Origin of the sequence: Vibrio fluminensis, assembly GCF_015278125.1 — a bacterium.
GTDB lineage: Bacteria > Pseudomonadota > Gammaproteobacteria > Enterobacterales > Vibrionaceae > Vibrio > Vibrio fluminensis.
The window spans coordinates 115,344-173,014 of the sequence record NZ_JADILO010000003.1 but is presented as its reverse complement, the minus strand read 5'-3'; the positions used below and the strand labels follow the sequence as shown (position 1 = coordinate 173,014).

The 57,671-nt window shown below is 43.7% G+C and carries 53 protein-coding genes; 17 read left to right on the top strand and 36 right to left on the bottom strand.

Annotation, left to right across the window (positions count from 1 at the left end):
- Positions 1 to 3: 3 nt before the first annotated feature.
- The 11 genes from IRQ95_RS04555 to IRQ95_RS04505 form a co-directional block, all read right to left on the bottom strand.
- Positions 4 to 168: a hypothetical protein gene (locus IRQ95_RS04555; RefSeq protein WP_194435815.1), complete on the bottom strand. Its 165-nt coding sequence runs from the start codon at positions 166 to 168 to the stop codon at positions 4 to 6.
- A 60-nt stretch (positions 169 to 228) separates the two neighbouring features.
- On the bottom strand, positions 229 to 414 hold the full coding sequence (locus IRQ95_RS04550; protein WP_194435814.1) for a hypothetical protein: 186 nt from the start codon (positions 412 to 414) through the stop codon (positions 229 to 231).
- Between the two features lie 257 nt (positions 415 to 671).
- Positions 672 to 1,553, bottom strand: a complete 882-nt coding sequence (locus tag IRQ95_RS04545; protein ID WP_194435813.1) for a LysR family transcriptional regulator — start codon at positions 1,551 to 1,553, stop codon at positions 672 to 674.
- Positions 1,554 to 1,711: 158 nt separating this feature from the next.
- Positions 1,712 to 2,344, bottom strand: coding sequence for a type B chloramphenicol O-acetyltransferase (catB, locus tag IRQ95_RS04540; RefSeq protein WP_194435812.1), 633 nt, complete (start codon positions 2,342 to 2,344; stop codon positions 1,712 to 1,714).
- 219 nt (positions 2,345 to 2,563) lie between these two features.
- Positions 2,564 to 3,664 carry an ABC transporter permease gene (locus IRQ95_RS04535; RefSeq protein WP_194435811.1) on the bottom strand — a complete coding sequence of 367 codons (1,101 nt, stop codon included), beginning with the start codon at positions 3,662 to 3,664 and terminating at the stop codon, positions 2,564 to 2,566.
- Positions 3,661 to 4,587, bottom strand: coding sequence for an ABC transporter ATP-binding protein (locus tag IRQ95_RS04530; protein ID WP_194435810.1), 927 nt, complete (start codon positions 4,585 to 4,587; stop codon positions 3,661 to 3,663). The genes IRQ95_RS04535 and IRQ95_RS04530 overlap by 4 nt, the downstream gene beginning before the upstream one ends.
- Positions 4,588 to 4,589: 2 nt before the next feature.
- The gene (locus IRQ95_RS04525) at positions 4,590 to 5,540 is read right to left on the bottom strand and encodes an HlyD family secretion protein (protein ID WP_194435809.1); all 951 of its coding nucleotides are present in this window, start codon (positions 5,538 to 5,540) and stop codon (positions 4,590 to 4,592) included.
- A 382-nt stretch (positions 5,541 to 5,922) separates the two neighbouring features.
- Positions 5,923 to 7,308: a class II fumarate hydratase gene (locus tag IRQ95_RS04520; protein ID WP_194435808.1), complete on the bottom strand. Its 1,386-nt coding sequence runs from the start codon at positions 7,306 to 7,308 to the stop codon at positions 5,923 to 5,925.
- 14 nt (positions 7,309 to 7,322) lie between these two features.
- A complete protein-coding gene (locus IRQ95_RS04515; RefSeq protein ID WP_194435807.1) occupies positions 7,323 to 7,697 on the bottom strand; it encodes a hypothetical protein in 375 nt (124 codons plus the stop codon).
- Positions 7,698 to 7,921: 224 nt separating this feature from the next.
- Positions 7,922 to 9,430: a DUF3360 domain-containing protein gene (locus IRQ95_RS04510; protein ID WP_194435806.1), complete on the bottom strand. Its 1,509-nt coding sequence runs from the start codon at positions 9,428 to 9,430 to the stop codon at positions 7,922 to 7,924.
- A 686-nt stretch (positions 9,431 to 10,116) separates the two neighbouring features.
- On the bottom strand, positions 10,117 to 10,764 hold the full coding sequence (locus tag IRQ95_RS04505; protein ID WP_194435805.1) for an HAD family hydrolase: 648 nt from the start codon (positions 10,762 to 10,764) through the stop codon (positions 10,117 to 10,119).
- 189 nt (positions 10,765 to 10,953) lie between these two features.
- On the opposite strand from IRQ95_RS04505, the gene IRQ95_RS04500 reads away from it, so the two are divergent.
- The gene (locus IRQ95_RS04500) at positions 10,954 to 11,826 is read left to right on the top strand and encodes an NAD(P)-dependent oxidoreductase (RefSeq protein ID WP_194435804.1); all 873 of its coding nucleotides are present in this window, start codon (positions 10,954 to 10,956) and stop codon (positions 11,824 to 11,826) included.
- Between the two features lie 129 nt (positions 11,827 to 11,955).
- Here the strand turns inward: IRQ95_RS04500 and IRQ95_RS04495 are convergent, their stop codons facing one another.
- The gene (locus IRQ95_RS04495) at positions 11,956 to 12,204 is read right to left on the bottom strand and encodes an Lpp/OprI family alanine-zipper lipoprotein (RefSeq protein WP_075648526.1); all 249 of its coding nucleotides are present in this window, start codon (positions 12,202 to 12,204) and stop codon (positions 11,956 to 11,958) included.
- Between the two features lie 297 nt (positions 12,205 to 12,501).
- Here IRQ95_RS04495 and IRQ95_RS04490 point away from each other — a divergent pair, with 297 nt between their 5' ends.
- Positions 12,502 to 13,848, top strand: coding sequence for a DEAD/DEAH box helicase (locus IRQ95_RS04490; protein ID WP_194435858.1), 1,347 nt, complete (start codon positions 12,502 to 12,504; stop codon positions 13,846 to 13,848).
- A gap of 138 nt (positions 13,849 to 13,986) precedes the next feature.
- Here IRQ95_RS04490 and IRQ95_RS04485 read toward each other — a convergent pair whose 3' ends face one another.
- From IRQ95_RS04485 to IRQ95_RS04475, 3 genes are all read right to left on the bottom strand, one after another.
- Positions 13,987 to 15,588, bottom strand: coding sequence for a BCCT family transporter (locus IRQ95_RS04485; protein WP_194435803.1), 1,602 nt, complete (start codon positions 15,586 to 15,588; stop codon positions 13,987 to 13,989).
- Between the two features lie 175 nt (positions 15,589 to 15,763).
- Positions 15,764 to 16,888, bottom strand: coding sequence for a mandelate racemase/muconate lactonizing enzyme family protein (locus tag IRQ95_RS04480; RefSeq protein ID WP_194435802.1), 1,125 nt, complete (start codon positions 16,886 to 16,888; stop codon positions 15,764 to 15,766).
- 11 nt (positions 16,889 to 16,899) lie between these two features.
- A complete protein-coding gene (locus tag IRQ95_RS04475) occupies positions 16,900 to 18,255 on the bottom strand; it encodes an FAD-dependent oxidoreductase (protein WP_194435801.1) in 1,356 nt (451 codons plus the stop codon).
- A 147-nt stretch (positions 18,256 to 18,402) separates the two neighbouring features.
- Here IRQ95_RS04475 and IRQ95_RS04470 point away from each other — a divergent pair, with 147 nt between their 5' ends.
- The gene (locus tag IRQ95_RS04470; protein ID WP_194435800.1) at positions 18,403 to 19,056 is read left to right on the top strand and encodes a GntR family transcriptional regulator; all 654 of its coding nucleotides are present in this window, start codon (positions 18,403 to 18,405) and stop codon (positions 19,054 to 19,056) included.
- A 120-nt stretch (positions 19,057 to 19,176) separates the two neighbouring features.
- On the opposite strand, the gene IRQ95_RS04465 is transcribed toward IRQ95_RS04470, so the two are convergent.
- The 3 genes from IRQ95_RS04465 to IRQ95_RS04455 all read right to left on the bottom strand — a co-directional run bounded on the left by IRQ95_RS04465 (position 19,177) and on the right by IRQ95_RS04455 (position 21,967).
- The gene (locus IRQ95_RS04465; protein ID WP_194435799.1) at positions 19,177 to 20,547 is read right to left on the bottom strand and encodes a YjiH family protein; all 1,371 of its coding nucleotides are present in this window, start codon (positions 20,545 to 20,547) and stop codon (positions 19,177 to 19,179) included.
- Between the two features lie 259 nt (positions 20,548 to 20,806).
- On the bottom strand, positions 20,807 to 21,484 hold the full coding sequence (locus tag IRQ95_RS04460; RefSeq protein ID WP_194435798.1) for a DUF1275 family protein: 678 nt from the start codon (positions 21,482 to 21,484) through the stop codon (positions 20,807 to 20,809).
- A gap of 75 nt (positions 21,485 to 21,559) precedes the next feature.
- The gene (locus IRQ95_RS04455) at positions 21,560 to 21,967 is read right to left on the bottom strand and encodes a GFA family protein (RefSeq protein WP_194435797.1); all 408 of its coding nucleotides are present in this window, start codon (positions 21,965 to 21,967) and stop codon (positions 21,560 to 21,562) included.
- Between the two features lie 74 nt (positions 21,968 to 22,041).
- On the opposite strand from IRQ95_RS04455, the gene IRQ95_RS04450 reads away from it, so the two are divergent.
- The 3 genes from IRQ95_RS04450 to shyA all read left to right on the top strand — a co-directional run bounded on the left by IRQ95_RS04450 (position 22,042) and on the right by shyA (position 24,542).
- Positions 22,042 to 22,662 carry a hypothetical protein gene (locus IRQ95_RS04450; protein ID WP_194435796.1) on the top strand — a complete coding sequence of 207 codons (621 nt, stop codon included), beginning with the start codon at positions 22,042 to 22,044 and terminating at the stop codon, positions 22,660 to 22,662.
- Between the two features lie 71 nt (positions 22,663 to 22,733).
- Positions 22,734 to 23,030, top strand: coding sequence for an isoamylase early set domain-containing protein (locus IRQ95_RS04445; RefSeq protein WP_194435795.1), 297 nt, complete (start codon positions 22,734 to 22,736; stop codon positions 23,028 to 23,030).
- Positions 23,031 to 23,234: 204 nt separating this feature from the next.
- Positions 23,235 to 24,542: a peptidoglycan DD-endopeptidase ShyA gene (gene shyA, locus IRQ95_RS04440; RefSeq protein WP_348541580.1), complete on the top strand. Its 1,308-nt coding sequence runs from the start codon at positions 23,235 to 23,237 to the stop codon at positions 24,540 to 24,542.
- A gap of 73 nt (positions 24,543 to 24,615) precedes the next feature.
- Here shyA and lldD read toward each other — a convergent pair whose 3' ends face one another.
- From lldD to IRQ95_RS04420, 4 genes are all read right to left on the bottom strand, one after another.
- On the bottom strand, positions 24,616 to 25,755 hold the full coding sequence (lldD, locus tag IRQ95_RS04435; RefSeq protein ID WP_194435794.1) for an FMN-dependent L-lactate dehydrogenase LldD: 1,140 nt from the start codon (positions 25,753 to 25,755) through the stop codon (positions 24,616 to 24,618).
- Between the two features lie 310 nt (positions 25,756 to 26,065).
- Complete coding sequence (locus tag IRQ95_RS04430) at positions 26,066 to 28,372, bottom strand: fimbria/pilus outer membrane usher protein (protein ID WP_194435793.1); 2,307 nt, start codon at positions 28,370 to 28,372, stop codon at positions 26,066 to 26,068.
- A gap of 87 nt (positions 28,373 to 28,459) precedes the next feature.
- The gene (locus IRQ95_RS04425) at positions 28,460 to 29,140 is read right to left on the bottom strand and encodes a fimbrial biogenesis chaperone (RefSeq protein ID WP_194435792.1); all 681 of its coding nucleotides are present in this window, start codon (positions 29,138 to 29,140) and stop codon (positions 28,460 to 28,462) included.
- Positions 29,141 to 29,209: 69 nt separating this feature from the next.
- Complete coding sequence (locus IRQ95_RS04420) at positions 29,210 to 29,770, bottom strand: hypothetical protein (protein ID WP_194435791.1); 561 nt, start codon at positions 29,768 to 29,770, stop codon at positions 29,210 to 29,212.
- Positions 29,771 to 30,164: 394 nt separating this feature from the next.
- Between IRQ95_RS04420 and IRQ95_RS04415 the strand changes: the two genes are divergently transcribed.
- Positions 30,165 to 30,767 (top strand): helix-turn-helix transcriptional regulator, encoded by a 603-nt coding sequence (locus IRQ95_RS04415; RefSeq protein ID WP_194435790.1) that lies wholly within the window; start codon positions 30,165 to 30,167, stop codon positions 30,765 to 30,767.
- A 263-nt stretch (positions 30,768 to 31,030) separates the two neighbouring features.
- On the opposite strand, the gene IRQ95_RS04410 is transcribed toward IRQ95_RS04415, so the two are convergent.
- Positions 31,031 to 31,996, bottom strand: coding sequence for a hypothetical protein (locus IRQ95_RS04410; protein ID WP_194435856.1), 966 nt, complete (start codon positions 31,994 to 31,996; stop codon positions 31,031 to 31,033).
- Between the two features lie 334 nt (positions 31,997 to 32,330).
- Here IRQ95_RS04410 and IRQ95_RS04405 point away from each other — a divergent pair, with 334 nt between their 5' ends.
- From IRQ95_RS04405 to IRQ95_RS04385, 5 genes are all read left to right on the top strand, one after another.
- Entirely contained in the window at positions 32,331 to 34,016 is a 1,686-nt protein-coding gene (locus IRQ95_RS04405) for a GGDEF domain-containing protein (protein WP_194435789.1), read from the top strand.
- Positions 34,017 to 34,118: 102 nt separating this feature from the next.
- Positions 34,119 to 34,661 carry a type IV pilin protein gene (locus IRQ95_RS04400; RefSeq protein ID WP_194435788.1) on the top strand — a complete coding sequence of 181 codons (543 nt, stop codon included), beginning with the start codon at positions 34,119 to 34,121 and terminating at the stop codon, positions 34,659 to 34,661.
- A gap of 36 nt (positions 34,662 to 34,697) precedes the next feature.
- Complete coding sequence (locus tag IRQ95_RS04395) at positions 34,698 to 35,963, top strand: sensor histidine kinase (RefSeq protein WP_194435787.1); 1,266 nt, start codon at positions 34,698 to 34,700, stop codon at positions 35,961 to 35,963.
- A 322-nt stretch (positions 35,964 to 36,285) separates the two neighbouring features.
- On the top strand, positions 36,286 to 37,434 hold the full coding sequence (locus IRQ95_RS04390) for an S-(hydroxymethyl)glutathione dehydrogenase/class III alcohol dehydrogenase (protein ID WP_194435786.1): 1,149 nt from the start codon (positions 36,286 to 36,288) through the stop codon (positions 37,432 to 37,434).
- Positions 37,435 to 37,611: 177 nt separating this feature from the next.
- Positions 37,612 to 37,944 (top strand): DMT family transporter, encoded by a 333-nt coding sequence (locus tag IRQ95_RS04385; protein WP_194435785.1) that lies wholly within the window; start codon positions 37,612 to 37,614, stop codon positions 37,942 to 37,944.
- 58 nt (positions 37,945 to 38,002) lie between these two features.
- On the opposite strand, the gene IRQ95_RS04380 is transcribed toward IRQ95_RS04385, so the two are convergent.
- From IRQ95_RS04380 to gloA, 8 genes are all read right to left on the bottom strand, one after another.
- Complete coding sequence (locus tag IRQ95_RS04380; RefSeq protein WP_194435784.1) at positions 38,003 to 38,680, bottom strand: response regulator transcription factor; 678 nt, start codon at positions 38,678 to 38,680, stop codon at positions 38,003 to 38,005.
- Between the two features lie 223 nt (positions 38,681 to 38,903).
- The gene (locus IRQ95_RS04375; protein WP_194435783.1) at positions 38,904 to 39,851 is read right to left on the bottom strand and encodes an endonuclease/exonuclease/phosphatase family protein; all 948 of its coding nucleotides are present in this window, start codon (positions 39,849 to 39,851) and stop codon (positions 38,904 to 38,906) included.
- Positions 39,852 to 39,927: 76 nt separating this feature from the next.
- Positions 39,928 to 40,698 carry a helix-turn-helix transcriptional regulator gene (locus tag IRQ95_RS04370; RefSeq protein WP_194435782.1) on the bottom strand — a complete coding sequence of 257 codons (771 nt, stop codon included), beginning with the start codon at positions 40,696 to 40,698 and terminating at the stop codon, positions 39,928 to 39,930.
- 28 nt (positions 40,699 to 40,726) lie between these two features.
- Entirely contained in the window at positions 40,727 to 41,257 is a 531-nt protein-coding gene (locus IRQ95_RS04365) for a YbhB/YbcL family Raf kinase inhibitor-like protein (protein ID WP_194435781.1), read from the bottom strand.
- A gap of 308 nt (positions 41,258 to 41,565) precedes the next feature.
- Positions 41,566 to 42,849, bottom strand: a complete 1,284-nt coding sequence (locus tag IRQ95_RS04360; RefSeq protein WP_194435780.1) for a hypothetical protein — start codon at positions 42,847 to 42,849, stop codon at positions 41,566 to 41,568.
- A gap of 249 nt (positions 42,850 to 43,098) precedes the next feature.
- Positions 43,099 to 46,725 (bottom strand): Ig-like domain-containing protein, encoded by a 3,627-nt coding sequence (locus tag IRQ95_RS04355; RefSeq protein WP_194435779.1) that lies wholly within the window; start codon positions 46,723 to 46,725, stop codon positions 43,099 to 43,101.
- A 444-nt stretch (positions 46,726 to 47,169) separates the two neighbouring features.
- Positions 47,170 to 48,270: an alkene reductase gene (locus IRQ95_RS04350; RefSeq protein WP_194435778.1), complete on the bottom strand. Its 1,101-nt coding sequence runs from the start codon at positions 48,268 to 48,270 to the stop codon at positions 47,170 to 47,172.
- A gap of 12 nt (positions 48,271 to 48,282) precedes the next feature.
- The gene (gloA, locus tag IRQ95_RS04345) at positions 48,283 to 48,669 is read right to left on the bottom strand and encodes a lactoylglutathione lyase (RefSeq protein WP_194435777.1); all 387 of its coding nucleotides are present in this window, start codon (positions 48,667 to 48,669) and stop codon (positions 48,283 to 48,285) included.
- Between the two features lie 230 nt (positions 48,670 to 48,899).
- Here gloA and IRQ95_RS04340 point away from each other — a divergent pair, with 230 nt between their 5' ends.
- Positions 48,900 to 49,439, top strand: a complete 540-nt coding sequence (locus tag IRQ95_RS04340; RefSeq protein WP_194435776.1) for a redoxin domain-containing protein — start codon at positions 48,900 to 48,902, stop codon at positions 49,437 to 49,439.
- Positions 49,440 to 49,515: 76 nt separating this feature from the next.
- Here the strand turns inward: IRQ95_RS04340 and rodA are convergent, their stop codons facing one another.
- Complete coding sequence (rodA, locus tag IRQ95_RS04335) at positions 49,516 to 50,625, bottom strand: rod shape-determining protein RodA (protein ID WP_194435855.1); 1,110 nt, start codon at positions 50,623 to 50,625, stop codon at positions 49,516 to 49,518.
- A 380-nt stretch (positions 50,626 to 51,005) separates the two neighbouring features.
- Here rodA and IRQ95_RS04330 point away from each other — a divergent pair, with 380 nt between their 5' ends.
- Positions 51,006 to 51,581, top strand: a complete 576-nt coding sequence (locus IRQ95_RS04330) for a phosphohydrolase (protein ID WP_194435775.1) — start codon at positions 51,006 to 51,008, stop codon at positions 51,579 to 51,581.
- Positions 51,582 to 51,717: 136 nt separating this feature from the next.
- On the opposite strand, the gene IRQ95_RS04325 is transcribed toward IRQ95_RS04330, so the two are convergent.
- The 3 genes from IRQ95_RS04325 to IRQ95_RS04315 all read right to left on the bottom strand — a co-directional run bounded on the left by IRQ95_RS04325 (position 51,718) and on the right by IRQ95_RS04315 (position 54,974).
- The gene (locus IRQ95_RS04325; protein ID WP_194435774.1) at positions 51,718 to 52,410 is read right to left on the bottom strand and encodes an SDR family oxidoreductase; all 693 of its coding nucleotides are present in this window, start codon (positions 52,408 to 52,410) and stop codon (positions 51,718 to 51,720) included.
- Between the two features lie 173 nt (positions 52,411 to 52,583).
- Entirely contained in the window at positions 52,584 to 53,288 is a 705-nt protein-coding gene (locus tag IRQ95_RS04320) for an IclR family transcriptional regulator (protein WP_194435773.1), read from the bottom strand.
- A gap of 165 nt (positions 53,289 to 53,453) precedes the next feature.
- Positions 53,454 to 54,974: a cryptochrome/deoxyribodipyrimidine photo-lyase family protein gene (locus tag IRQ95_RS04315; RefSeq protein WP_194435772.1), complete on the bottom strand. Its 1,521-nt coding sequence runs from the start codon at positions 54,972 to 54,974 to the stop codon at positions 53,454 to 53,456.
- Between the two features lie 150 nt (positions 54,975 to 55,124).
- Here IRQ95_RS04315 and IRQ95_RS04310 point away from each other — a divergent pair, with 150 nt between their 5' ends.
- From IRQ95_RS04310 to IRQ95_RS04300, 3 genes are all read left to right on the top strand, one after another.
- Entirely contained in the window at positions 55,125 to 55,373 is a 249-nt protein-coding gene (locus IRQ95_RS04310; RefSeq protein ID WP_194435771.1) for a TIGR03643 family protein, read from the top strand.
- A 169-nt stretch (positions 55,374 to 55,542) separates the two neighbouring features.
- Entirely contained in the window at positions 55,543 to 56,232 is a 690-nt protein-coding gene (locus tag IRQ95_RS04305) for a glutathione S-transferase (protein ID WP_194435770.1), read from the top strand.
- Positions 56,233 to 56,422: 190 nt separating this feature from the next.
- On the top strand, positions 56,423 to 56,947 hold the full coding sequence (locus IRQ95_RS04300) for a GNAT family N-acetyltransferase (protein WP_348541579.1): 525 nt from the start codon (positions 56,423 to 56,425) through the stop codon (positions 56,945 to 56,947).
- Here the strand turns inward: IRQ95_RS04300 and IRQ95_RS04295 are convergent.
- Positions 56,882 to 57,373: a DUF3592 domain-containing protein gene (locus tag IRQ95_RS04295; RefSeq protein WP_194435768.1), complete on the bottom strand. Its 492-nt coding sequence runs from the start codon at positions 57,371 to 57,373 to the stop codon at positions 56,882 to 56,884. The genes IRQ95_RS04300 and IRQ95_RS04295 overlap by 66 nt on opposite strands.
- Between the last annotated feature and the right edge of the window lie 298 nt (positions 57,374 to 57,671).

Here is a 57,671-nt window from a genome sequence, read left to right as displayed (position 1 = left end):
TTATTAGTTGATTGCTTTTTCAATTTGTTTTGCTGACATACCAACGCTGATTGCGCCAGTTGCGAAGCCTTTAATAGCTTGCTCTGTTGATACATTTGCAGTGAATGAGTGCGCTGCGAATGCTGAAACAGAGAAGATTGATAGTGCGATAACTAGTACTTTTTTCATGATGCTTTCCTTTATTAATATGCTTTTTAATTGTTTGTGTTGTTGAGCTGACTTTATTTCTTATTTCACTGCATTTTCAATTTGGCTAGATGACATACCGAAGCTGATTGCGCCGTTGCCGATAGCTTTAATTACTTGTTCAGTCTGTTGAGCTTGACCATTAACAGCGTGGCTTGAGAATGCTGCGTGCGCTGCGAAAGCTGAAACTGAAAGTACTGACAATGCGATAACTAGTGCTTTTTTCATAATTTGATCTTCTTCTTATTTATTTAGGTTTTGGGCTGTGCCCCTCTCGATGAAGTGCATATTAATGAGACTTGGCTCACGTTTACAGGAAATGTAGAGTTTCCATTTTGGAAATTACCGTGTCTTAGTTCACACAATAAGCATGTGGATTAAATGTTGCTCAAGTTGACTTCTTTCTAATCAACACAAAAAAGCCCCGCAAAATGCAGGGCCATAAAAGCTGTGTCAGTTGAATCTTAATAATGATTCATTAATTATCAGTTACTTAAGCTGGATAGGACTCGTTCGCCTACTTGGTATAGCCAAGCTTTTTGTGGGTCATTTTGCTTAGCGCGATGAAAACTCATCACGCAATGAAGGTTGAGATTTGTGAGCGGAAGCCCAATCGCGCGACAGTTTTTTGGTATTACTCGTGACATCGTAAAAGAGAAATGATCAGAGTTAGTGACAATATTCTCGATTGTTAAAGTATTCTCGACTTCCACATCCGCGGTAATACGGTGCCCCAGGCTTGCTAGGCGTTCAAATAATGGATAGCGAACGTCATTCCAACCCGGGTTTCGAGTGATCACAAATGGATATTGTTTTAGTTCTTCGAAAGTCTGTGCAGGATGCTCTTCTCTTACATAAAACGCCGGGGAAATATTACATAACGCTTTTTGCTGAATAACCTGAGGGAGAGTTTCGTCGTAGATACCGAATAACACCGAGTTCTCACCTTCAATTAAGCGAGTTCGTGCTTCTAGGTTCCATTGACGCATTGAAAATTTGGCATACGGTGCTTCTTTACGCAGTGCTAAATAGAGCTTGTCTCCGAAGTTATCCCAGAAAAGGGCATGTCCATAAAGAATGATCTCTTGCTTCAGGGTTTGAGGGTCAAAGTCCGTCGGTTGAATTGACTCAAAGGTTGCTAGAATCGCTTCAAAGTGACTGATGTTGGTTTCGACAAAAGTGGTGGGTTCGAAACCTTTACGTGTTTGGATAAATAATGGGTCCTCAAAATGAAGTTTGAGTTTAGATAAGATTTTACTGACTGCACTCGACGTTTTTCCAACCGCATCTGCGACCAGTTTGACGTTTCTTAGCTCATGCATTTTGACTAAGACAAAAATACTTTGAATATCTAAATTGTTCCCCATTTCTACCGCTCTGAATCAATTTAACCAGTGCGAAATATATAGAATATAACCCCTTTAACTCAATGATCTAGGTCGGTAAATAGTGAGAGCAAGCTAACAATATGCGCATCTGGCACACATAAATGGGAGAATGACGCCCAGAGGAGCGCCATTGAAGATTACTTTTGTACGTTTTCGCGCCAGTAATAATGGAGTGCCGTGATATCTTGAGAGCTAAGCAGTGGCATCGCGCCTTGCAGTGTGTCATCACTCCAGTTCCACCATTGCATTTCTAACAACATAGCAATTTCTTCGGCGGCAAAACGGTAGCGAATATGTTTGGCAGGGTTAGCACCGACGATAGAATACGGCTCAACATCTTTGGTGACGACCGCGCGCGAAGCAACCACAGCACCATCACCGATTTTTACCCCTGCCATAATCATCGCTTCAGAGCCGATCCAAACATCGTTACCAATTACCGTATCGCCTGCGCGTTCAAAAGCGTCATTGGCACCAGCAAACAATGGATTCTCTTGGTAGAAAAACGGAAAAGTGCTCGCCCAATCATTGCGGTGACCTTGGTTACCCGCCATGATAAAAGCAGCACCAGAGCCAATTGAACAGTAACTGCCGATGATCAGTTTGTCGACATCATCGCGGTTAGGCATCAAGTAGCGCGCACAGTCATCAAAGCTGTGCTGGTGGTAATAGCCCGAGTAGTAACTGTGTTTACCCACGATGATGTTTGGGTTGGTAATTTGGTCTTCAATCGGTTTACCGACAAAAGGGCTTTCGAAATAGTTTTTCATTATGATCTCTTCATTCTATTAATTTTGATCTTATATCCAAGCACCTCGAGGTTACTTGGGTATATTTGGATTGGGTGCGGTAGTAATTATAGCGATAACTGAGCTTGAAATAATAGGCTTCCTTTTAGCAAGAAACTTAGCAAGAAACAGACACAAAAGAAAAGCGCGATCGCTTAGTAGAAAGCCGATCGCGCAGTAGGAAAGGGATGTCGATTGAACTTAGTCGAGGGACTTTTTAAACCGTTTCGACGCAACAATTAACCCGATAACAGTAAAGGCACCAAGCCAGAGGCTATCACGCCATAAGTCAGCTAAATCCGCACCGCGTAATACTATCCCGCGTATCAGGCGCATGAAATGAGTAGCGGGTAATACTTCTGATATCCACTGCGCTGCCACTGGCATTGCTTCGTAGGGAAACATAAAACCCGAGAGCAAAATCGATGGTAGTAGGATAAATACCGTCATCTGCATCGCTTGCAGCTGGGTACTTGCAACAGTTGAAATAACCAACCCCAAAGTCAAGCTAGCAGCGATAAACAACAATGTCCCCAGTAAAATTTGACTTAGCGCGCCATTGATAGGGACACCAAAAATAGAATGACCTAATCCCAGAATGATCCCGACCTGAATTAAACCCACGAAAATATAAGGTACGATCTTCGCGATCATCAGTTCCATCGAATGGATCGGTGTTGTGATGAGTAGCTCTAGGTTGCCTCTTTCACGTTCACGCACGATGGCAGCACTGGTAAACAGAATCATCGTCATTGTAAGAATGACACCAAGTAAGCCGGGAACGATGTTAACTGCTGAGCGCTGGCTTGGGTTATAAAACAACGCGACTTCGAAGGTTTTATGTACCTGGGGTTTGATCTCAAAATCGAAATCCGTCAGTGGCATACTTTGTAAGCCCAATATCGCAGCACTGATCATGGTATCGGACCCATCGACAATCCATTGCCCAAGTTCACGCCCTTGCACCATACGTTGAGTGAGATCGGGTGGCAAAATCAAAGCGGCCCGCACGATACCTTCTTGTATCGCTTGTTCTGCTTCTTGTGGAGTGTTAAAGCGCTGGGTGATATCGACCACTTGCGTGACACGAACAGATTCGGTCAGCACACGACCTGCGGCACTTTGGCTCTGATCAACCACAGCAACAGGGATATTGCGCACATCGGTATTAATCGCAAAGCCAAACAGTAGCAGCTGAATAAGCGGGATCATCACCACCATACCAAAGGTAATACGATCACGAGAAAGCTGGCGGATCTCTTTGATCATCACCGCTTTCATTCGGGCGAGACTCTTGATCATTGGCGTCCCTCCCCGGTGACGGTCACAAACACGTCTTCTAAACTTGGACGGGCGATATTCATTTCAGCGTCTTTAAGTTCAGGGAACTCATTGGCAAGCCACTCAATCGGGTTGGTTACTTGATCATAAATCAAAACGCGTAGGCGAATACCCAGCTGCGCCGCTGAGCGCACTTGCGGGCGTTTCAGTAGCTTCTCTTTCAGTGCTCGTAGCGAAGGGGCTTTGACTTCAATAATATTCACCCCCATCTCTGCCATGAGACGTTCCGGCTCACCATCGGCGCGAATGAGCCCTGACTCCATAATGGCGAGGCGATGGCAACGTTCAGCTTCATCCATGTAATGGGTAGTGACTAAGATGGTGGTACCTTGATCGCTGAGATCAAACAGCTGTTCCCAGAACTCACGGCGATTCTCAGGGTCTACCGCCGAAGTGGGTTCATCAAGAAAGAGTAATTCAGGTTTGTGCATCGTCGCTGCCGCAAGAGAAAGGCGTTGTTTCTGCCCACCACTCATGCCGCTAACGCGCTGCTTTCTGCGTTGATCGAGTCCATAAATGCCAAGCTGTTGGTTGATGCGATTGTGTAGTTCACTATTTGGCATACCAAATATTTGCCCAATAAACTGCAAGTTCTCTTCAACTGTTAGGTCATCATAAAGCGAGAATTTTTGCGTCATGTAACCGATTTTTAAACGCAGTAACTCCGACTGTTTGGGGATCTCAAGACCCAATACGTCTACTTTGCCAGATGTCGGGCTGAGTAATCCGGTGAGTACGCGAATCGTTGTCGATTTGCCACAACCATTGGGACCGAGGAAACCGTAGATACTGCCTTTTGGAACATTCAGGTTAATGCCTTCAATCGCGGTAAAGTCGCCAAATTTTTTCACCACGTCGCTGGCTTGAATTGCAAATTCTGACATGGTTACTCCTGATTAAGATCGACTTGCGCAGGCAAGCCAGAAGGTAACCGGATTGCGGCTTGAGTTAAGTCTACTTCCGCTAAGTACATTAGACGCGAGCGTTCTTCTTCGGTGAGTGCGTAATAAGGGGTGAATGACGGCTCAGTAGCAACCCAACGGACAGTGCCATCAAAGGCTTGCTCCACGCCGTCGACATGCACTTTCACCGTTTTACCTGCGATAAATTCGACACGGTGGCTTGCTGGTACATAAACGCGAGCATAAGGAACTTGGCTCGCTTGTACTACGGCAACAATACCATTAACAGGTACACGTTCACCTAAGTTGTAGGGTAGATTGTCTAGCACGCCAGAACGGGTAGCGACGATCGTTAGTTCAGCCAGCTTCTGCTCCTCTAAGGCAACATCAGCTTGTGCTGCCGCAAGCGCCGCTTTAGCTTGTTCTATGTCTTCAAGGCGCGAGCCTGCGGTTAATTTGGCGAATTCTTCATTGGCTGAGTCTAGCTCGGCGCGTGCAGAATCACGCGCGGCAAGCGCGGTATCTTTTTCAGATTGGCTAATCAGCTTTTTCGCCACCAGTTCTGCTTTACGTTGGTAGTTCTTCTGCGCTTCAGTAAGTTGTGCTTGGCTACGTACGACACGTGCTTGAGCCGCAGCAATATCTTCGGGGCGTTCACCATTGGTGAGTTTCAGTAAATAGGCATCTGCTTTGGCTTGCTCAGCTATCGCGTGAGCGAGCAGAGCTTGTTGGTTTTTGCTATCTAACTTCACCAATACATCACCTTGAGTGACCATACTGCCTTCTTTGATAGGCAACTCACGGATGATTTCATTTGCTGTAGCAGAGAAGGTGACTCGGTCACGTTCAAGAGTGCCAAGTGCTTTCTCTTTTTCGATAGGAGTACAAGCGTTGAGTGTGATGAGTAATAGGGCGCTTAATAGAAGTCTTTTCATGCACTTAGTCTCTAGTTCACTTGGTGATATATGCAGCTTAGTTGAAATTCTCTGTCTGCAATGTGATCAAATCTTTAACTTAGCTATAGAGTAGTATTTTTAGTAAGGTGAAGAAAAGTAACATAATTCCCCACATATTCATCAAGTGATGAATTTATGAGATAGATGGGAGAGAGTAGAGTGGAGAACCGAGATTTTAGATATTTAGAAACGAGATCTAAGTGTTTGGAATGGGTGTTATTTTAGTTTCTTTGAGTTGGTGTATCCCGCATAGAAGTTTGCGGGCTTATTTGCCTCTCATGTCAGTGATAAGGTTACTCTTTGCTTTGCCAAAGAGTAACCAGTAAGGCTCTTTGATTTCTTTTGGGTTACTCGATTGAACCTATTCAGCAAGCCCGCCTTGGGTGAGTTTTTTTGGGTCAAGTAAACGTTCAAGAACTTCTCGGTCAAGATCCGTTTCTCTATCGGCAACATCAACGATAGCCTTGCCTTCTGCATAGGCTTTCTTTGCGATTTCAGCTGCTTTCAGATAACCAATTACCGGATTTAGGGCCGTCACTAGGATCGGGTTTTTGTCGAGGGCTTGCTTGAGGTTGTCTTCGCGAATATTAAAACTATCGATAGTTTTGTCTGCTAAGGCAGTGGCGCTATTACTCAGTAACTCAATGCTCTCGAGAACATTGTGCGCTACCACTGGTAGCATAACGTTAAGTTGGAAGTTACCTGACTGGCCTGCAACCGTGATAGTTGTATCGTTACCAATGACTTGCGCCGCAGCCATCGCTGCAGCTTCTGGAATAACAGGGTTTACTTTTCCCGGCATAATCGACGAGCCTGGTTGTAAACCTTGCAGTTCAATCTCTCCTAGACCGGCTAATGGTCCTGAGTTCATCCAGCGTAAGTCGTTCGAAATTTTTAAGATAGCCACAGCAGTGGTTTTCAGTGCACCTGAGAGAGCAACGATGGCATCTTGACTACTTAAGTTAAAGAAGAAGTTTTCACTGGCCGTAAAATGACAACGTGTCGCTTGGGTGAGATTATCGGCAAAGGCAGAGGCGAAGCGTGGATCGGCATTAATACCTGTCCCCACTGCAGTACCGCCTTGAGCAAGTGCTTTAACGGCTTTGAGTTGATGCTCAATAGCTTGTTTAGCATGTTCAATTTGATATTGCCAACCACCAAGTTCTTGGTCAAACGTTATCGGCATTGCATCCATTAGGTGGGTACGCCCTGTTTTAACGCTTTGTCCTATCTGTTTGCGTTTGTTGGTGAGGCTGGTGATTAAGTGCTCCAAGGCTGGTAATAGATTATTTTCAATAGTGAGTGCTGCACTGATTTGAATTGCCGTTGGAACCACATCATTGCTGCTTTGTCCCATATTGACGTGATCGTTTGGATTAACGGGCGCCCCGAGCTTTGCGCTGGCAAGGGTGGCAATGACTTCATTGGCATTCATATTTGAGCTGGTGCCGGAGCCTGTTTGAAAAACATCGATCGGAAAATGTTCCAAATGCTGTCCATCAATAATGGCTTGCGCCGCTTCTTCAATCGCGACAGCAATATCCCCTTCTAGCAAACCTAGTTGAGCATTGGTGGTTGCTGCGGTTTGTTTTACAGAAGCGAGCGCTTGTATAAATGCGACAGGCATTTTGTGCTGGCTAAAATGGAAATTATCGACAGCGCGTTGAGTCTGGGCTTGGTATAAGGCAAACGAAGGGACTTTGACTTCCCCCATACTGTCCTTTTCAATACGAAATTTTTGTGTCATGTCAGGTCCTTTTGTTAGGGCGCTTGGATGCACCTTAATTGTTGTTGTAGTTTTAGAAATTTGATGTCGCCATCTTCCCATTGGTAGTAGTAGCGTTTGAGGCAAAGTAAAGGAGTATGGATCGAGTCTAGGCAGACGCGGCGGAAGATGCGGCTATGTTTGGGGTTTTGAATCGCTTCCAACATATGGAAATACAGCCGACGCAGGTACAACTCGCACAACAAGATGCTTTCATTTTCAGCCCCTTCTTCGTAATAAGAGGCAATCGTCATTGACCAATGAATATAGTCTTGAATGATATCTGGCTCAAAGCCATCAGGCGCTCTATGTTGAACAAATCGATCTTGTGCTTTGAAGTATGCGTTGTAGACAGGTTGTAATGGATTCATAACCACCTCTTATCTCATTGAATGATAATTATTATCAATTAATTCAAAGAGTGCAACCATGGGATTGTTGGGGGTATAGAGTGGAGAATTGAGAGTGAGAGTAGAGAGTGATAGTTGAGAAGTGCTGTTTAGTTTGATTGGTGATTTTCTTTTGGTTTGCCAAAGCGGTCTAGTTACTCTTCGTCTTACCAAAGAGTAACTAGAAAGGCGGTTCTGTCTAATGGTTAACGAAAACTTGGAATGATTGCTGGTATCCCTGGTAGTAGACCCACTAACGCCATCACGCTCGTTAGCACCACAAACATGATTCCAGGTAACACCCAGCGGTTCATTTTACTCAGCTCACCGCTGCGCTCTTTACAGCCGACTAAGCCTAGATTGTCTAATAGCATGGTGAGAGACCAACCAAATGCTGGGTTAACCAGTGCGGACGAAAATACAACAATGGCTGCTGATTGGGTGGTTTTCCCTTCTCGCGTCATTTCCATTCCAGCTTCTAGCAATGGCACAAATACCCCAACAATGAGTGCTACGCAAAGTACAGGTTGCCAGATTGCTAAATCCATTGGGTAGCCCCAAACTGCGGCAATGATACAGAACAATGCTGTCAGCAAAGCGCCAGCAGGAATAGGACGTTTAGCTATCGCCGCTGGCACGATATAAGTACCCCATGACGATGTAAAATTAGCACCGCCGAGCAGAGAACCGAACGTTTGACGAATTGAAGCCGTGGTCATGGTATCATCAATGTTCATGTGTACTTTTTCTGTACGTTCAGGGTAACTGATTTTTTGAAAAACTTGATGCCCTAAAAAATCTGGCGACCACATAGCCACGGCTAAAATCGCAAAAGGTAATACCACCATGAAATGTTCAATTGTAGGCAAGCCTAACATCCAGCCAGTATTCTCTCCCCACCAATACATAGGGTTCATATTGGGTAAACCTGGCTCGGTTTGAAAAGAAAACGGCGCGCCCATGGCAAATGCTAAAGTACCACCTAGTAAGCAGCTTAGCGGAACCGCTAACCAGCGCTTACGAAAATGTTCCAATAGAGCATATAAAATAATGGTGCAAAAGATGACGACAAAAGCAATATGACTCATACCGATACCCTCAGCCCAAGCGAACAGTTTTTTAACTTGAGAGACAGTTCCCACAAAGCCAAGGTAGAGCAATAAACCGCCACACACGCCTTTACTGGTGAGATTTGCCAACATGCTGCCACCTTTACTGATGGCCAAGATTAAGCCAAAAGCGCCAATCAGCAATCCAAAAGCCATCGGATGCCCGCCGGCGGCTACGACGATAGGAATTAAAGGGATGAGTGGACCGTGTGTACCTGCAAGGTTAGCGGTTGGCAGTAAAAAGCCTGAGAAAAGAATAATGAAAACGGAGGCTATCAGTAATTCATAACGAACATTTTCTAATATAAAGCCTTCATTTAGCCCCAGAGCCCCAGCAAAGGTGGCGGCAATGGCTCCTACCATAACAATCTTACCAATCGTCCCTGCCATTGCAGGGATGGTATCTTCTACCTCAAATCGATAATCTTTAAATGGCAAATTTGGACGCCAGCGTTTAGGCGCCATTATTCGTAATTCGTTTTCTAGATATTGTTCACGGGAATCAAATTCCGAGCTTGGTTTATGTTGCTGTTCATAAGTAAGTTCATTATCACTGACTTGGGGCTTATCTTCTCGTAAAGGCACGGACTCTAAAGTACTGCTCATTGTGATTCCTTTCATTCACACATCTAAGTTGTGTTATTTTAATAAACGCTATTTACTCACTGTATGAAAATTTAGCGGAGTAGTTATCTGTATTTTTATTACAAAAAAACTCCATAATTAATTATGATTCATACTAATTAAAGGTAAATGACGATATTTCTTTTTTAGATTTGTTTTTGTTAGTTATAAAAGATAGGGTTCATTGTTTACATAACAATCTTAAATAACTAAAAATAGCGTCATGCTACCGAATTACGAGAAGTAATTTATCCTAAAAATGGCAGAGTAGTAATTAGACATAAGTCTTATGGCAGTACGAGAAGCACATAGGAAGAGCGGTAACAGCAACGTCAGACTTAGCTTTGGTCTTAACGTGTCTCTTGATTCCTAGTAGTAGCCAACTGTTGGCATGGAAATACCACATATTAGAGGGTGATTGGGTATCTAAAATAATTTATTTGCTCAAAGATAAAGGTTCTTTGAAATTTATTTGTATTGCAGTCTAAAACAAATGAATAGTTGTGGGTTTCTATTTGTTAATATTATTAAATGTGGGTTGTTGTTAGATCTGGTAATTAATAACATCCATTGTAATCGCTTTAATAAAGATGAAAGCGGTGATTCGACAGTATATACCTGTAAAACAATGCTAATAAAAAAGGAGCCTTTCAGGACTCCTCTTTTAATCAGCTTGCTTTCAGCTCTTCCAACACCGCCGACAATGATGGTTTAATCTTATGACCAAGCGCAATGATCTCATCATTAGGCTCAACAAGATCTGGGATCTGATAGGTCTGCATACCAGCAGAAACTGCCGCGATAACGCCATTCGAAGAGTCTTCAAATGCCAGACACAGGCTTGGCTCTACACCAATACGCTCTGCTGCCAATAGGTAGATTTCAGGATCTGGTTTACCGTTACGGACCTCACAGCCACAAGTTAAGCCATCAAAGTAGCCATCTAAACCTGCGAGTCTTAATTTAATTTCAGCCAATTCTTTACGAGTTGAAGTCGCAACTACGGTAGGTATGTTGTTGGCGTTTAACCATTGCAGTAGCTCGACCACGCCTTGCTTAACGTCAATTGCCTGATGATGTGTGATCGCATCATAGTTGCGTTTCCACTCTTGGTGAATGGCAGGAAGATCATCACCATAAGCTTGAGCAAGAATTTTTTCTACCCCAGCGGCGTTACGTCCAATTATGTTGAGATAAGCATCTTTATGGAATGGAAAGCCCAAGGTTTCACAAGCTTGCTTGAATACACGCATACAAAGGCGTTCTGTATCCAATAGCAAACCATCCATGTCAAAAATAGCAGCTTTAAAGTTCATCTTGTTGCAAATAAAGAGTTGAGTGGAGGAGCATTTTTACACAAAAACGATGGCGAACCGAGTGAATATTTGCAAAAAAGCATTAGCCAAAAAAAACAATTTACGTCATTGTGATTAGCATTCTAGCTCTATCAAATATTCAAGTGCTGGAGCGATAGAGTCAATATAAAAATAATAGGGGAGTAAAACATGGAGAGCAAAACCGTTGCTTTCATCGGTCTTGGTGTGATGGGCTATCCGATGGCGGGTTATCTAAGTAAAGCGGGTTACACAACTCGCGTATATAACCGTACTTTTGCTAAAGCGGAAAAATGGCAAGCTGAGTATCAAGGTGTGGCTTGTCAAACGCCAAGAGAAGCAGCTCAAGGCTGCGATGTGGTGTTTGTGTGTGTGGGCAATGATAACGACGTTCGTAGCGTGATTTACGGCGAAGATGGTGTACTCGCTGGTTTAAAACCAGGTGCAGTGCTGGTGGATCACACCACCACATCGGCAAATTTAGCGATGGAGCTGTCGCAAGCAGCTAAAGAACAAGGTATTGCCTTTATTGATGCGCCAGTATCTGGTGGCCAAGCGGGTGCGGAAAATGGCGTACTCACGATTATGTGCGGTGGTGAACAAGCTGTGTTCGATAGTGTGGCGCCGATTATGGATGTTTACGCTAAGCAAAGCACTTTGCTAGGTGAAAGCGGTCAGGGTCAACGTTGTAAGATGGTGAACCAAATCTGTATTGCTGGCGTTCTACAAGGATTGAGTGAGGCATTGATTTTAGCTGAAAAGTCGGGCTTAGATATCGCACAAGTAGTCGATACGCTTAAGTTTGGTGCGGCTGGCTCATGGCAGATGGAAAACCGCGCGAATACCATGGCACAAGACAAGTTTGACTTTGGTTTTGCGATTGACTGGATGCGTAAAGATTTAGGCTTTTGTATCGAAGAAGCGGAGCGTCTAGGTGTCGAGCTTCCTCTAACAAAAGAGGTGGATCAACGTTATGCCACGCTTCAAGAGCAAGGCTTAGGCCGCATGGATACATCAGTATTGATTAAGTCTCTCAAAGGCTAACTTTAATCAAAAATTCACATAAAAAAATCCGATATCGATGATATCGGATTTAATCTATGAGCTCATAGCGAGTTCACTGCTTTTCCAGTTGCTATCGCAACCCAAACGTAGTGAACAACAAGCTAAATCTTATTTAGTGTAAGATTGTGCGATGTTGTCGATACGCTCGTTAGCGCGTGCTGCTTCTTCTTGCGCTGCCATTGCTGCGCCGCCAGCTTTGTTTACGTCAGATTTTAGAGAATTAACGTCTTGGCTTAGCTGACTTACTTGATTGCTTAGTTCGTCTAGTTTTGCAGTTGTTGCTTCGTCTGGACCTGATGCACAACCAGCTAGTAGAAGAACTGAAGTCGCTGCAGCTGCGATAAACATTTTGTTCATGGATGAACTCCTTGCATTTTTAAGTATCATAAATGTCCTATACGTTTGAATGTATAGCAACAAACATAGTGTAGCTCGAAATATACAATTTACACAGTATAGAAAAGTCAAAATATTCCAAGAATTTAGCTACTTTTGGTGCAAGTGTCGTAAAAACGTACTAGTGCATTGAGTTGATGTTCATTATTTCGTCAAGTGAGCAAGGGATTATTTTCTGTGATCTCTATCCATTTTGCCTGCTTTCGAGGTATCATAGCGTGTTTAATTTTAATTGACGGCCCCTTGCCGAAACTGACTTTGGAGAATACTTTGCAGTTTAAAGATTTAGGCTTAGATAATCGCTTACTAAAAAACTTGAACCACTACGCGTTTAAGAAGCCAACAGATATCCAAAAACAAGCAATTCCTGTTGCGATTGCTGGTAAAGATTTGCTTGCTTCATCAAAAACCGGTTCAGGTAAAACCTTAGCGTTTGTGTTGCCTATGCTTCACAAATCGCTTAAGTCAAAAGCGTTTTCAGCAAAAGATCCTCGTGGTTTGATTTTGGCACCGACTCGTGAACTTGCAAAACAAGTGTATGGTGAGTTGCGTGCGATGCTTGGTGGCCTGACCTATGATGCAACACTTATCGTGGGTGGTGAGAACTTTAACGACCAAGTTAAAGCGCTGCGCCGTTACCCGAAATTCATTGTGGCAACGCCAGGGCGTCTAGCTGACCACCTTGAACACAAATCTCTATTCCTTGATGGCTTAGAAACACTTGTGTTAGACGAAGCTGACCGTATGTTGGATCTTGGTTTCGCACCAGAACTTCGTCGTATCAATAATGCAGCGAAGCACCGTCGTCGCCAAACTTTGATGTTCTCTGCCACCCTTGATCACGCAGAAGTAAATGGTATTGCCGCCGAGATGCAAGATGCGCCAAAACGTATCGCAGTAGGTATCTCTAACCAAGAACACCAAGACATTACGCAAAAATTCTACTTGTGTGATCACTTAGATCATAAAGAAGCGATTCTAGAGCGAGTATTAGAAGAGTCTGAGTACCGTCAGGTGATTATCTTTACTGCAACTCGTGATGATACCGAGCGTCTTACCGCTAAGTTAAATGAGAAAAAGCTTAAGGCTATCGCACTAAGCGGCAACCTAAACCAGACTCAACGCAACACAATTATGAGTCAGTTTGAGCGTGCAGTATTTAAGATCCTAGTTACGACTGATGTGGCCTCTCGTGGTCTTGATATTGCGAACGTGACTCACGTAATTAACTTTGATATGCCTAAGCACACTGAGGAATACGTACACCGTGTTGGTCGTACTGGTCGTGCGGGTAACAAAGGTGATGCGGTTTCTCTGGTTGGCCCTAAAGATTGGGACAGCTTTAAACGTGTTGAAGCATACTTACACCAAGATCTTGCGTTCTCTACGCTGGAAGGTTTAGTAGGTAAGTTCAAAGGTTTAAAACCGAAGACTCCTGTGTCTCGCAACGGTAAAGTGGATTACCGCAATAAGACAAAGCAGCAAGCGAAGAAAGCACCGAAGAAACCAGTTAAACGCGATAAAGGTTTCTATCAACACGTTGCTGTGGGTGACAGTGTCTTTATTCCGAAGAAGAAAGTTGCACCAAAAGCTGACGACGAGTAAGCAGAATCGTAACGCTTTATTAGACCACCTTCGGGTGGTCTTTTTGTATTTGTGCTCTTGCTTCACCGAGCACAAAAAAAGGCACCCGAGGGTGCCTTTGACTTATGACTTATTTTCTATTTCCAAACTACTTCAAACTTACGCTTGGATAGCTGGTTTTTGCGTTGCTGTTTCAGCTTGTACTTCTTCCGTGTCAAGGCCTAGCAGCTTATCTTGCTCAAGTTGGTGAGCCATGATTGAGTTGTAGTTCAGTTTTAGGTATTGCAGAGTCTTCACTGCTGCAACAAAGAACACAGGTACAATCAATACGATAATCAGTACAGGGAACGCTTTTAGAATGTTCAGGTCTGCTTCAATCAATAGGAAGATGATTGGCAGTGCTGTCAGTAATAGACACCAGAACAAACGGAACATTGGGTTTACGTTCGCTTCGTCATCCAGTTGTTTAGTTGCGATGCCTGCTAGAGAGTAAGAAGTACCGTCTAGAGTTGTTACCGTGAATAGAATCATGGTCACTAGGTAAATCGCAGTTAGAATCATTGGAATAGACGTTGAGTTAAAGATCTGTTTTACCAGTTCAGTCGGTTGACCATCAGCAATCAGTTTAACGCCATCGATAACGCCAGTGTTGATCAGATCCATAGAGAACGTACCACACACACCAAAGATAACTGCAGAACCCATTGTGCCGCCGATAACTAGGATAAGGATAACGTCACGTAGTTTTTGACCTTGGATGATCTTAGTGATGAATACGCCCACACCAGGAGAGTAAGAGATCCAGTTCGCTAGGAAGAACACAGTCCAGTATTGAGGGAACAGTGTTGAGCCGTACGGGTCAGTGTTGGTGCTCATGCGGATGTATTCCGAAAGCATTACACCGATACCGTTTGTTAGGTTGTTCATGATCAGTGCAGAAGGACCGATGATGAAGATGATGCCTACAAACGCAGCACAGATGTAGATTGTTGCGCTTGATAGACGAGCCATACCTTTTTCGATACCGATGTATGAACTCATAGAGAAGATCACAGATAGACCTAGGATAACGCCAATACCCAACATCAAGTTATCTGGAATACCAGTTAAGCTTGCTAGGTTAGACGAGATCATTGGAATACCAAGACCTAGAGTCAGCGCTGTTGCTGCCAGTGTTGTAATGATGAACAGTAGGTCGATGAACTTCTGTGCCCATACTGGTAGGCGGTCGTTAAATAGTGCGTTGATAACACCACTCAAGCTCATGCGACGGCTGCCTTTTAGGTAGAATACAACCGCAAATGGGATAGCAACGATTAGGTAGATAAACCAACCTGCCGCGCCCCAGTGGAACATGTTGTACGCAGATGCGTACTCCATAGCCATTGCTTTGTCGGTAATACCAAATTGTGGGTCCATGAAGTAGTAGACTGCTTCGATGAAGCCCCAGTACATGGTACTTGCACCCATACCAGCAGATAATGCCATTGCAAAAAGCTGGAATTTAGTGAATTTTGGTTTGCTATCACCCATACGGATGTCACCGTATTTTGAGAAAGCAAGGAACAGCAGTGCGGCAGTTGCAAAGATTGTGTACCAAAGGAAACCAGAACCGAAGTTAATTACGGTAAAGTCAAGCATGCTGCCCATAGAGCTTTTTACTGCCTCTGGGTAAACCACTGCAAGAATACCTAAAAGCAGCACGAATCCAAAACTGCCGAAGGTAAGTTTCCAGTCTATTTCTGAAGTATTCAATTTCATTTTGTGACTATCCAATATTGTCTAATTTTGCGAATACTCGGACGGATAACTGACATCATTTTTGTCCTCCCTCCCGTTCTTTGTTAAGCAGAACGTGGAGGGAAGCGCAATGTAGGAAGAGGTGTCAGCCTTTGCTGTCTCTGTATTTAATTATTGTTGTTCTTGCAGCATTCGATTATTCAAAAACGTAAGATGCTACAGACATTTCTTTTACTTTGTCCCAATCCATTTCGATACCTAGACCATTACCTTCTGGAGCGTGAACATAGCCTTCTTTGTCGGTACGAATAACCGTTTTTGACGCTAGTTCGAAATCGTCGTATGGGTAGAACTGTTCGAAGAATTTACAGTTGTTGTGCGCAAGCGCTACGTGTAGGTTAGCGGCTTGAGTCAAGGTGTAACCCATTGATTGAATTTCAAGATTCTTAGAGAAACCTTCAGCAATGTGGAAACATTTGTTTAGTGGTGTAATACCGCCACACACTGTTGCGTCTTGGCGTACGTCTGACCACATTTCTTTAGACAGTGCGTATGTCACTTCTTGTAGAGTCAGTAGGCAGTTACCATGGCTTGAAATTTCAAGGTCAGTATTCTTAACTAGGCGCTTGTAAGTGTTGTAGTCGTAGTCAGAAACTGGAGCTTCTAGCCATTCCCAGTTGTAACCTTCCAGACGACGAGCCATTGCCATTGCTTGTTCTGGCGTGTAGAAAGTTGCTGTATCAAGCATGAAACGAATACCAGTTTCGCCGTAGCGAGCTTGAACGGCATCAACTAGCGCTACGTCTTTCTCGTATACACAGTAGCAGTGAAGTTTGATTGCTTTGAAGCCATGGTCCACACAATCGTCTAGGTACGGGAAGTACTCTTCAACAGTGTCAAACATTGGTGTAGAAGCGTAAGAAAGCATCTTGTTGCGTGCGCCACCTAGAAGTAAGTAAAGAGGCATGCCTGCTTTTTTCGCTTTGATGTCCCACGCCGCGATATCGATAGGTGATTTCGCAGGAAGTCCGCCCCAAGTACAACGAGATTGCAGCCAGTTGTACAGCTCTTGAGTCGCTAGAGGGTTTTTACCAATTAGACCAGGTACAACAGTACGCAGTGATTCAATGATGCAACGGTCGAAATCGTTCTCTGTGTAACTGATTGTCGCGCCTGCACCTTCAGTACCATCATCACAGATAATACGTACGATGTTGTTAGTGTAGAGCAGTGGCTCTTGGTTATCAGCCCATGGCACAGGAGCCGCTTCGCGGTCTGCTACAGCATATAGTTCAACGCGTTTAATTTTTACATCGTTCATAGTCTTAATCCTTACAGGCGTGAGCCATTTTCAATCATGGTGGCGCGAATTGTCGCAACATCTAGGTCACGAATCGCCGAATCTGTATCAATTGCTTGTACTGCAGCAATACCTGCTGCGTGGCCGAGTTCAAAACACTGCGCTGTTACGCGAGCAGAAGCTAATGCTTCGTGCTCCGCACTCAAACAGCGACCTGCAACGATGATGTTTTCACCAACAACAGGTACAAGTGTGTGGAACGGAATATCGTAGTAATCGTTTAGTAGCCAGTGCAGTTTAGGTTTGTCACCTGAGTGAAGCTCGATTGGCCATGGTGTACGGCAGATACCATCTTCACGTTTACGGCAGTTAACTACGTCTTCGTTCGTTAGGGTCTCAACACCAACGATAGAGCGCGTTTGGCGGATACCCACTTCAACACCAGTGTCTACGACGAATGCATCTTCACAGCCAGGTACGAATTTATTTAGGAAGCGTGCGTATTCACGTACTTGGCGACGGCCAAACACTTCAGCTTCAGTAAAATCAGTTGGATCAATCACGTTTAGCATGCGGCCATCTTGGCCGGCTAGGCGTGTCGCGTTAACCATTAGCTCGTTTGCACGAGTGGTTGGGAAGATCCAAATCTTGTGGCGTGGCAGTTCGTATTCACCGCTAGCGTTTGCCGCAAGGATATTTTCAGTTACTTTTGGTGGACAGATAGTATCTTCACCGTAGTACTCAAGGTACTTATCCATGTCTACACCACCGAAGCGGAAGAACATTGTCGGGTTTTGGATACGACCATTGTCGCCGAAGTAGTAGTCCATGCCTGCACGTGCAACTACTGCAGCATCACCAGATGCGTCGATGATCATCTTGCTTAGGATCACGCTTTGACCTGCATTCGATTCAACGATCACACCTTTAAATGCATCGCCATCCATGATCACACCCGTTACCGCTGTGTGGAATAGTGTGGTTACGCCAGCTTGCTCTAGGAAGTCGTCAGCCACTTCACGCCATACAAGAGGGTCGTGAGTTACTGTGAATGTCTTGCCGTAACGTTGTGGTTCAGTCACACCGCTTTTGTTTTCAAGTGCTTGACGGAAACGTTCTGTAAAACCGAACACTACCTGCTCTGGTTGTGCGTCTTCTGCGTCCGTCGCCATGTACATACCGCAGATCGTGCCAGATAGACCGGCTACTGCTGCACCGCCACAAAAGCCGTACTTTTCAATTAGCCAAGTTTGCTTACCAAGGCGACCAGCGCTTTCCGCTGCTGCTACGCCAGCAGGACCACCACCGATGACCAACACCTCTACCTCAGCCAAAACTGGCAGATCAGGTGTGCTCTCATAACGACGGATAATGTTCCAAGATTTCATTCTTACCTCACTAATAGATAACTGATGTTCATCTGATATATCAGTTGTGTGGTTTTAATATATTCCTAATTTCTTTTCTGGTACAATGAGATTCTTCTTTAACGTGATATTGCTCACTAAAAGATTTTATAAAGGAATAGAACCTATATGAGCGTTAACGCAATCAATAAGACCGAGGTTGCATATAGTAAGCTCGAGAAAATGATCATCTTCCGCGAATTAGAACCAGGGAGTATGGTCAGTGAGAAACAGTTGGCTGAAGAGTTAGATTTAGGGCGCACGCCAGTGCGTGAGGCTCTGCAGCGACTTGCGTACGAATGTATGGTCGAGATACACCCTCGCCGTGGCATTCAAATTCCGGTGATTTCAATTGAGAGCCAGCTAAAAATCTTGGAAGTTCGTCGCGACATTGAAGCGCTGTGCGTTAAGTATGCCGCCTCAAGAGCGAGTGTGACCGAGAAACAGCAAATGCTGTATCTAGCCGAGCAGCTTGAAGTGTGTGCCGAGAACAAAGATGACTTACTCTATGCTTCTTTGTTAAAAGAGATTCACACAGTATTGGTTAAAGCCGCTAGCAACGAATATTTGCAATTGGCAATGGCACCACTGCAAGGTCTCTCACGTCGATTTTGGTTTGCATATAAAAATGAAGCATCCGATTTGGTTGAGGCATCATCACTGCATGCTGCTGTGCTAAGAGCCGTGAGCCATACCGACGCGGAAGAAGCCGTTGCTGCGTCGCACCGCTTGAATGATTACTTAACTGATGTCGCGTATCGCTCGATTCAGCCCCGAAAATAAGCTAAGCATTGTTTAAGTAACACATACAAAAATGGCTACCTCAATCAGGTAGCCATTTGTTTATCGATGTTGAATTGCTTCGTCGAATTGCTTCGTTTAATTAGTTCAGCTAAGTACTGCTTAGAAAATCAGGTGCGCGACACCTGCAATGACAGGCAGTGTGATCAGCGTACGTAAAATGAAAATAGCAAATAGCTCGAAGATGTTTACTGGGATACGGCTACCAAGCAATAGAGCGCCCACTTCAGACATGTAGATCAGCTGAGTCACTGACATCGCCGCGATAACAAATCGAGTCATTTCACTGTCGATCGAAGCCGCTAGAATCGATGGGATAAACATATCCGCAAAACCAATCACGATGGTTTTTGATGCCGCCGCCGCTTCAGGCACACCTAATAGCTCTAGGTATGGGATAAATGGTTGACCTAGGAACGAGAATATCGATGTGTATTCAGCAATAACCAGCGCAACAGTACCGAGACCCATAACGACCGGCAATACACCAAACACCATATCCACTGCGTTGTGAACGCCTTCTTGTAGGATGGTTTTGAGTGATTTCACTTTGCCCGCTTTTTCTAACGCAAGCTCCATACCCCAAGAAAAGCTTGAATGGCCCATTGGAATTGCATCAGCATCGTCAGCAGGTTTAGTACCATCGATAAAGGTATCACGCTTGTAACTTAGTGGTGGTAGGCGAGGAATAATTACCGCCGCAACAAAACCTGCTAAACACACCGCACCATAGAAAGGTAGGAACATATGTTCAAGTTCAACTTGAGCAATAACGACCAAACTAAACGTAATCGATACCGCAGAGAAAGTTGTACCCACAACAGCAGCTTCACGCTCAGTATAGAATTTGTTTTCGTATTGCTTGCTAGTAAGCAAAATACCGACACTGCCGTCGCCTAACCAAGACGCCATGCAGTCAATCGCGCTGCGACCAGGTAGGTTGAAGATAGGACGCATCACTTTTGCTAGCAAAGTACCGAACAGCTCCAGTAGACCGAAGTTCAATAATAGTGGCAGTAAAAGACCGGCAAAGATAAACACTGAGAACAGGGTCGGTAATAGACCTTCTAGAACCAAGCCACCTGTGTTGCCTTCCCAGATCGCTTTTGGACCAATCTGGAAGTAAGTCATCACGACAGCAATACCACCGACAACGCGCACTGCTAACCAAAGAGGCGATGGGTTAAATAACCCATTTAAAAATTGGCTGTTAGCAATAAAGTTTGGGTTTTTTACTCGGCACAATAGAGATGCTGCCGCCATAAATGCCACGATAGCGGTGACGATGCTTACTAGTGAGTCACCAAATAGCGCTTGGATAGACTTGGCCAATACAGCAACAGGGATGGTGATATCACCGTTATAGCTAATCGGAGCCATAAATAGAAACACACCAATCAGCGACGGAATCAAAAAGATCCAGAAGTGAGATTTAGGTCTGCTTTGCCCGGTTGCTTGAGTTTTGTTTGTCATTGCGGTTCTCATGTTACAACTAGTCAATAATTGCCATTTTCCTTGGCATAGTTATTCACTAAACATCCGTATTTAGTCAGTTTAGCGAAGACTACTGTGTTTTAAGTAAATTCGCAATACTATTCAATAAATACCGCTATTTATTCATCATATAGTTTTGCTAACAGTATGAATTATAGACAAGTGTAAACTGAGTGGAGTAAAAAATAGAACTAGTTAGAAAACAGGAGCCGTTAAGTGCTCCTGCACTAATAATTTTTTATTGTACTGAGTGGCGTTTATGGCGAGTTAGGTAGAGATACAGCCAGTACACTAACGCCAGTATCAGTGCGAGTGCAATTGGTGCCATAAGTGACGCGATGTGGTAATGATCAAAGAGTCTAGCACCGACGACACCACCAAATAAGAAACCGGCAAAGATAAACAGGAATAGTTTAGCTTTGCGAAAATCAAAGCGCTCGCCGCGAAGACGTGCGCCAATCATGATGCCCAGATCAGTGATAATACCGGTCATGTGAGTGGTGCGTACTACCGCGCCGCTAAAAGTGGTGATCATGGCATTCTGCAGTCCACATGCCGCGGAGGCAAAGTACTGTCCAGATGTGACGTTTTGCTCGAGGAGTAGGTAAGCAATAAATAGCAAACCCGCTTCAATACATAACGCTACACCATAGCGGCGACCAAGCTTCAAAGCGGTACACTCAAAAAATGCGCCGGCGAGCGTCGCGCCCAAAAGAAAGCTGACTAAGATCATCAGTAGATGCGTGGTCATGCCATCCAATGATTCAATGCTGGTGCCAAGCAGAGTCACTGTTCCTGAAATGTGCGAAACCGCTTGGTGCTGAAAACCAAGTAAACCTATCGCGTTAACTATTCCGGCAAGCAGGGCAAGAAGGAATGCTCCGTATTCCACCCATCGAGGTAGTCGAGATATCACTGAATTACTCCCCAAAAGAAGAGGGCGATTATAGCGCTGACTGCTTGAAGCTTAAAGGGGAGTAGAGTTAAAACTCTAGGAAATGGCTTCGATTTGGCAGTCAAACTTTAACCAAGATTGTTTGTTTTGTTCGTAAACTGAAAAACTGGGTTGTGGTAGGTCTTGGTTGGTGAATATGCCCACCGGTATGACGATAAAATCTGACAACGCTGACAGAGATAGCATTACGGTAGTGCCACATGCCGGACAGAAGGAGTAATGGACTTGATTGCCAGAATCACTAATGCGGCTGAACTCAACTACGTCACCACTGTAAGAGACTTGCGATTTGTTAAAACGCGCCTGAACACCAAACACACTGCCAGTTCTTTTCTGACAGGCGAAGCAGTGGCAAATAGCCGTACGAATGGGCTCACCTTTGCAGATCAAACTTACTTGGCCACAACTGCATTCAGCAGTGCGGATTTTAACATCATGTTTCATTATCGATCCTTGAGATAACCTTTAGCCGCTGATATGTTTATTGTCACTATAAGGATATACATACTAAGTAAATTATGAAAAAGCGTCTGTTACCCATTCCACTAATTTTATTAATACCGATACTGCTGCTTATTGTAGTCGTCGTCGCAGGTATTTACCGATTCAGTCTTGATGATGAAGATATCTTAGCTAAGTTTCCTAGTCAGATCCAAACGGTTGACCCGATAGTGAAGCAAGTATTCTCAATTCAAACTCCAAACCCTTGGACTATTCAAGTACCTGAGTCTTCGGCGTTTGCTTTTATTGATGAGTTAGATACTCAAGCGCAGATTGCTTTTGGCCCATATGACTCTGGTGCGGAAAGAGGCCAAGTAGCGGTAAGTACTAAGTGGCTTTCATTTGTTGATACTAACCAATACATCTCGGTCCTGATAGTATCTAACCAAGGGAGTGGTGTATTTAGTTATCTAGCGACTTTTCGATACGACACTCAACGTAAGCGCGTGATACTCGAGGATAGTTTATTGATAGGTGATCGCGTGGTGATTGACCAACTGCGTTATGACAACTCACAAGTGACGTTAGATTTTCGTCAGCATTCGCAAAACCAAGCGATGGCAGAGGAGCCGGTTGAAAAAGTGACCAAGGTAGTCACGGTCAGTTCGAACTTGAGTCTTTTATTGCACAACAAATAAACGGTTGTTTGTCTGATACAGATTGCCTATATTGAAAAATGTTATTTTTCTTGTTGTTGATGGAGTAATAAATGATAAATAAGCGTTTCTTTAAAACTAAGGATGAGGTGGAAGTCACTTTTGAGTTACCACAAGATCAAGCGGGTAGTCGCGTTGAACTAGTGGCGGACTTTTTAGACTGGCAACCAATGCAGATGAAAAAAGTCGCTAAAACCAAGTCATTCAAATTCAAAACTCGTTTACCAAAGGATAAGCAGTTTGAGTTTCGTTACTTGGTAGACAATGAACGCTGGATTAATGATCCAAGTGCAGACCAATACAAACCGAATGTTTTTGGTGAAGATAATTGTTTGATAAATACATATTGATAAAAAATTCAAATAATTACTGACGACTTAATCGATAAGTTGCGAGAAACAAGGCGCGTATGGCGCCTTTTTTGATCGCAATCTGACTTGCATAGGGTGACAAGCGCCCGATAAATTCGTACTCTTATAGCCGTTTTATGGGTGTAGAAATGAAGATTTATACACTTAGTACAGATAAGAATTCGAATGAAATAGGGTCAAATTGTGCAAGTAACAACAATAAAAGCACGCGTTTCTGATCTCTCGAAACGTAAAAAACTGATGCTTTTGGGTCTACCTCTAGTCGCTGTCTTTGCTATGACTTCAACAGGTAACCAATCACCGACTAGCCGCACTATTGATCTTTCCCTTCCTGAATCAGCACTTGTTGAGAAAATTCTTCAGGAAAGCACTGAAGTTAAAGATATGCCAAACTACGAATACCAAATTCGGGTTGGCGATAACTTGAGTTCAATTTTTGACCAGCTAGGTTTTGGTTATAGTGACCTAATGAAAATTATGGAGACGGACCTTAACTACTTAGCATTGGACACATTAAAGCCGGGTAATACTCTACGTTTTTGGCGTGATGAAGACACAAAACAACTCGCTAAAATGGAGTTGGAGTTTAGCTTAGTTGAACATGCCGTTTACACCCGTACTCCAGATGGAGACTTCACTTTTACCGATGTGAGGATTCCAGGTGTGTGGAAAGAGTTTCCGATGGTAGGTGAGATTAATGGTAGCTTCTCTCAATCGGTGAATCGTCTAGGTCTTGGTATTACTGAGGTTGAGCAGATCGTTGCATTATTGAAAGATAAACTCAATTTTTCACGGGATTTACGAGCCGGTGACAAATTTGAAGTGGTTCAGTCACGTCAATTTGTTGATGACCAAGTCACTGGAAATAGAGAGATTCAAGCGGTCAAGATCATTACTCGTGGTACAGAGTACACGGCTTATCTCCATTCTGATGGTCAATACTACGATAAGAATGGCGATAGTTTGCAGCGTGCATTTCAACGTAAACCTGTTAATGGCAATTACCGTTTAAGTTCAAACTTTAACGCGCACCGAAAGCATCCAGTCACTGGACGTATTGCGCCGCACAATGGTACCGATTGGGCAACGCCTGTAGGCACGCCGATAGTTTCTACTGGTGATGGCGTGGTAGCTATGACGCGTAAACACCCTTATGCGGGTAATTATGTGGTGATTCAACACGGTAGCACATATAAGACGCGTTATTTACACCTGAGTAAAATCTTAGTGCGTAAAGGACAAAAGGTAACACGTGGTCAGCGCATTGGTTTATCGGGTAAAACGGGTCGTGTAACCGGTCCACACATTCACTATGAATTGATTGTTCGTGGTCGACCAGTAAATGCGATGAAAGCCAATATTCCAATGGCAAACTCTGTGCCGAAAAAAGAGATGGCAGCGTTTGAAGCTCGCCGAGCAGAGCTTGATACTATGTTACGTCAACAAGAGATAAAGATTGCTCAGCAAACAAGTGGTACGACTTCGAGCTGATGATGTGAGTTGAACTAATAAAGGCGAGCGATGGCTCGCCTTTTTACTTTTTAGCTTACTTCTTAGCTCAATGCTAGCCAATCTTTACCAGCGATTCGTGATTAAGATCAGCTATGGTTTTAGCTCCGGTTAACGTCATCGCTACGCGCATTTCTTTGTTATAAAGGTCGAGTAGGTTTTCAACACCAGCTTGTCCTTGTGCTGCCAATGCGTAAATAAAGGAGCGGCCAAGCAAAGTACAATCGGCTCCCAACGCTAGCATGCGCACGACGTCTAGGCCGGTGCGAATTCCCGAATCAACCATGATTTTCAGATCGCCTTTAACCGCATCAGCAATATCAGGTAGCGCCCTTGCAGTAGAAAGTACACCATCTAGCTGACGCCCACCGTGGTTAGATACCACAATACCATCAGCACCAAAGCGCACCGCATCTTTAGCATCTTCTGTATCCAAAATACCTTTGATGACCATCGGGCCATCCCAGAAATCACGGATCCATTCGAGATCTTTCCAACTAATTGAAGGGTCAAAGTTCGTCCCAAGCCATCCGATGTAATCTTCAAGCTTGGTTGGTTCACCGCGATAGGTTGAGATATTACCTAAATCATGGGGTTTCCCTAACACACCCACATCTAATGCCCAGCTTGGGTGTCGCATTGATTGAAATACGCGACGCATGGCGGCATTTGGCCCACTCATACCAGAGCGCATATCGCGATAGCGAGCACCAGGTACAGGCATATCAACAGTAAAGACTAACGTTGTAACACCAGCAGCTTTGGCTCGTTTAAGTACGTTACGCATAAACCCACGATCTTTGAGTACGTATAGTTGAAACCACATTGGACGATTAATTGCAGGTGCAACTTCCTCTATTGGACAGACAGAAACGGTCGACATGGTGAACGGAATGCCTTTGTTTTCCGCGGCTTTTGCTGCTTGTACTTCACCGCGGCGTGCATACATGCCTGTTAAGCCAACCGGAGCAAGTGCGATTGGCATCGCGAGCTTTTCACCAAATAACTCAGTCTCTAGGCTTAGATCGGCCATGTTTTTCAACACTCGTTGGCGCAAAGCGATGTCGGATAGATCTTCAGTATTACGTTTTAAGGTGTGTTCGTTGTATGACCCGCCATCAATATAGTGAAATAAGAATGGCGGCAGTTTTGCTTTTGCAGCGGCACGGTAGTCGGTAGAGGCTGAAATAATCATAGGTAAATCCTATCTATTGGCGTTTGGTGCTTAGTGACGAGCAGCAAAAAAGCCTTGTTATAGTATTGGGTTACAGAGTTCAAAATAGATTTGATTTCTTGATGTTACACAAATGTTACTGCTCAATAAATGAAGGAAATGAAAATAATTGATTCTAAAACTGACTTAATACCCGATGATTTGAGAGTGGGCTGGTAAGCATTGGACTTGATTTTTGATGTTCTCGTTCTACCCGCTATGTTTTCCGCTGGAATAGTTGGCAGTAATAATCGATCTCTAGCAAAGCTCGGGCTTTGTTGCGCTGGTGAGATTACAACACGGTAACTATCCCAAGTTCGATAAACATATCATCAATGACGTTACTGTCATCAAGACTCATCTTGAAAGATGGTGCTGCGTTATCATAAAAATAGACTTCATATTCGCCCGTAGGCAGAACATCCAGTTCAAAGTTGCCGAGTTGGTCAGTGAAGAAAGGGTAGGTGGTTTTATTATTTAAGTGACGAAATTCACCGACAACATCAGCGAGCGGTTGGTCGTTTCTATCGTGGAAAAAACCATTCACAAAGAATCCCTTATTGATATTCAATTGATGAAACGAGCCACTGTATAGGCCGCCATTTGCCACATATTCACCGTGTTTTAGTTCTTCGTTAAAATCGAGATTATCACCGGAAATCTTGATGACTTGATGGCGCTCGTTTTGTATCGGGATTGCAAGGCTAGAGTGGCCGCCAAGTTCACTGGAGACGATTTGTAAGCGTTTATATTCGTCATACATCAAGGCATATTTGTCTCTGTACTCATCGGGTAATGCGACGATGTTAAAGCTACTTGATAAAGGTGCCGTCCATACAAACTGGTTGCCAGCCCAAGCGATACCAGTATCAACGCCAAGCGTAAGTGCTCGATTGCTTGACTCTTGAGAAACATTTCGAGATGAATAACGTCCGTTCCATACTGCACGTTCACCATAAATTTTTCCGTAGCCATCAAAACCATCATACTTTTTATCAATGAAATTGGTTGAAGCTCGCCAATAGTATTTACTGTCATATTGAGAGGCGGATATTTGGCTTCTATATTCGTTCTCATCGCTGTCGTAAGCGGTGCGAGTAGATACGCTGATATCATGCCAACGCAGAGGGAAGGATAGGGTGAAATAGAGTGTTCGGTCGATAGTGTTACGCTGCTTTTGCCAGCGTAGATTTAGGCTCGTAGTGATACGTTGGTTGATGCGATAACTTGTGTTGATTGAGGCACTTTGTCGTAAGGTTCCATTTGAATCAAATTGATGCTCTAGGTTAAATGACAGATAGCCTATATCGAAAGGTGTATTAATCCCAGAGCTAAGGCGAAGTGTATGGACCAAAGGATCATCTTTTATGCGTCGTTCTACTCCGTATCGAAAAGAGAGATTTGATAAGCGCTTATTGAATAACTCACTGGCGTAAAACTGGCTATCTAACTTGTAAGCGCGTTTTGTATCGACCTCGCTCCAATCCCCGTTTAACGTGATAAAAAACTCTCCGACAGCAAAGCTTTGATCCAAAGAATATCGCTTTGTGGTTTGAGAAATATCGATGGTTGGCGATATTGTCCACCAATCAGTCAAGCCATAAGAGATAACTCCTTGAGTTACGAACTGGTCCCGATCAATCGTCTTGTCTCCATCATCTTCATAGTTCTGTTGTGCGCCATAAACCAACTGCGTTTCTATGTCTCCTTCGAGGAGCAATTGCGGATGATCGACTAAGTTAAAGAACAGTTTTTGCTCGCTACCACTCTGATCAATATAATTTAGTTCGACTTCATTTACCCCCTGCTCTAGCGGTAAATCGCGCAAATTATATTGACCTGATGCTAAGCGAATCGTGCGGTAATCTTCCCCGTTTATTCGGATGTTGACCAAAGAGGTGGATTCGAGACTAATTGGAACGATATTAGGCCTTTCATAGTTTTTGATGTAACTAGGTTGGTAAGAATAAGATAGGCCGAACAAGTCCCCACCGGGTAGTGAGGCAATGTCCGTATCAATTTGATAGTCTCCTAGTTGTAAATAGCCCCAGTTATTGGGTAAGTTGCCTATCAATCTGGTGCGGTCTCTTAGCCAACTGCCTTGTTCATTAAAATGGTTGTATGAATAGGTGTGTCCGTCCTCAAACGTTACTGGGCCCAAAGCGGCTCTAGCTCTAAGGGCCACTTGCGATGCTGCATATTCCGTATCGACCAAATTGTGGGTATGGGACCAATAAGTATTCAATACGCCACTAAATAAAGCCGGTTGAGATTGAGGAAGGTTACTCGGTGCTGGTCCATTTTGTGAGGGCTCTAGCGCAATATTTACCAGTCTTCTATCTGTAACAGGAACGTTCAGCTGAATGATTAAGTTGTCGGTATCATAGACGCTTTTCCAGCCTATTTGTTCAAAATCCGTCGCTGAGACTTTGTTGTCTTTTAAAACAGGGCGTAATTGTTCCAAGCGTCCTGCGGTAATGGATTGTGCTAGTATCGGAATGAGCTCATTTCCGTCCAATGCCCAATATTGTTCTCGCTCATCGTCAAGATAGCCGGTGACTTCGATTCGCTGTCCAACAACCTCAATATCAACAGGCATTTGTATTTCCGCTGCTTGAAGCGAAAACACTCTTAAATATAAACCTATTGATAAATATGCCGTGAGTCGGTACATCGTAGCTGCGACCTATTTTGTAATGATCTCAGCAGTTTGATATTTATGCGCTTGCTGAGACAAAGGGATACGAATCTGGGTATCGGCTAGCATATTTACGTCGGGTAAAGGCGATTCATAGACGGCACTTTGAGCACCAGAGCTGAGTTTGAGCTGCCAATCTTGCAAGATCGCATGTTTAGAGCCCGTATTTGATAATGATAAATATGTATTTTTACCGTATTGCTCAAGGTTTGATGTGAGACGTGCTTGTGCGTCTTTTGGCGTGACGTAAAAAGCGGTATGAAAATTAAATTTAGCGTTTAGTCCCTGCGGATCATCTTCGGAAACATTACGGTCTGTCTGCATAAAAACGATGCGGTATGCTTTTTCTTTACCAATCGATTTCTTACCTAAATACAGCACCTTGATTCTCTTTTTTTGTTTTGGCTCAAGGATTATTTTGGAAGGGAAGACTCGAATCTCTTTTGTTTTTGTACGAACTTCTTCGCCATCACTATCGAGATTTCGTGCATAGGCTTGCACTTCATAGGCGGCCTTTTGGTTGGTCATATTTTCCAAGGTAAAACTCGCTGATTTCTTTTTTACATCAATGCTTTGTGAAAGAGGAGATATATTGAAATTGGCGTAAGCAAGATTAAGCAGAGAAAAATTAAAAACCATTAGTATTAGGGCGATAACAGATATTCGCATGGTTCCTCCTAGCTGAACGGCCGCGCATTGAAAGAGGGGGTACAGTTTATGTACCCCAAACAATAGTGATTACAGAGGAGTGAGATCAAAGGTTAAGGTTTCTGTGTATTGCCCTGCATAGGTGAAATTGCCTACTGGCTCCATTAACAACTGGAATTTGGCAACATCAGTGCTAGTACTTTTACCAACCTTTAAAGGAACGCCAGCATCATTTTTAGGGTTATAGTCAGTACCAAATGTCATGGTAATGTTGTCAGCTACGCCAGTTGGTGACAGTTTGTACTCTACGGTTTGGTCTGCGTCACCACCATCTTGATGGACTAGCTTGCCGTAAGTTGGGGTGACATGGATTTCATAGCCACCAGCAGCATTACATTTTGCTTTGCCTGTAATTGGTTGGCCACCTGTATTAAAGTTATTTAGCTCACTATGAACATATTTGCTTCCGAGCTCTGATGCATCGACAGCTCCGCCAACTGACCCGTCGTTGTTACCGGCTAGAAGACCTATGTTGCATTCTTGTTCAATGTTTTTGGTTAACTGTACTGAACCAGAAATTACATCTGCGGCGTTAGCTATGAAGCTGCTTGTTGCAGTAAGAATCGCAACTGAAATTGCTACTTTATTCATAAATATATCCCTTTCTGAATTGTGTCGTCTGTTCGAGGCGAAAGACATATTAGAGAATAAAGGTAAAAACTTGTTTTAAAGTTCCAAATTAGAATTAAGCTATATCAACAAGTTGGTTCTAAAGTACTAATTGTCATATGCCGTTTTATTAAATGGATGAAATAAGGTGCTGTAAATATTAATCTTATTAATAATCGATTGGTTGGTATTTCAATTATCGCGCCCCTTGATATGCATTAATGTTTATATTGATGAGTGTGAAAATATAAACACTTGATATAAATGAATTAATTAATAAATTTTGTGTATGGATCACAATTATTGATGGGATATTTGTTGAATATTGAATTTCAACTCTACACTTTACCAAAAAACAGTCAGATGGATGTGGCTTATGGCAAGTACAAAAGTAACGCTGATAGGTGACGTAAATATTCAAAATAAAATAATCATTGAAACGTTATCAAAAATAGAAGGCGTAAAGGTAAAAATTGACTTAAATAATAAGTTTGAAATTGTTACAGGTCGTGTTGAAAACAAGCTTATGATAGTTTTGGTGGATTTTGAGGATTTCAAACAGATTAAAAATAAGATAGTGAATGAAAGGGTTGTCATCTTTAATTTTCCCCATCATATGTCTTATGATTGCTTGTTAAGTGTTAAAAATTTAAAAGGATTGTTGTTTAGAAATGCCTCCAGAGAGCATCTGATCAGTTGCATTGAACGAGTTGCAGCTGGTGATTTATGGTTACCAAGAAAGTTAATGGCTGACATGTTGAATAAGAGCTTCTTTGGGTTATGTACCACACCAGACTTTTCAAGTTGTCTGACTCGTAGAGAAAATGAAATATTAATCTATATAGTCAATGGATACTCTAACCAGCAAATCGCAGATAGCTTGTATGTGACTGAAAGTACGATAAAAACACACATATATAAGATATATAGAAAGCTAAATGTAAGCTGTAGAAGGGATGTTATGTCGCTGGTCAGGTAATGATTTATGTTGCGCGACTGATGATTTGATAATTATATATTGTACTATGTTGGGCTGGTTTTTGTATTATGGAATCGAAACACCAAATATATGATTCATTTGTTAATGCATATACGTTGAATATCCTAGAAACTCTTTCAAAGAGATTAGGAAACGAAGAAGTTGCATTGCATGTGACGATCTTAGCCTTTGAAAAGCTTTGGTATCATATAGAGAATAATAACCCAATACCGGATGATATTGAGTATTGGTTGTTAGTGGAATCAGATAAGCTGATGCGTTAGCCAAACTTCTAAGTTTGGGTCTTGTTTTTCGACCCAACTACTATCTTCTCGCGCCTGTAAATAAAGCTGAAGTCCGTGGTAGGCATGGAACGAAGCAGCTCCGCCTAAGTGGGCAAACTCATCAAAGAAATCATCTTCTAACGTGCAAAGCTTGGCAAGTGTATTGGCGCGCTTGCTCATTGCCCATTGGATTGCAAATGCTGGTGCAGTCGCTCCAGATATCTCGACATCGACAATCGATGAGTTGATGTGAAGTAGCGTGTGCTTATCATTTTGGATTTGTTGACTCTCAATTTCTTGCAGCGTAATTTCATCAATAATTTGTTGACGTTTGGTCATAGAAGGACGTTTGTGTAGTTTTGATATTTGTAGTGCGTAGCTAAAACGCGTGGGTGTTACTATCTCTACCAGCTGCGTAAGTAGCTCTCTATCAATACCGCTGCCGTCGACCAAGAAGTCGATGCAAGCGTCCAAAGAAGGATATTTGACTCCATTAAACTCAAAGCTTGAAGTGTCATCCAATATTTCTAGCGGTTGATCATCGACACTGAGTCCCCAGCCTTGGTATGCCACACGTTGTTTGGCGATTAAATACATTTGCCACGCGCTTTTACCGAACCCACCTAGAATGGCACCGGAAAACTCGCTTTGTTTTAATTCTTCTTCGGTCCAGTTTTCACCAACTGCTAAATGTTTGGTGTACTTAGTGATCAATGTTTGTTTGATGTGCGAGCGCAATACCCAAACAGAACGAATATGACGAGGGTACTTAAATGAACCGCATTCTTGACACGTCGGCAGCGATAGCAATGGGTGAGATAGGCTGGCGGTGACATTGCTGCTATCAGGGAATTCTATTGTGGTGGAAGAGGGTTCGCCACAAAACCAGCAGGTATGACGGCAGTTAAAAGGGATGTCAATTAAGCTGTAGTTGAGCGTAGGCATAAGCATGATTGTTGGTTATTTGAGTTTAGTTTACTGCTTAAACGTCTGATTGTAATGAAGAGAAAATCGTTCTCGTTAGAAAAGAGATTAAAGTAACTCTGAAATTTGTCGTTACGATAAAAAAATCGAGTTAAAATCATCGTTGGCGTTAACTTAGCGTTAACCTTGGCGTTGCTAGTATATGCGACAAATCGCAGCGCCTCTTAAAGTTTTTGACTTTAAGATGGATTTTAACACACCACTAGATCGTGGTGTTGAGTGAGAGGCCTTGGATTTATTCAGCAGTTTCATTCTATGAATTGCTGTATATAAAAAAATAAATCAAGGTATTTTCATGTCAGGCTTTCACCTACTTTACCAGCCCAAAATTAAAGGCGATCACGTTGTTGCATTAGAGGCGCTATTGCGACCAACAGATAGCCAGATTCCACTAGACCAATATCTAGCAGAAGCCGATAATACCATAGCGCTCGATTTGGCAGTTTTAGATCGCTGTTTGGCAGATCGTCAGGAATTTGCACTCGACTTGCCAGTATCAATCAATATTCATCCCTCAAGCCTTGAAGATGAGCACTTTGTTGGCAAGGCAATTGAAAGAGCTGCAGATCAAAATGTCACCCTCGAACTTGTCGAATACCAGCATATTGAGATCAGCGAACGTTTGGTCAGCAACATCAGTCAGCTGAAGTTGCATGGTATCAAGGTGTCAGTGGATGATTTTGGTCGAGATTTTGCGCGCGCTGATCTTGCTTTGAGTATTGGTGCCTCAGAGGTAAAGTTTGACCGCTCTCTTATCCGTGATATTGATACAAACTATATAAAATTCAAACATCTACTGTTCTTGTGCTCAAAGATAAAAACGCTATGTACACACAATATTGTTTTTGAAGGCGTTGAGAATCGTCGTCAAAAAGAGCTGATAGAGTTGATTGTTGATGACCCGATCATTCAAGGTTTCTACTTCTATCAACCGATGGAGCTGGCATCCATCGCGAAGTTGGATTGCCTTAAAGCTCCGTCTTATCATGAGCTAATCGATACACCTTTAAATCTTGGTTTGGACCTAGATTTTAAGCTCTATAACTTCTTGGTTGATAATGAGATTGAAGAGCTGGAAAGTGCGCAAGTGAATGAGTTCATAAAACAGCATGACGTTTTAGGTTTGGTCTACAACCAAGACGTTAAAAAGACTCTAAACAATCTGCGTAATATCTACTTTAATAGTTCCTCGGTGATTGGTAACGGCGTGATGTCTTTGATCGATTCAACCGAAAAACTGGTCATTATGCGCAATGAAGATGGTGTTGCTATCTATGACAATATAGCTCACCAAGAACTCGTTGGCGCTTCTATAGTAGGCACACCACCGCGAGACATTATTGATGAAAACGCTGCTTATGAGATTTGTCTCCACAAAGATAAAATCGTACTTGAAGACGACTCTCTAATGTTCCACAAAGACACAGAGTTTTTTGATGGTGCAGGGTATGAGACGATTCGCGAAAAAATGGTCTATAACGATAAAAAATTTGTCATCACCAGCATTTGCCCTTGTGATTCGGGCTTGCTGGACATTGGTCGTGATGAATTAACCCATTGCTATACCCGTTCATTCTTAAAATATCACTTGGATTCTTATCAAGGTCGTACCGTAGCGTTTCTCGATATGAATGGTTTTAAAGCGATTAATGATCAATTTGGCCACAAAGTCGGCGATCAATGTTTGATGGGATTTTCGGCGCAGCTTAAGGGATCGTTAAGAGAAAAAGACGTTGTGATTCGTTACGGTGGCGATGAGTTTGTGGTGATTTTTGATCATGCCGTTCAACAAGATATTGAAAAGCGATTGATTTTGCTCAACCAGCAAATGACGCAAGAGTTTGCTTCTCGCGGTTATCCACTCTCTTTTGCTTACGGTACGGCTGTTGTGACTGAGCGGGGCATCGAACAGGCGATTGAAGAGGCCGATCGCGCTATGTATGCACATAAGAGTGAGATAAAGCGGGCTTTGCTTAACTGACCTAATACGCCAAGGTTCTCCGCTTTGGCGCTATTTCTTTCCTATTTGTTTCTAACCAAACGAGTTGTTTGGGGATTTCTTACGTTTGTCTTCGGAGTTTAGATGAAAAACAAAGGCTTCACGCTTATTGAATTGATTGTTGTTATCGTGATTTTGGCTATTTTATCAGCGGTTGCGATACCTAAATTTATTGGTCACAAGACGGATGCACGTATCGCAGCGTTAGAGGGGACCAAAGCAGCACTCAGTGCATCATTTGAATTATTTGCCGCTCGTGTAGAGCTTCCTTCAACGCAGTTTGTTCCTTGTCGATATCACCAAGAGATGCGTTGTATGTTGATTAATGATATTCAAATTCGAGTAACGAATGAAGATGATCATCCGTTTTTTACAATTACGGATGAAGCGATTATTTCTCAGTTAAAGCAGTTGGTTGATTTAGATGTCTACAAACTTAATGACGAGTTTATCGCCGAGCACTCTTTGAATCTCATTGGTGACTATGAGGGTGGTTTCCATGTTTTCTCTGAAATAGACGCCAACGATCGCGATATAGAAGAATTTGGTTGTCGTATTCACTATATCCCCTCGAATAAGAGTGAATCTGGCCGCAGTGAGTTTGTCACTGATTACAGTGAGTGCTAATGTGCGCGACAATTTTGGACTTAGGGTCAATTAGAATTGAAAATTAGAGAGAGTTTAAGGGTTTATATCGCTTCAGTAGGCATCTCATTAGGTCTGCTGGTGGCGATTGGCTCGGGCATTTATAGCTCTTATAACCTCTATGTAGGTGTTGATCTGGTAACTCGCTCGTTGATGTTAATAAAAGCTGAGACAGAAGCGCCAGTGAAAGGTCATCCTGTCACTGTACCTCCGTTTACGATCGCTGCAGATTGGCAAGATTTACCTCGCTCCTTCCAACGAATCTATAGTCGCGATGACTTGGTTGCTAACCAATTGGTGAAACGCGTGGAAACGACTGAAGCTGATCGTGACCGGGAATACACCTACTTTTTACTTAAATGCCAAACCAATAAAGGCAATAAATATGTTGCACTCAAGCTAAATGAAGCCGCATTTGACGAGTATACCGATAGCATTGACATTAATGTGATGCCTCATCAAGGTGATATTGCTGCGTTTGTTGTGTGCGTACTGTTTCTATGTTTGATAGCGGTGTATCGAATAGTGAAAAAAATCACGACACCAGTTGAAGAGTTAAAAGAGTGGGCTGTCAACTTGCGCGAGAAAAATGATTTTTCACAGGTACCTGACTTTAAGTTCTCCGAACTCAATGTGACCGCGCGAGTGATTAGCTCATCTCTCAATACGGTGAAGAAAACGCTCGATAGTGAGAAAGATTTTATTCGTTATGCCAGTCACGAGCTTAGAACGCCTATCTCTGTGATGCGTTCTAGTTCCGAATTGCTGGAAAAAATGATCATCAGTGATCGACCTAAAGAGCGAATCCTGAAGAATTTAAGGCATATTCACAACAACAGTGTCGCGATGTCGAATCTGTGTGAAAGTTTATTGTGGTTGCAGAGAGACCTTAATCTTGAGCATCAACGTGAAAGTGTGTTTCTAGGCACTTTGGTCGAGCAGGTGATCAATGAGCATCGTTATCTACTTGATGGCAAGCAAGTGACGGTGGACGTTCGTGTTGATGACTCAGAATGCACACACTTCTCTGAAATGTGCAAAATAGTGATAACTAATTTGGTTCGCAATGCGTTTCAACATACCTCGAATGGTCATGTGAAAGTGGTGCAAACACACTCTCGTATCGACGTTATCAACGTCGAACACTTGGAGGATTGTCAGAGCGACAGTAGCGGTTTTGGTTTAGGTTTAATGCTAGTCAAAAAAATTTGTACAAAGTATCACTGGAAATATCAGGAAACCATTGAAGCGAATGGTCGAGAAGTGACGATTATTTTTAGTTAGTTCTCTTTGTTTGCTTTGTTCATCGCGAGCATCGAACCGTATTATCTCATCAACAGCTTAACTCTAAGTGATTAGAGTTAAGCTGTTTTCTTATTCATTCTAATTTTTTGGATTTGCATTTTGGCTAAACCGGCTCACACAAAATGATTATTACTAATGTGTAATAATCATTTTCAGTTTGCTGGGATTATCAAAAATACGTAAACATCTATACTAAGCCCATACCGAAACAGCGAAGGCAAAAACAGTTAGCCAAGCTCTTTCTAATTAATTTACATCTATGATGGTCTTACTTTTGCTAAGGCCTAAGAGGAGAAATTCCATGGCGCTTGAAATCAAACCAGGTCAAACTCACATCAAATCAAAAGCTATGGTTGCTTGGGCAGCTGGCGAACCATTAAAAATGGAAGAAGTGGATGTTCAACTTCCAAAAGCAGGCGAAGTATTAGTTCGCATCGTAGCAACTGGCGTATGTCACACTGACGCATTCACTCTTTCAGGTGACGATCCAGAAGGTATCTTCCCTTCAATTCTGGGTCACGAAGGTGGTGGTATCGTTGAAATGGTTGGTGAAGGCGTAACCAGCGTTGAAGTTGGCGACCACGTTATCCCTCTTTACACGGCCGAGTGTGGTGAATGTAAGTACTGTAAATCGGGTAAAACTAACCTATGCCAAGCCGTTCGCGAAACGCAAGGTAAAGGTCTAATGCCTGACGGTACTAGCCGCTTCTCAATCAACGGCGAAACTATCTTCCACTACATGGGCTGTTCGACTTTCTCTGAGTACACGGTACTGCCAGAAATTTCACTGGCGAAAGTAAACAAAGAAGCGCCACTTGAAGAAGTTTGTCTATTAGGTTGTGGCGTAACCACCGGCATGGGTGCGGTACTTAACACAGCAAAAGTTGAACAAGGCGACACTGTTGCGGTATTCGGCTTAGGTGGTATCGGTCTATCAGCAATTATCGGTGCTCGCATGGCTGGCGCAAGCCGCATCATCGGTGTTGATATTAACGAGAGCAAGTTTGAGCTAGCAAAACAACTTGGCGCGACAGAGTGCATCAACCCAATGAAATTCGATAAACCAATCCAAGAAGTTATCGTTGAGATGACTGATGGTGGTGTGGATTACTCATTTGAATGTATCGGTAACGTTAACGTGATGCGTCAAGCACTAGAGTGCTGCCACAAAGGTTGGGGTGAATCTGTGATCATTGGTGTTGCTGGTGCAGGTCAAGAGATCTCTACTCGTCCATTCCAACTTGTTACTGGTCGCGTATGGCGTGGTAGTGCATTCGGTGGTGTTAAAGGCCGTTCTGAGCTACCAGAAATCGTTGAGCGTTACATGGCGGGTGAATTTGGTTTGCAAGAGTTCATCACTCACACCATGGGTCTACAAGACGTAAACGAAGCATTCGAACTGATGCACAAAGGTGAGTCTATCCGTACTGTTCTTCATATGGATAAGTAAGTATCTCTGAGCCTTTTCATTAAGGTTCAGGTTATCAATGAATAAGGTCGAGGTTTAACTGTTTCTCTCGGCCTTTTCATTTTAATTGCACACCTATTTTGTCCCTTTATGCAATGCTTTTTTGCTTACACAGCAGTCTAAGTTTATCCATGACTTTTATTTATTAGGAACATTTTGATGAGTTGGCTTTTTATTATTTTTGCCGTGTTGTCCGAAGCGCTCTCTCACGTTGCATTGAAAGCAACGGATGGTTTCAGTTTCTCAAAACCTCTCCCTGCGATGTTTGTCATCGTCGGGCATCTAGCCGCATTTCTATTTTTAAGCCAAGCGATGAAAGGCATGGCGGTCGGTGTGGTGCATTCTCTGTGGGCTGGGTTAGCCATCGTTGCGGTAAGCTTGATTTCGACTTTTGTCTATCGTCAACACCTTGAGCCAATGGTTTGGGGCGGTATTGCGTTGGTTGTGATAGGTGTCATGATGATCAACTTTTCGCAAGGTCACGTACATTAACGGCAGTCAGACTTCCATTGAAAGTTACGCTGTATGTATTCACTAAGTTATGTGCTGCCTAGCGAAGCACAAATCCGAAGTTCTTAATTGTATGTAGCAATTTATCTTCATGAAGGTCATCAACGGCTTTGCGTAATTTAAACATATGAACCTTGAGGCTATTGGAATCAGGTTGTTCATCTCCCCAAACTTTTTGTATTAGGCTTTCACGACTGATTGGATTTGGCGTTTCTCGAATGAGTATCTCTAAGATCTTATATCCAGTGGGTGAAAGCTTGATTTCTTGTCCAGCACGCAGGGCAATTCTTCTTTTGATATTCAGTTCTAAGTCTTTGACTTTTAGAATGCTTACTTCACCGCTGCGGCGTCTTGAAAGTACTTTCACACGAGCAATCAGCTCCTCAAACGCAAAAGGTTTAGTCAGATAATCATCAGCCCCAGAATCAAAGCCTTTTAGTTTGTCTTGTAGAGAATCTCGAGCGGTTAACATGATAACGGGTACTGCAGAGCCTGACTCGCGAATCGCCTTGCAAACCTCTAATCCAGACATTCTTGGTAGGTTAATATCTAAGATGATTACATCATGGTAGCTGTTTGCAACCAGCTCAAGTGCTGCGATGCCATTTGATACATGGTTACATTGAATGCCTTCTAGCTCGAAATGTTCCACCAATATTTCGGCAAGCTCAAAATTGTCTTCAACTAAAAGTGCTTGTAGTGATGTGGAGCTATTCATTAGAGATCTCCGCTGCGTTTGAGTATGGCAGTTGATTCTATCACTAACAGGTTACACTTATGTCAGCATTTGTTGATAAGTCAATCAGTTGGGTGATTGGCACAAGAAATAGTGAGGTAAAGAATAAGCGATGAAGGGAAGGGGGGAATAACTTAAGGAGGTGTTTAGCCCTCACCTTCCCATGTTCAGCATGACATAGTTGGCGTTTTAGCTAACAAATTCCTTAAAGTACGAATTGAACCGTGACAGCGACAAACGCATGGTCACTGGCTTGTTTATCCTGTTCAAAACTCGGATTGATTAGATGTTTATCGATCACTTGATAGCCAGTAACATCGGCTAGTGAGTAGGGGGAGTCTGGCTGAAATTCTGGCGACAGTAAAATGTAGTCTAGTACGTTACCCTGAGCAAAATGGTAGTGGGTCGCTTGGCGATGTTGCTCAGGATGCGATTGCGCGTAGATATCCCAACTATCTTGCAGCGAGAAAGTGTTAGATGACATAGTTGGTTGTACAAGTAGCCCTGTGATATTGCTGGTCAGTGTTTGATTCATATCCCCCATGAGCACAGTCGGCATTGGCTTGCGTTGGTATTGTTGTTCAATGAATACACGCAGCATCAGCGCTTCCCAGCCTCGCTGCTGACTAGAGAGCCATTGCCCAACTAACAGATGAGTGTGCTCTTCTGACATACTTTCTGTGGCACGTTGTGATTTTAAGTGGCACACATATACGGCAATTTCACCAATACCAGGTACTTCAACAATGGCAAAGATTGGACGACGGCTGAAATTTGGCACCGCTGCCTTGTAGCCTTCTCCAATTGAAGTTGGAGGCGTAACCGCTTGCAAATGATGTATCGGGTATCTGCTGGCGAGTGCGACGACCGGTTGCGAGTAGATATAGTCGCTCTCAACGTGAGGGGTGTCGACTGTAGCAAAATAGGGGTAGCCCATTTGAGCAAACAAGTTTTTAGCTGCCTCGATACTAAACACTTCTTGCAAGCCGATAATGTCGGCATCGAATGTTAACAACTGATTTCTAGTCCACTGACATTTGGCATTCCATGCGTCAGAGTCATAGATGTTTTCAAAGTCATAAAACGCATTCGGTGGCGCAATAAAATTAAATAGATTGGCGCTCGCGAAGGTGAGTGTTTTATTGGTGATCAAGTGCAGACCCTATGCTGAGGTGGCTTTAGTCATTCTAACTGAAAGTCACGAAGGGTATTAGGTTTAAATTAGCCAGTTATAAAGTTAACTGATATTGATGAGGCGTCAGACCAAACTGCTGTTTGAACCTTTGGCTAAAACGAGATTCAGATTGATAGCCGCAGGCGAGGGCCGTCTCCATTTGACTGTAGTTTTTTTGCAGCAGGTTTATTGCGTGATTCATGCGAATTTCAGCCAACACCTCGCGAAAGCTAGAGCCTTCAGCATTGAGTTTTCGCGTTAGTGTCGCGCGGCTCATGGCAAGGTGATTTGCGGCAACCTCAATACGGTGATCATCTCCTGGAGCAGAGCTTAAGTAGTTAGCGAGTTTGTCGCGCACCATCTGTTGATTATTGGGAAACAGCTTGTTTAACGCTCCAATCTCTCGTAATTCAGCATAAAAGCCGAGTAGCAATTGTTTTTGAGTTTGATAAGACAAACCTTTGCTGCTCATTTTACTGACCAAATCAAAGCAATATTCGAGTTGTGGCGTTGTCGCAATTTGCGGAAAACTATTGGCGGTTACGGGTTGCTCTGGATCTAGCCAGTCAGCCGGTGGTGCGAGATTGAGTGCCATTGCCCGCGAGTGAAACAGCTTTTGTTCTGGCGTATTGACAAAGGTGAGGTATTGTCCAGCAGGCACCAAGATCCAGTTAGCACGATTGAACTCTAGACTTTGTTCGTGCCACCAGAGCTGTTTAAAGCCCTGGTCGACCCAAATAATAGTAGGCGCATGAATAAACACGTTGTTCAGTGGTTGCTCGCGTTTCCCGCGATAGTGAACGGTATGGATTAAAGGTTTATTCATGTCTGCCTCAGGGAGTTAGTCGATGCCATTACTCGTTAACATACGTTGCGGTAAGCGTTGCTTTATCAAGGGCGTTAGCGTTAAGCATATAGCCGACAATCGCATTTGATGCGCCTTGAGGAAGCTCGAGTTTTTCAGTTGGTAGCGCCCAAACTGTAAATTGATAACGGTGCATACCATCGGCTTTTGGCGGACATACACCACCAAAACCCGTCGTGCCGTAGTCATTTTTCATCTGCTTGGCTGGAAAATCTTTACTTGATGCGCCTTGCTCAATTGAGGTCACAGAGGTTGGAATATCCACAGCAACCCAGTGCCACCAGCCGCTACCTGTTGGTGCGTCAGGGTCATAGGCGGTAATTGCAAAGCTCTTAGTACCAGCCGGTGCATCTTTCCAGCTCAGTTGGGGGGATAAGTTATCACCGCTACAACCGAAACCATTGAAGGCGTAGGTATCAGCCATACGCGAGCCTTCTTGAATATCTTGGCTAGTTAAAGTCATTGCTGAGCTAGTAAATGAAGCTAAAAGTAATGCTGCAGTGATTAATGTACGTTTCATCGTGTTTTCCTTAGTCGAGGTGATAAACACAATAATAGGAGCTTTCGAGATTAATTTTATGACAAAAAAACTCAAAATAAATTAAAAATTAATTTCAATGAGTTTTTTTGTGGTAGTTGTTGTGCTTTTCAATCGATAGCAATGTGGATTGATAAGGATCTACATTTTCGAAAAAAGAACACGACTTTAAAAGTAGGGATCTGGATTCGTCATTTATGATTTATACCAATTAGAATAAGTCTTTGCTCATTCTTGCCGACCACTTAGTTATCCTGATTGGTATTACGTTCGTGACGTTCCAACAAGAGTCATTGTTCAAAATGAGACAATTTCAACTGATGAACTTGATCTAAACGCCATGCCCCTTTTTCGTAGATAAACACGAGTTGATGTAGGGCATCTTGAAACTCATACTTTGTAGTTGAATCGGGCAAAATATTATTAAACTCAATCTGAATAGCTTGATAACCTACAGAAGGGGCAATGGTACCACTCAATACTGAAGGTAGCGCCATTAAGCGGCTTAACGCTTTATCGGTTGTGCGGTTAAGCGGTAATTCTTGCTGTTTAAAGCGTTCTGTAAATAGCGCGGCAAATTTATGCTTATCTTGGGCATTGGTATACGCGGCAATCGTCCAATTGGCTAAAACCAAATCAAAAGAGCTTTGAGCCTTGGTTAAACTGGGGAATGGATTTACCCCATCGTTGTACAAAAACACATCAGCAGCACGTTCGGCATTTTCTAAACTTACTTGTAACGTATCAATGATCGCTGGAGCAGCAATACCATTTTGGTCGTTCAGCTGTGCAATTAAGGCATGAGTTTTATCGACGCGCTCTGACCAAGTGCCATTACCGACCATTAGTGCTTTAAGTTGTTCTGCGTGCTCTCCCACTAATGGCTGTAATGCTTCATCTTTTTCTACCTTACTTCGAATAGAGCTTTTAAAGGTTTCCTTAAATTCAGCCGATTTTAGCCGTTTTTGATCAAAAAAGTATCGGCTTGAGCCGCTATATGGGTCAACACCAGGGACTGAATCGATGGGCTCTATTGAGTTAACCTCTATGCCAGCGCCATATAGGGCGTTTAACTTAGGATTGTTTTCCTTAAAAAAGGCTCTCCGCGCTTCTTTTCCTTGGGCAAAAGTGCTCTGGTATTGCTGGGCAAAAGATTGCAATTCAGGAGAAGATTGAATCCTGCTACTGGCATAGTAACCACAACGGTTTTGACAAATACCGTCAATCAGCGAAGAAGCGGCATTGAGGTGTAGCTCTTTGGTTTGAATGAAAGCCAAACCGTAGTAGAGGTAATCTGGCATATCACCACTTCTATCAATGAGATACACTTTGTTATTTGGTGATACTCGTGCGTAGATAGCAAGATCTTGTTTGCTCGCGCAGATGGAAAAGTCACGGCTTGTGATAGGAAAGCGCTTATTGTAGGTTGATACTTCAACGTTTTCTAAGCTGACATTTTGTGGCACTTTACCACTGATACGTACATCACATTGCTCTGCTGCCGCCAACTGTTGAAAACCACTTGCAATAATAACAGTGAACAAACAGAAGCTTTTTCCTACGCGAATTTTCATACCTATCCTTATTCATTGGCATCACAAACGTCCATTGTGATGTGAGTAGCACGTAATTCTACCGGGTTGCATAAAATTCATACAGCAGGGTGTGAATTTATTTACTGTAATCATTGAAAATTGGGACTAGCTTGGAAGAATGACGCGCCATATCAATAGAACGCATATAAAAAAGCCCCCGACTTCAAGAAGTTGGGGGCTTAAATAACCGGTACTATCACCAGTTGAGTGTTCTCGGGCGTTTACCGTTTATTTTGGGTCAAGACCAAGTTTCTGTAGTACCAGCTTGAAGTTCTCACGACGCTCTTTCACGTTGTGAACATCACCAGTGGTACAGGTTAGGTCAGGACAGCCACGGTTTACGATACCTGATACGTCATCGATGAACTGAGAACCCTGCAGACCGCTATCAACGTATTTCTTAATTTCGTTGTAGTAGTTCCAATCTGCGTATTGACCACCTTCGTCGTTGTAAGCCTGTACTGACGTTACCCAGTAGAATAGACCTGCAATCCACTTGATCTCTTTGTTCTCTTCTGAGCTACAGATCAAACCTGGGTTTGAACAGAAATCCAGTTCAGCGTATAGCGGGTTCGCTGGTGGCGCTTCAACGGTTACACCGTCAATTGTCTTACCGATAGTTTCAGGATCAACATGTGAACGACCTAGGTAGTGGTTTAGCGTACCGAAGTTTTGACGACCTGTTGTCTGGATTACACCACGACCCCACCAGCCACAGCCTTCAACGCTTTCTTCACTGCTGCCATCCCAAATGAAGCTACCTGCTTTTTGACCAACGTAGATCTTACAGTTATCACGTTCCCAAACTTGCTTAGAAGTGTCAACTTGCTCTGGTACATCGTTACAGTGACCGTTGTTAGTCCAACGACCAGCTGCACCGTTCACCAGTAGGCCACGCTCTTCTAGTACTGCATCAGGTGCTGCAAATACTGGCGCTGGTGCACCGTACCACTTAGCGTGAGTGAGCGCGCTCACTTCCATCTTGTTGTCACGCGGACAAGAGTAAGCATGGTCTAAGCCAGATACTGGGTTAACACCGTAGTCAGCGTATTTCTGACCAAGCTGACCACAGCTCGCGGTCATTGGGTAATCCGCCGGCGCGCCGTACTTAGTTTCAGACCAGTTGTTCTCGTCACATGCGTTGTAACGGATAGTTTCTTGCATACTTTGCGCAAGGAAGGCTGCAATCGCGACTTTAGCGTAAGTGATGTTGGTTGCATCGTCCGCTTCGTCGTTCATTAGCCAGAACTTGTTACCAGCAACACCGATGTTGTGCATCGCATTCAAGCCGTCTAGGAAGTCGTTCCATTTGTAAACAGTTGATGGAATCCACTGTGACTGCGGTGTTTCGTATAGGAACGCTTCGTTGTCCATCGCATGTTCAGCATCGGCTAGCTGTTGGTTTAGCGCTTCGATGCGAGTTAGCGAACCTTTCTCTAGCTCTTCACCGACGTAGTAAAGTGGTACTTTAGCGGCTTGGTAAGCTTCAATTTTCGCTGTTAGTGCTTGGCTATCTTGGTCAAACGTTAGTGCAAATACGTTGCTGAACGCTGCTTTACGTAGTTGTGGTTTGCCCGCAGAATCCCCCATAAAGTAACCAGATGCTTGGTCAGTAGGGATATTTGCTAGCATCGCAGGCGTTTTCACGTAGTCAGAAACTTGCTTCACGTATTCAAGCGCGTTGTGCCACTGGTCGCTTGTTAACGCTTCAGTGTCTGCTGATTTAGTGAACACCACGAAGTCCGCTTTGTTTGCTGCGTCGGCTTTGTAAAGCTCAAGTGTCGCTAGTAGGTCTGCGCTAAATACTGACGCTTCATCCCACACTGATTGACGACCAGAGTGCGTATCGTATGCGAAGTCACCAATGCTTAGTGACCAACCGAAGCTTGCTTCAGGCGCGATAGTGCTGATGATTAGGTTATGCGCTTGCGCCCAGCCTTTTAGATCGTCAGACAGTGCATTGATAGCGTCGATATCAAGTTGGCTGCCAGTGATATCCATAGCACTTGTTAGTGCTTGCTTAACCGCTACGTTGCCAAATGATGCGCCTTTATCTAGCGTTGTAACATCCAGTACATCACTGCTTAGGATGATAGATGAAGTGCCAGCTAGCTCAGCTTGCTCAATGATGGTCACAAACGCGCGAGTCAGTTGGTCAGTATCAGCCAGTGCATCACTGTTTGCTGCTGCGATCGTTGTTGTCGCCGGTGCATTTGTTGATGGGCTAGCCACAACAAACGTATTTGGCCAACCTGCCACTTCTAGACGTACTGGGTCCATAGGGTTTGGTAGTGATAGCAGTGGCGCAGTACCTGGCTCTGTACCGTCACAGTTTAGGTGTAGTGACCATGAGTCATCGCTACCTGGAATCGATTTGGTCCAGTAGATCGCTGAGTAAGCGATGTTCTTGTGTACCATGATGTCGCCGCCAGTTGCGTGGTCACCACGAGTCCAATCTGGGTAAACGTTGAAGTCGGCACACAGACCACCTGGTGGTGTTACTGGTGGCGGCTCAACAGCTGTTTCTTCAACAGTAATGCGAATTTGAGACGTTGCTGATAGGTTTTGTGCGTCGGTCGCAATTGCTTTTAGCGTTACATTGCCCGCCTGAGTTGGCTGCCAATCACACTTGAAGCTTTGCGTAGTGTTGGCATCGAAGTTACAGATCTCTTGGTTGTTCGCTTTTACTACCACTTGAGAGAGATCTTGGTCTGCATCAGTCGCGCCTACCGAGATAGAGATTGTTTCTTCCGTTTCAAACTTTGACCCAGTTGCCGGTGCTAGGAAGCGAACTTCTGGTGCTACAAAGCTCTCTTCTTCTTCAACCACAACAGTAAGTGCATTTTGCTTAACGATTTGGTTGTCTTTATCAAGAACCACAATCTTCAGGTTTGCATTACCCACTTCACTTGGTGTCCAAGTTTGAGTGTAAACAGTTTGCTCAGGGTTAATAACGCGCTGACCTAGCTTGCGATCGTTCGCCCAGAACTCAAGTTTAGTGATAAGTTCTCCATCTACGCGAGCCTTGATCGCTGTCGCTTCACCCACAGTCAGAGTTTGACCTTGAGTTGGTGCCATGAAGGTTAGCTCGTGCACTTCAGGTACAACTGGTGGCTCAACTTCATCTGCTTTTACAGTAATGCTAACGGCTTGCTCTTGAGTTAGACCTGACTCATCTTCAACGACTGCTTTGATAGTGTGAACACCTTCGCCTACCGCTTTCCAGTTCGCTTGGAAAGGGGCTTGCGTTAGGCTTGAAACTTGTGCGCCATCAACGAAGAATTTTACGGTTTTTACTTCAGTATTGGTTACCGTTACATTTGCACGCATTGCAACGTTTTGACCTTCAGTGAACTCAGCGCCATTGACTGGAGAAGCCAGTTGGATAGAGATCTCTGGTTCACCCACTTCGACGTCATCTGCGATTAGGCGAACAGTGTCTTGAAGTAGAGCAAGATCAAGCACACCACTAACACCAAGTGTTAGTTCAATTTTGTCACCAGCTTGCAGCTGAGATTTGATCCAACTACCCGTATCAAATGATAGAGCTAGCGTGTTGTTAAATGTGTCACCTTGAGCATTGCTGCTGAATTTCATGCCTGGGTAGCTGATACCTTGCGCAGACCAAGATGGCGTTGACATTGAGATGTTTGATTTAAACACAACTTTCGCGCCGCGCAGTTCAACTGGCTTCGCACCGTCATTGGTTAGAGTGACTTTGTAAGTGTTCCACCATTGGCTTTCAGAGCCTACGATGTTGGCATCAGTGCTTACCGCAGCTTGAGCGGCTGGTAATGCCATACCGATAGCAAGCGCTAGAACGGTTGGCATTAGAGTTAGTGTGCTTTTTTTCATTGTATCTAATGTTCTTAAATAGATGATTAAAATAGATATTTGTTAATTTATTTAACAAATAATCCACTGCATGTATGGCATTAGACAGAAAGCACGAAATACGAGCAAGACAGATGATTCCTACAAAAAATGGGGAAATGGTGTAATTACCGTCGAATAATGAGATCTTGATGCAATATGTTTTATAAATGCACCTTGACAGAATGAAAATGATAAAAAATATTTTTGCTGAAAATGAAGCAAGATCAACTTGTTACGAAGAAATTTTAGCCGATTAACTAAGTTGTTGGATATGGCTAGAAGGGGAATAAATAGTCAGTTGTTGATTTTTTGTTGCTGCTTGTCAGTAGAACAAAAGGCTAACACTGGGGGGAGTGTTAGCCTCTTGAGTTATTGAGCTTAGGTAATAGAGCGTGCACTCTTTGGTTACTTAAGCCAATAGGGTTAGCTTGCTTGATATTCTGGGTAATCAAGCAGACCTTTTTCATTACCACCAAATAGCGTCGCAGGATCGTGCGCTGCCAATGGGTAGCCATTTTGAATACGGTTTGGCAGATCTGGGTTAGCGATAAATGGACGACCGAAACCGATCATATCCGCTAATCCATCTTCCAGTGCTTTCGCAGCTTTCTTTGTGTCATAGCGACCTGCATAGATGATGACACCTTGGTAAGCGTTTCGAACTGCACGTTTAAATTCCGCTGGAGTATCAGGAGCATCGTCCCAATCCACTTCAGCAATGTGCATGTAAACCACGTTAAGCTTGTTAAGTAGCGCTGCTGCTGCGGTATAGGTTTCAACTGGCGTTTTATCGACAGTGCCGTTAAGCGAAGTAAATGGAGCAAGACGAACACCAACTCGGTTCGCGCCGATCGCATCCGTCATTGCTTCTACCACTTCGCCTAAGAAGCGTAAGCGGTTTTCAATGCTGCCACCGTATTCGTCAGTGCGGTTGTTCGCTTCAGAATCAATAAATTGGTTGATTAGATAGCCGTTTGCTGCGTGTAACTCGATGCCATCAAATCCCGCTTCAATCGCATTCAGAGCAGCTTGGCGATATTCCGCCACCACTTGCTTGATGTCTTCAGTGGTCATCTCACGTGGTTCAACCACATCCACAAAACCTGGTTCATCTGTGCCGTTGTCGATAAAGACTTTTACGTTTTCTGCTTTTAACGCTGAAGACGAAATTGGCTGCATACCACCGATATTGTCAGGATGAGTCACGCGACCTACGTGCCAAAGTTGAGCGAAGATTGCGCCGCCTTTGGCATGCACAGCGTCAGTGACTAACTTCCAGCCAGCAATCTGCTCTTGGCTGTAGATGCCTGGAGTCCAAGCATAACCTTGACCCATTGCTGAGATTTGGGTGCCTTCCGCGACAATCAAACCAGCGCTTGCGCGTTGTGCATAGTAGTCAGCCATCATTTGGTTTGCGACGTTACCAGGTTGGCTGGCACGTGAGCGCGTCATTGGTGGCATAACAATACGGTTCGCGAGAGTAAGTTCACCAAGTTGAATAGTGTTAAACATTGCGTTTTGCATCGACAATACCTCTTACTTGCTGGTTTGAATAAGTTCGATTTGGTAACCATCAGGGTCTTTAACAAAAGCGATATGCGTGCTGCCGCCTTTCATTGGACCTGGTTCACGGGTGACATTGCCACCAAGGGCTTTGATTTTGTCACAAGCGGCGTAAATATCTTCACTGCCTAGCGCTAAATGACCAAATGCGTTGCCTAGCTCGTAGCTGTCGGTATCCCAGTTGTGGGTCAGTTCAATAGCGGCGCCATCTGGTTGTTCTGGATCACCAACAAACACAAGCGTGTAGCGGTATTCTGGGTTCTCAAAACGGTCCAGTACGCTCATACCGAGTACTTTGGTGTAGAACTCGATAGATTTATCTAGGTCTGCTACTCGGATCATAGTGTGAAGAAATTTCATCTTGCCCCCGTTATTTTCTTTTTGCCCAGCTTTGCAACAGCTAGCGCAGGAAATTGAATCTGGACTTAGAATAGGGCGATTAGCGAACAAATAAAAATTATCAAAAATTATTATTTTTATAATTTTCTGTTATGAGTTTGCGTAAATGATGAACATATAGGTTATTCACCCCAACTTGTATTCAACTTTGTTTGTGCTTAACTTTGCTAAGGTTCTGTAAGGAGAGATCAATGGCACATTCAGTGAAGTTGAAAGCTGGCGACGCGTTTCCAAATGTAAGCGCGACTCTGTTGGACAATACGACGGTTGTACTGGGAAAGCCGCAGGAAGGGATGAGTTGGCAAGCGGTCTTTGTATATCGTGGAAAACATTGTCCGTTGTGCACTAAATATCTTAATGAACTTGAGAGCTATAAGCAGGCTTTCGCTGATGCTAAAGTTGGTGTTATTGCGGTGAGTGCGGATTCAAAACAGCAATTAACCGAGCACCTTGATAAGCTAGACATTTCGTTCCCAATCGCGTTTGGTTTAACTCAATCACAGATGCAGTTGTTAGGTTTGTACATTTCTATTCCTCGCTCAGAGCAAGAGACAGATCATAATTTTGCCGAGCCAGGACTATTTATCGTCAACGAGCAAGGCGATTTGCATGTGGTCGATATTTCTAACAATCCGTTCGTACGACCTGAGTTAGGTGCGCTGACTCGTGGTTTGGCTTGGATTCGAGATCCAAATAATCACTATCCAATTCGTGGAACGTTAGATTACTGATGTGAGTAGCAGATATAAAAAAACCGAGAAGCAGGAACTCTGTCTCTCGGTTTTTATTTTGTTGGGTTCAAAACAGTTAGTGCGCATGCCCCATCGCAGAGAATGGGGTACCTGCTTTTCGCCTTCTTGGCGCGAGCGCCATGATGATACCGAAGCAAGCGCCTTGGGTGATCATTGCTGTACCGCCATAACTGATAAAGGGTAGCGGGCTACCCATTACAGGCAAAATACCACTCACCATGCCCATATTGATAAAGGAGTAGAGCATAAAGCTCAGAGATAGCGCACCGATCACTAGGCGAGAGTATGCTGAATCACTTTGACTTGCGAGCCATAATGTCCGTGCCGCAATAAACAAGTAAGTAGCAATTAAGGCTACACTGCCCATATAACCCCATTCTTCAGCAAAGGTAGAGAAGATAAAGTCAGTATGACTCTCTGGAATAAAACCCAGTTGCCCTTGCGTAGCCATCATATAGCCTTTACCACGAATGCCGCCGGAGCCAATTGCCACCAACGACTGAATGATTTGGTAGCCGGCACCCAATGGATCTGACTCTGGATTGAGGAACTGAGTTACGCGCATCTTCTGATACTCTTCCATAAAGAACATCCAGAGAATCGGTATCGCAGTGGCAACAATGCCGATAACCGAGCCGATGATCTTCCAGCTCATGCCCCCAAGAAAGAGTACAAACAATGAATAGATAACGGTAAAGATCGCGCCGTCCAAGTCAGGCTGAACTACAATCAATGCTGCCGGAATCGCTGTCAGAGCGAGACATGAGAGGATCTTACTAAATGAAGGCACACCGGGATCTTTTGCAATCATCCACGCGGTCATCATTGGGACCGCAACTTTAACCAACTCTGATGGTTGGAAGCGAATTGGCCCAAGTGCTAGCCAGCGTTTTGACCCGTTGGTCGCATCGCCTGCAATAACCACCGCTAATAGCAAGGTGACCGCCAAGCCAAACAGGGGGGGGGCGATATTGCGCAGAGTTTTAGCCGGTACGGCAGATAGTATCACTAACGCACCAATGGCAATCACTGCACGAGCGAGGTGACGTTGTAAAATTGGCTCACTAAAGCCACTAGCGCTCCAGACGCTAAGGCTGCCCGCGGCGATCAAAAATACGATCGCGGCAAGCAACGGAAAATCGAGTTGAGGACGAAAACGCAGCACGGACGGTATGTTCAAAATGATAAGAGGATCGAAATTTAATCCTGATTGATAAGAAAGACAACAAACAATTTGTCTAGTAAATGTCATATTTATCATTTTCTGCCCCAGTCGGCATTTCTGGCCATGAAATCAGGTAATTAGATCACCACTATATTTGATTTAAAAACGGCACAATTTTTCTATCGGGACAGACATTATTAGGAGGCGTTGTGAGGAGGGTGGTAATAAGCGGTAATAAACGCAGATTGTTTAGGAAAGCAACATTGTTTTCGTATGCTCCTTGCTGGTAGAGACTCTGCTATCTTTATTGATGACATAGATACTAAAGGTGCGCGCTTGATCGTGAGTGGATGTGTGCCAAAACAATAAGGGGCGATGCGATGTCACAGCAACTAGGACCGCATATTGAGATCAAACTTGATAGACCGCGCGTTGAGCTTTTGTTTACCAAGTTTAAAGATCTTATGGGTGATGACTACCCAGGCTATCGCAATCATGTCTATCGTACGATTACCTACGCAATGCATTTTCTAGATAATGATGAGCAATATGAGCAGTTAGTCGAGACCGCTTTTGTTTATCATGATATTGGTTTGTGGACTGACCAAGAGTTAGCTTACCTTGAACCTTCCGAGTTATTGGCGCTGTCTGATAATGCGCAACATGAGTGGGGCTTAGATCCTGATGCTTTACGCGGCGCGATTCATTGGCACCATAAAATTTCTGCTTATAAAGGTCCACATCAAAAAGTGATTGAAGCATGCCGTAAGGCGGATTGGATTGATGCAACAAAAGGGACGATACGCAAAGGAATGAGTAAAGAGAATATTGAGCAAGTCGAACGCGCATTTCCTAACTTAGGTTTTCATGACACATTGTTACGATTAACCAAAGATTATGGTGGCTCAACCTTAGTCGGTGGTGTGAAGGTTACGCTGGGTATTGTGAAATGGTAGCGTAAATTCACTTATCTATGACTTATGAGTTTTAGAAAGTGCTCGCGAGGTTTAGCGATTGCAAACAAAGCAGCCATTTTGGCTGCTTTGTCGCATTTATTGTTTGTGTGGTTCGACACATAAGTGAGAAGGCTTATTACCACTCAACTGTTGAGCCATCAAATACGCGGAAGCTGCCAGATTGTTCAAGTGTGAGGCTCTCTGCTACTTCGATGATACCCGCAACACTCTCTTGAGGCGTGTACAGAGCGTTCTCTCCACCCATGTCTGTTTGAACCCAACCTGGATGAATCGCAAGTGTCTTCACTTGTTTATCACGTAGATTTTGTGCTGCTGAGACTAAAATTTGGTTAAGCGCAACTTTGGAGGTGCGGTAGCTATACATATTGCCAGAGCTATTGTCACCTAAACTCGCGACGCGAGTTGAAATGCCGATGATGGTTTTGTATTCGCTAGCGGCAACATTATTTTGCAGCGCTTGAATCAGTAGAGCTGGCGCTACTGTGTTTATGGTTAATACTTCCAGCCATTTTGCTTGGGTCATTTCACCAAGCTTTGCACAATCTTCGCCCAAAACACCAGCATTCAGTACAAGGTGATCAATAGGTTGCCCCTGCAGTTGTTCGGGAAGTCCGTTGATATCCGATTCAACGGCAACATCCAACTTAAGTGACTTGATTTGCTGGTTTTCTGCGATTAACTGGTTGAGCTTGTCGGCTTGCTCAGGTGAACGACAAGCTGCCAATACGTGCCAACCTTTTTCGGCATATTGACGAACAAACTCCAAACCAAGACCACGGTTTGCTCCGGTGATGAGTACAGTAGACATGACAATTCCTTAGTTTCAACGATATACAGCGGCTCCGTTTGCAGATCATCATCGTGCAGGCAGAAGCCGAAGTGGATTTTAGGGGTGCTTTCTTTTGCAATGCTGAAATCTGAGGATAAAAGTGTAGAGATTCGACATTGTCGAACCTCTGGTCGGTGATTGTTGAATTTGACTTAGGCTTGTCGCTTGAGAAAGGTCTGAGCAAAATGAACCAAGCGTGGTTGTGTCAGCTCTGTCGCGGCGCCGCTCACGCCAGCCACCGCGACAAGCTCACCGGACAAATAGAGCGGAAAAGCAAGGCAGTGCAGGTTCGGCTCAGCTTGTTCTAAATCTAGGGCGAAACCGAGACGAATGACTTCTTGGAGTTCATCGTTGAGCGATTGAGGGAGTGCGTTTTGCAATCTGAATTGACGCTGCAGCGCTTTATCAAAGGCTAAAAATACTTTACCAATCGCTGACGTTGCTAAGCCTTCTCGCTTTCCCCTCGGACTGCGTATGGTGAGAGGGTTATCTTTTTCAATGGCATCGATGTATAGATACTCTTGCTGACCACTCTTAATGGCTAAGTACGCGGTATTATTGGTTAATTGCGCCATGTTCTTAAGCAACGATGAAAAGTGACGACGAATAACTTCGTCTTTTTGCTCCAAAGGCTTCGAGAGTTCGCGAAAGCGCAGCCCCAATGCGTAACCATGTTTACTGTTGGTCACATAGCCAAGTGAGCACATGGTTGCTAATAGACCGTGCACAGTGGTCTTATTAAGTTGCACTGACTCGCTTATGCTTTGCAAAGAAAGCGGAGCATCGCTTAAAGAGAGTGTTTCTAGAATGATAAAACTTCGCTCAACAGATTGGATTCTTTTTGGCTCTTTACTCAAGTTGTCTATCTAGTCTGGTTGGGATTTGATGATTCTATTTTGCTGTGCGGCTTGCGCGATGCAAGTAAAATCGTGATCAATTGCTGTGTTGCGGCAATAAATCGTGCACGATGTAAATGAGTTTTCATGCGACGTTCGCTCGCACGTGCCAAGCGAGTCGGCAATTTAAGTACGACTCGGTGCTTTAGCTGTTTTTGACTGTTTTACCACGGTGCTTGGACGTCGCTTTTTGGCTACATGACGAGCAAGAATCCGCGCACTTTCCGCTTTTACATCGTCGCGTTTATGCCAGCCCCATAGTCGTTCTCGGGCTTGTCTCGCTCCTAAATCCACATCAATAATCGGCGACAAATAGCAGCTATCACTGCTCAGTTGGTACATCGCGCTTTCCATTGGCGTCATTTTCCAAGGTTCGAACAATAGCGGTGGTGGCACTAATGCCAATTCATTGACCCATTTATGGATAAACTCCCCGTCTGGGTCTTTTTCTTGTGCTTGCTTGGTCGGATTGTAAATACGAATGGTGTTAGTTCCGGTAACGCCTGCTTGCATTTGAAATTGGGGATAATGGATACCGGGTTCAAAATCGAGAAACAGTTGGGCGAGGTGAGTGACGCCATGGCGCCAATCTATGTTTAAGTGATGCGTGAGAAAGCTCACTAACATTGCTCGCATCCGGAAGTTGATGTACCCGGTATGGATCAAACAACGCATGCAGGCATCAACGAGAGGCACGCCAGAATTCCCCGTTTTCCAGGCATCTAGATGCGTCATATTGTTGTTTGAACTTTGTGTCAGTAAGGCGTCATAGGCTTGGTTGACACAACGAAACTCCATGTCACATTCAGACTCAAATTTTTGGATAAAGTGGCAATGCCAGTGCAGTCTCGCTGATAGTGCGATCAAACTTCGTCGAAATCCGGGCTCGTTCCAATGTGAAAGCAGAGCTTGATAGGTTTGGCGTAACGACAGGTTTCCCCAAGCGAGGTACGGCGAAAGACGCGTGCATGCAGAACGTGACGCGGTTGGGCTGGATATGTTGCAATAGTATTCTTTACCACGTCGATTAAAAAAGTCGTCCAGTGTTTGCCAAGCTAATGTGCTGCCTCCTGTTTGCATCCCTTGTTCTTTGTTTAACCAAGCTATATCGGGAGTGAATTTGCATTTAAGTTGTTTGGCATTGAGGGTGGTTAGCGGTGCAAGAGTGAGATCGATTGGTGTGATTGGCTCGCGCATCACTTTGTTCCAGTTTTTATCCCAGTCGTCACGATTTTTTGCACCACGGATCACCGCGCCATATTCAAACTGATACCATTCAATGCCTTGTTCTGTAAACCAATGCAACAGGGCTTGGTCACGCATGAAGGTGACGTTGAGCCCGATCTCTTGATGAGAAAACACAGCATTGATTTGGTGTTGGGTGTGAATTGCTTGAAAGCAATGAGTGGCATCACCACCGAGTATCGTTATTTGCTGATTGCGTGCTTTAAGAGTTGTGTTGATATCTTGAAGTGATTGCCAGACGAAACGCCAGTGGCGCTCCGAATAGTGCTCGTCTTCTAAAAGCATGGGCTCGAAGATGTAGAGGAGTACAATGGGTAAGTCTTGCGCTAATGCCTTTTCGAGTGGTTTGTGGTCACTTAAGCGTAAATCTCGTTTAAACCAAACAATGTTTATCTTCTGCATATTTCCCTCCAGTCTCGTCCTTTTACGCAGGTCGTGAAATAAGTGGGCAATCCATAGCAACCTTTTCCAATCGTTAGTTAAGAATCTCAGTTTGGGTGAACTTAAGTGAATAAGGGGACGTAATACAGACTGATTTACGGAGACTGAGTAATGGTTCTATCCAAGGAAATTTTATCGCGAGTAATTGAGATGGCATGGGAGGATCGCACGCCTTTTGAAGCTATTGATCACCAGTATGGTTTGTCAGAGCATGAGGTCATCTTAGTAATGCGGCGTCATTTGAAACCAGCCAGCTTCAAACTATGGCGCGCCAGAGTCACGGGCAGAAAAACCAAGCACTTAAAATTGCGCAGTCCCGAGGTCTCACGTGCTTATTGCCCAACCCAGTATAAACGCTGAACATGCTTTACAGGGACAGACACCTCAACGCTTCTATTTTTGTGTAAGCACTTTCGTGTAAGGATAGTCACAATTAGAATTCGCTTTTTAATGGTCTTTCTTGCTGGAGGTTTAGTGCTATTGCATGATGTATCTGCGCTTTCATCACATACATAGGGAGGTGATTACGATGCGCGAACCATCACTGCCTATTCTCTATTCGTTGCACAATTGCCCTTATGCCATCAGGGCTCGTTTCGCATTAATTAAAGCGAAGCAAACCGTGCTTATTCGCTCAATCAAACTCAACAACAAACCATCGGAAATGTTAGCGGCTTCGCCAAAGGGGAGTGTGCCAGTTTTGCTTGTGCCACAAATCGATATGGAGACGAACAATGCACAATTTGACTATCAGGTATTTGATGAAAGCTTGGATATTATGCTTTGGGCATTATCTTTGAATGATCCTGGTCATCTATTGCAAAGCGACGATGCAGAATCATTACCTGCAATGCTGACAGTTATTGATGAGTTTGAGCGTAAGTTTGTCCCCGCCCTTAATGCGTTCGCTTGTGCCAAACGCTACCATGAAAATCACCAATCAGAGTTACGTCATCACTGCGAAATAGCACTCGACAAGCTGGAGTCACGACTAGTCAAACATCCCTTTTTGTTCTCCGACCAAGAGAGCCTTGTGGATATCGCGTTAGTACCATTTTTGCGCAAATATGCGCGAGTTGATAAGCAGTGGTTTCGTAATAGTCCTTATCCTCGCTTACGGACTTGGTTGAATGGTTATATTCAAAGCCCTGAATTTTCAAAAGTAATGAAAAACTATGACTTTTGGTTAGATACGCGCAAAGATGAGCACTTTGGTTAGCTTTTCAATAATGGTGTCGGTGTAATCAAAAGATACCTAAGATCTCAATATTGACTTTATCGAGTTGCTTTAGTTGTAAATAACCTTAATAAAGATGGTATTTGTATTGAAATGATGGTTTCACGTAAATTTAAATGTGTGATACCTAAAATACTACGTTTTATTGAGGTGGAGTTTGAAGGTTAGGGCAGTGTTAGAGTCTGATTGGGACTCAATACTTAGAATTCAGGCAGAGGTATATCATGATGGTGTGCTTGAAGAGTTAGAGGTGCTGAAAAGTAAAAGCATTGTGTCACCAACCAGCTGTTTTGTCTGTGAAACATTAGAAGGTGATATCGCTGGTTACCTACTGTCGCATCCTTGGGATTGCTCAACCCCGCCAAAGTTATTTGAGCCATTAACGTCAGCCAAAGGAAGAGATCAGTTTTTTATCCACGACATGGCTGTTAGCGCAAGGGTACAAGGGAAAGGCGTGGGACGATTGTTGATTAAGCAAGTTCTTACGCTAACAGAGAAGCTAGGTATGAAGAAAATCAATCTCGTTGCGGTTCAAGGGGCTGATAGTTACTGGGCAAGGTTAGGTTTTGTCGCTCTAATGAATGACAATATTCGTGCAACGTATGGCAATGACGCGGTGTTGATGCAGAGGTTAGTTTTTGCGAACAATCCAAAATACACTCAAAGTTATAACGAGCAAGATCGCGCAGATAACTAATAATTGGAGATAAGAACGGCTTTCGCAGCGTTCGATTACGGATTCTCTAGGTGCATCAGGATTGATAAATACTGTAATTGGAGATTGAGTTTGATAACTTTCAACTAATCTTTGTGCAGCCAAAAGTCGCTCACTTTTGTCGTAAACCACTGTCCATGAGTAGCGCTCGCCCAAGAATTGTTCACCATTGTAGGCGTAGCGGTACTTTACCTCTGGGCCAAAGTATATTTTAGTATGGCGATCCATATCCACATACTCACTTTTTGCTACTTGCGCTTCAACTAAGTGTGCTTTTACCTTTATCCAATCGCTTGATACGTAACATCCATACGCCATTTTTATTCCTTGGTTGGTAAACACATAGATCATAAACAAGAAACAGCCAACAACCGAAAAAACAGTCAATTTGATAAGGAATTTTTTCATTTCAAAAACAGAGCTTTGCTTGAGGACAAAAGGCGTTGAGCGAGAACATTATGATTTGAACTAATAGACTCTGCTGACCTTTTGAAGTGAATGATAGGGTTTACTTCGAGAACTATTGTGGCATGAGTTAAATCGTTGATGGGTGTTAAAGAAATTTGAGGCCAGAAACTCTGGAAGCATGTCGCAAAACGTCGTGCTTCTGGTGCAAAATACATTATTAAATCGTGGTGTTAAACGTATGAGTTCTGACGCGTAATTGGATTCCATTCAAGACGGGAAAGAATATTGGAAATTAAGA

Bases quoted from the DNA above. Each gene is read 5' to 3' on its own strand.
- IRQ95_RS04555 (WP_194435815.1), bottom strand. From the start codon at position 168: ATGAAAAAAGTACTAGTTATCGCACTATCAATCTTCTCTGTTTCAGCA.
- IRQ95_RS04550 (WP_194435814.1), bottom strand. From the start codon at position 414: ATGAAAAAAGCACTAGTTATCGCATTGTCAGTACTTTCAGTTTCAGCT.
- IRQ95_RS04545 (WP_194435813.1), bottom strand. From the start codon at position 1,553: ATGGGGAACAATTTAGATATTCAAAGTATTTTTGTCTTAGTCAAAATG.
- catB (WP_194435812.1), bottom strand. From the start codon at position 2,344: ATGAAAAACTATTTCGAAAGCCCTTTTGTCGGTAAACCGATTGAAGAC.
- IRQ95_RS04535 (WP_194435811.1), bottom strand. From the start codon at position 3,664: ATGATCAAGAGTCTCGCCCGAATGAAAGCGGTGATGATCAAAGAGATC.
- IRQ95_RS04530 (WP_194435810.1), bottom strand. From the start codon at position 4,587: ATGTCAGAATTTGCAATTCAAGCCAGCGACGTGGTGAAAAAATTTGGC.
- IRQ95_RS04525 (WP_194435809.1), bottom strand. From the start codon at position 5,540: ATGAAAAGACTTCTATTAAGCGCCCTATTACTCATCACACTCAACGCT.
- IRQ95_RS04520 (WP_194435808.1), bottom strand. From the start codon at position 7,308: ATGACACAAAAATTTCGTATTGAAAAGGACAGTATGGGGGAAGTCAAA.
- IRQ95_RS04515 (WP_194435807.1), bottom strand. From the start codon at position 7,697: ATGAATCCATTACAACCTGTCTACAACGCATACTTCAAAGCACAAGAT.
- IRQ95_RS04510 (WP_194435806.1), bottom strand. From the start codon at position 9,430: ATGAGCAGTACTTTAGAGTCCGTGCCTTTACGAGAAGATAAGCCCCAA.
- IRQ95_RS04505 (WP_194435805.1), bottom strand. From the start codon at position 10,764: ATGAACTTTAAAGCTGCTATTTTTGACATGGATGGTTTGCTATTGGAT.
- IRQ95_RS04500 (WP_194435804.1), top strand. From the start codon at position 10,954: ATGGAGAGCAAAACCGTTGCTTTCATCGGTCTTGGTGTGATGGGCTAT.
- IRQ95_RS04495 (WP_075648526.1), bottom strand. From the start codon at position 12,204: ATGAACAAAATGTTTATCGCAGCTGCAGCGACTTCAGTTCTTCTACTA.
- IRQ95_RS04485 (WP_194435803.1), bottom strand. From the start codon at position 15,588: ATGAAATTGAATACTTCAGAAATAGACTGGAAACTTACCTTCGGCAGT.
- IRQ95_RS04480 (WP_194435802.1), bottom strand. From the start codon at position 16,888: ATGAACGATGTAAAAATTAAACGCGTTGAACTATATGCTGTAGCAGAC.
- IRQ95_RS04475 (WP_194435801.1), bottom strand. From the start codon at position 18,255: ATGAAATCTTGGAACATTATCCGTCGTTATGAGAGCACACCTGATCTG.
- IRQ95_RS04470 (WP_194435800.1), top strand. From the start codon at position 18,403: ATGAGCGTTAACGCAATCAATAAGACCGAGGTTGCATATAGTAAGCTC.
- IRQ95_RS04465 (WP_194435799.1), bottom strand. From the start codon at position 20,547: ATGACAAACAAAACTCAAGCAACCGGGCAAAGCAGACCTAAATCTCAC.
- IRQ95_RS04455 (WP_194435797.1), bottom strand. From the start codon at position 21,967: ATGAAACATGATGTTAAAATCCGCACTGCTGAATGCAGTTGTGGCCAA.
- IRQ95_RS04450 (WP_194435796.1), top strand. From the start codon at position 22,042: ATGAAAAAGCGTCTGTTACCCATTCCACTAATTTTATTAATACCGATA.
- IRQ95_RS04445 (WP_194435795.1), top strand. From the start codon at position 22,734: ATGATAAATAAGCGTTTCTTTAAAACTAAGGATGAGGTGGAAGTCACT.
- lldD (WP_194435794.1), bottom strand. From the start codon at position 25,755: ATGATTATTTCAGCCTCTACCGACTACCGTGCCGCTGCAAAAGCAAAA.
- IRQ95_RS04430 (WP_194435793.1), bottom strand. From the start codon at position 28,372: ATGCCTGTTGATATTGAGGTTGTTGGACAGCGAATCGAAGTCACCGGC.
- IRQ95_RS04425 (WP_194435792.1), bottom strand. From the start codon at position 29,140: ATGCGAATATCTGTTATCGCCCTAATACTAATGGTTTTTAATTTTTCT.
- IRQ95_RS04420 (WP_194435791.1), bottom strand. From the start codon at position 29,770: ATGAATAAAGTAGCAATTTCAGTTGCGATTCTTACTGCAACAAGCAGC.
- IRQ95_RS04415 (WP_194435790.1), top strand. From the start codon at position 30,165: ATGGCAAGTACAAAAGTAACGCTGATAGGTGACGTAAATATTCAAAAT.
- IRQ95_RS04410 (WP_194435856.1), bottom strand. From the start codon at position 31,996: ATGCCTACGCTCAACTACAGCTTAATTGACATCCCTTTTAACTGCCGT.
- IRQ95_RS04405 (WP_194435789.1), top strand. From the start codon at position 32,331: ATGTCAGGCTTTCACCTACTTTACCAGCCCAAAATTAAAGGCGATCAC.
- IRQ95_RS04400 (WP_194435788.1), top strand. From the start codon at position 34,119: ATGAAAAACAAAGGCTTCACGCTTATTGAATTGATTGTTGTTATCGTG.
- IRQ95_RS04390 (WP_194435786.1), top strand. From the start codon at position 36,286: ATGGCGCTTGAAATCAAACCAGGTCAAACTCACATCAAATCAAAAGCT.
- IRQ95_RS04385 (WP_194435785.1), top strand. From the start codon at position 37,612: ATGAGTTGGCTTTTTATTATTTTTGCCGTGTTGTCCGAAGCGCTCTCT.
- IRQ95_RS04380 (WP_194435784.1), bottom strand. From the start codon at position 38,680: ATGAATAGCTCCACATCACTACAAGCACTTTTAGTTGAAGACAATTTT.
- IRQ95_RS04370 (WP_194435782.1), bottom strand. From the start codon at position 40,698: ATGAATAAACCTTTAATCCATACCGTTCACTATCGCGGGAAACGCGAG.
- IRQ95_RS04365 (WP_194435781.1), bottom strand. From the start codon at position 41,257: ATGAAACGTACATTAATCACTGCAGCATTACTTTTAGCTTCATTTACT.
- IRQ95_RS04360 (WP_194435780.1), bottom strand. From the start codon at position 42,849: ATGAAAATTCGCGTAGGAAAAAGCTTCTGTTTGTTCACTGTTATTATT.
- IRQ95_RS04355 (WP_194435779.1), bottom strand. From the start codon at position 46,725: ATGAAAAAAAGCACACTAACTCTAATGCCAACCGTTCTAGCGCTTGCT.
- IRQ95_RS04350 (WP_194435778.1), bottom strand. From the start codon at position 48,270: ATGCAAAACGCAATGTTTAACACTATTCAACTTGGTGAACTTACTCTC.
- gloA (WP_194435777.1), bottom strand. From the start codon at position 48,669: ATGAAATTTCTTCACACTATGATCCGAGTAGCAGACCTAGATAAATCT.
- IRQ95_RS04340 (WP_194435776.1), top strand. From the start codon at position 48,900: ATGGCACATTCAGTGAAGTTGAAAGCTGGCGACGCGTTTCCAAATGTA.
- IRQ95_RS04330 (WP_194435775.1), top strand. From the start codon at position 51,006: ATGTCACAGCAACTAGGACCGCATATTGAGATCAAACTTGATAGACCG.
- IRQ95_RS04325 (WP_194435774.1), bottom strand. From the start codon at position 52,410: ATGTCTACTGTACTCATCACCGGAGCAAACCGTGGTCTTGGTTTGGAG.
- IRQ95_RS04315 (WP_194435772.1), bottom strand. From the start codon at position 54,974: ATGCAGAAGATAAACATTGTTTGGTTTAAACGAGATTTACGCTTAAGT.
- IRQ95_RS04310 (WP_194435771.1), top strand. From the start codon at position 55,125: ATGGTTCTATCCAAGGAAATTTTATCGCGAGTAATTGAGATGGCATGG.
- IRQ95_RS04305 (WP_194435770.1), top strand. From the start codon at position 55,543: ATGCGCGAACCATCACTGCCTATTCTCTATTCGTTGCACAATTGCCCT.
- IRQ95_RS04295 (WP_194435768.1), bottom strand. From the start codon at position 57,373: ATGAAAAAATTCCTTATCAAATTGACTGTTTTTTCGGTTGTTGGCTGT.